The sequence below is a fragment of the Neisseria sp. P0009.S010 genome (genome assembly GCF_051958545.1).
GTDB classification, from domain to species: Bacteria; Pseudomonadota; Gammaproteobacteria; order Burkholderiales; family Neisseriaceae; genus Neisseria; species Neisseria subflava_A.
Genome location: NZ_JBQCVH010000007.1, coordinates 57046 through 113167, shown reverse-complemented (window position 1 = coordinate 113167; position 56122 = coordinate 57046). Strand labels below are relative to the sequence as shown.

General features: G+C 48.9%; 50 protein-coding genes, 6 tRNA genes and 1 pseudogene (1 of these 57 cut by a window edge). 28 read left to right on the top strand and 29 right to left on the bottom strand.

The window, feature by feature from the left end; genetic code table 11:
* Nucleotides 1-199: 199 nt before the first annotated feature.
* Both ACTHSN_RS08755 and ACTHSN_RS08750 read right to left on the bottom strand, forming a co-directional pair.
* Nucleotides 200-1540 (bottom strand): DUF2868 domain-containing protein, encoded by a 1341-nt coding sequence (locus ACTHSN_RS08755; protein WP_440365266.1) that lies wholly within the window; start codon nt 1538-1540, stop codon nt 200-202.
* 123 nt (nt 1541-1663) lie between these two features.
* A tRNA-Leu gene (locus ACTHSN_RS08750) sits at nt 1664-1748 on the bottom strand.
* Nucleotides 1749-1910: 162 nt separating this feature from the next.
* Between ACTHSN_RS08750 and ACTHSN_RS08745 the strand changes: the two genes are divergently transcribed.
* The 4 genes from ACTHSN_RS08745 (at nt 1911) to ACTHSN_RS08730 (ending at nt 3472) form a co-directional block, all read left to right on the top strand.
* Nucleotides 1911-2576 carry a hypothetical protein gene (locus ACTHSN_RS08745; RefSeq protein WP_070461982.1) on the top strand — a complete coding sequence of 222 codons (666 nt, stop codon included), beginning with the start codon at nt 1911-1913 and terminating at the stop codon, nt 2574-2576.
* Complete coding sequence (ribA, locus tag ACTHSN_RS08740) at nt 2569-3162, top strand: GTP cyclohydrolase II (RefSeq protein ID WP_063068903.1); 594 nt, start codon at nt 2569-2571, stop codon at nt 3160-3162. The genes ACTHSN_RS08745 and ribA overlap by 8 nt, the downstream gene beginning before the upstream one ends.
* A 125-nt stretch (nt 3163-3287) precedes the next feature.
* Nucleotides 3288-3363: transfer RNA gene (locus ACTHSN_RS08735), tRNA-Val, on the top strand.
* A 32-nt stretch (nt 3364-3395) separates the two neighbouring features.
* Nucleotides 3396-3472: transfer RNA gene (locus ACTHSN_RS08730), tRNA-Asp, on the top strand.
* 190 nt (nt 3473-3662) lie between these two features.
* On the opposite strand, the gene parE is transcribed toward ACTHSN_RS08730, so the two are convergent.
* Nucleotides 3663-5648, bottom strand: coding sequence for a DNA topoisomerase IV subunit B (parE, locus tag ACTHSN_RS08725; RefSeq protein WP_107811064.1), 1986 nt, complete (start codon nt 5646-5648; stop codon nt 3663-3665).
* 68 nt (nt 5649-5716) lie between these two features.
* Entirely contained in the window at nt 5717-6253 is a 537-nt protein-coding gene (locus ACTHSN_RS08720) for an RNA pyrophosphohydrolase (RefSeq protein ID WP_070461986.1), read from the bottom strand.
* A 328-nt stretch (nt 6254-6581) separates the two neighbouring features.
* Here ACTHSN_RS08720 and ACTHSN_RS08715 point away from each other — a divergent pair, with 328 nt between their 5' ends.
* From ACTHSN_RS08715 to ACTHSN_RS08705, 3 genes are all read left to right on the top strand, one after another.
* The gene (locus tag ACTHSN_RS08715) at nt 6582-7721 is read left to right on the top strand and encodes a polyamine ABC transporter substrate-binding protein (RefSeq protein WP_070461990.1); all 1140 of its coding nucleotides are present in this window, start codon (nt 6582-6584) and stop codon (nt 7719-7721) included.
* Nucleotides 7722-7828: 107 nt separating this feature from the next.
* Nucleotides 7829-8101 (top strand): ACT domain-containing protein, encoded by a 273-nt coding sequence (locus ACTHSN_RS08710; protein WP_070461992.1) that lies wholly within the window; start codon nt 7829-7831, stop codon nt 8099-8101.
* 15 nt (nt 8102-8116) lie between these two features.
* On the top strand, nt 8117-9472 hold the full coding sequence (locus tag ACTHSN_RS08705; RefSeq protein WP_036493871.1) for a PFL family protein: 1356 nt from the start codon (nt 8117-8119) through the stop codon (nt 9470-9472).
* Nucleotides 9473-9538: 66 nt separating this feature from the next.
* On the opposite strand, the gene ACTHSN_RS08700 is transcribed toward ACTHSN_RS08705, so the two are convergent.
* A complete protein-coding gene (locus ACTHSN_RS08700) occupies nt 9539-11068 on the bottom strand; it encodes a helicase HerA-like domain-containing protein (protein WP_070461993.1) in 1530 nt (509 codons plus the stop codon).
* Between the two features lie 241 nt (nt 11069-11309).
* On the opposite strand from ACTHSN_RS08700, the gene ACTHSN_RS08695 reads away from it, so the two are divergent.
* The 3 genes from ACTHSN_RS08695 to ACTHSN_RS08685 all read left to right on the top strand — a co-directional run bounded on the left by ACTHSN_RS08695 (nt 11310) and on the right by ACTHSN_RS08685 (nt 14157).
* The gene (locus tag ACTHSN_RS08695; protein WP_440365265.1) at nt 11310-12539 is read left to right on the top strand and encodes a multidrug effflux MFS transporter; all 1230 of its coding nucleotides are present in this window, start codon (nt 11310-11312) and stop codon (nt 12537-12539) included.
* A 61-nt stretch (nt 12540-12600) separates the two neighbouring features.
* The gene (gene murI, locus ACTHSN_RS08690; protein ID WP_049331752.1) at nt 12601-13410 is read left to right on the top strand and encodes a glutamate racemase; all 810 of its coding nucleotides are present in this window, start codon (nt 12601-12603) and stop codon (nt 13408-13410) included.
* A gap of 210 nt (nt 13411-13620) precedes the next feature.
* Nucleotides 13621-14157 (top strand): YniB family protein, encoded by a 537-nt coding sequence (locus tag ACTHSN_RS08685; RefSeq protein WP_440365264.1) that lies wholly within the window; start codon nt 13621-13623, stop codon nt 14155-14157.
* A 90-nt stretch (nt 14158-14247) separates the two neighbouring features.
* Here the strand turns inward: ACTHSN_RS08685 and pgmB are convergent, their stop codons facing one another.
* The 3 genes from pgmB to ACTHSN_RS08670 form a co-directional block, all read right to left on the bottom strand.
* Nucleotides 14248-14913 carry a beta-phosphoglucomutase gene (gene pgmB / locus ACTHSN_RS08680; RefSeq protein ID WP_440365263.1) on the bottom strand — a complete coding sequence of 222 codons (666 nt, stop codon included), beginning with the start codon at nt 14911-14913 and terminating at the stop codon, nt 14248-14250.
* Between the two features lie 12 nt (nt 14914-14925).
* Entirely contained in the window at nt 14926-17184 is a 2259-nt protein-coding gene (locus tag ACTHSN_RS08675) for a glycoside hydrolase family 65 protein (RefSeq protein WP_107811062.1), read from the bottom strand.
* 73 nt (nt 17185-17257) lie between these two features.
* A complete protein-coding gene (locus ACTHSN_RS08670) occupies nt 17258-18610 on the bottom strand; it encodes an SLC45 family MFS transporter (protein ID WP_070588154.1) in 1353 nt (450 codons plus the stop codon).
* 339 nt (nt 18611-18949) lie between these two features.
* Between ACTHSN_RS08670 and ettA the strand changes: the two genes are divergently transcribed.
* Entirely contained in the window at nt 18950-20626 is a 1677-nt protein-coding gene (gene ettA, locus ACTHSN_RS08665; RefSeq protein ID WP_003747462.1) for an energy-dependent translational throttle protein EttA, read from the top strand.
* Nucleotides 20627-20691: 65 nt separating this feature from the next.
* Here the strand turns inward: ettA and mtrR are convergent, their stop codons facing one another.
* Entirely contained in the window at nt 20692-21327 is a 636-nt protein-coding gene (mtrR, locus tag ACTHSN_RS08660) for a multidrug efflux system transcriptional repressor MtrR (protein ID WP_049343935.1), read from the bottom strand.
* A gap of 226 nt (nt 21328-21553) precedes the next feature.
* Between mtrR and ACTHSN_RS08655 the strand changes: the two genes are divergently transcribed.
* Genes ACTHSN_RS08655 through ACTHSN_RS08645 form a run of 3 tightly spaced genes read left to right on the top strand, consistent with a single transcriptional unit; the run spans nt 21554 to nt 27509 of the window.
* Nucleotides 21554-22822 carry an efflux RND transporter periplasmic adaptor subunit gene (locus tag ACTHSN_RS08655; protein WP_440365262.1) on the top strand — a complete coding sequence of 423 codons (1269 nt, stop codon included), beginning with the start codon at nt 21554-21556 and terminating at the stop codon, nt 22820-22822.
* An 11-nt stretch (nt 22823-22833) separates the two neighbouring features.
* Nucleotides 22834-26046 carry an efflux RND transporter permease subunit gene (locus ACTHSN_RS08650; protein WP_440365261.1) on the top strand — a complete coding sequence of 1071 codons (3213 nt, stop codon included), beginning with the start codon at nt 22834-22836 and terminating at the stop codon, nt 26044-26046.
* A gap of 56 nt (nt 26047-26102) precedes the next feature.
* The gene (locus ACTHSN_RS08645) at nt 26103-27509 is read left to right on the top strand and encodes an efflux transporter outer membrane subunit (protein ID WP_141755478.1); all 1407 of its coding nucleotides are present in this window, start codon (nt 26103-26105) and stop codon (nt 27507-27509) included.
* A gap of 73 nt (nt 27510-27582) precedes the next feature.
* On the opposite strand, the gene ACTHSN_RS08640 is transcribed toward ACTHSN_RS08645, so the two are convergent.
* Both ACTHSN_RS08640 and ACTHSN_RS08635 read right to left on the bottom strand, forming a co-directional pair.
* The gene (locus ACTHSN_RS08640) at nt 27583-28920 is read right to left on the bottom strand and encodes a GTPase/DUF3482 domain-containing protein (RefSeq protein WP_440365260.1); all 1338 of its coding nucleotides are present in this window, start codon (nt 28918-28920) and stop codon (nt 27583-27585) included.
* 574 nt (nt 28921-29494) lie between these two features.
* Nucleotides 29495-29956 (bottom strand): winged helix-turn-helix transcriptional regulator, encoded by a 462-nt coding sequence (locus ACTHSN_RS08635; protein WP_079453694.1) that lies wholly within the window; start codon nt 29954-29956, stop codon nt 29495-29497.
* 216 nt (nt 29957-30172) lie between these two features.
* On the opposite strand from ACTHSN_RS08635, the gene alr reads away from it, so the two are divergent.
* Nucleotides 30173-31231 (top strand): alanine racemase, encoded by a 1059-nt coding sequence (alr, locus tag ACTHSN_RS08630; RefSeq protein ID WP_440365259.1) that lies wholly within the window; start codon nt 30173-30175, stop codon nt 31229-31231.
* 59 nt (nt 31232-31290) lie between these two features.
* Here alr and ACTHSN_RS08625 read toward each other — a convergent pair whose 3' ends face one another.
* Nucleotides 31291-32034 (bottom strand): pseudouridine synthase, encoded by a 744-nt coding sequence (locus ACTHSN_RS08625; protein WP_440365258.1) that lies wholly within the window; start codon nt 32032-32034, stop codon nt 31291-31293.
* A gap of 330 nt (nt 32035-32364) precedes the next feature.
* Here ACTHSN_RS08625 and ACTHSN_RS08620 point away from each other — a divergent pair, with 330 nt between their 5' ends.
* Together ACTHSN_RS08620 and ACTHSN_RS08615 are read left to right on the top strand one after the other, a co-directional pair.
* Entirely contained in the window at nt 32365-34446 is a 2082-nt protein-coding gene (locus ACTHSN_RS08620; RefSeq protein ID WP_263337500.1) for a carbon starvation CstA family protein, read from the top strand.
* Entirely contained in the window at nt 34436-34630 is a 195-nt protein-coding gene (locus ACTHSN_RS08615) for a YbdD/YjiX family protein (protein WP_036472884.1), read from the top strand. The genes ACTHSN_RS08620 and ACTHSN_RS08615 overlap by 11 nt, the downstream gene beginning before the upstream one ends.
* Before the next feature lie 117 nt (nt 34631-34747).
* On the opposite strand, the gene ACTHSN_RS08610 is transcribed toward ACTHSN_RS08615, so the two are convergent.
* The 5 genes from ACTHSN_RS08610 to ppsA form a co-directional block, all read right to left on the bottom strand.
* Nucleotides 34748-35038 (bottom strand): chaperone modulator CbpM, encoded by a 291-nt coding sequence (locus ACTHSN_RS08610; protein WP_003747441.1) that lies wholly within the window; start codon nt 35036-35038, stop codon nt 34748-34750.
* Nucleotides 35039-35053: 15 nt separating this feature from the next.
* Nucleotides 35054-36013: a DnaJ C-terminal domain-containing protein gene (locus ACTHSN_RS08605; RefSeq protein WP_063068882.1), complete on the bottom strand. Its 960-nt coding sequence runs from the start codon at nt 36011-36013 to the stop codon at nt 35054-35056.
* A gap of 192 nt (nt 36014-36205) precedes the next feature.
* On the bottom strand, nt 36206-36700 hold the full coding sequence (locus ACTHSN_RS08600; protein WP_036491298.1) for a hypothetical protein: 495 nt from the start codon (nt 36698-36700) through the stop codon (nt 36206-36208).
* A gap of 172 nt (nt 36701-36872) precedes the next feature.
* Nucleotides 36873-37577: a peptidoglycan DD-metalloendopeptidase family protein gene (locus ACTHSN_RS08595; protein ID WP_070607523.1), complete on the bottom strand. Its 705-nt coding sequence runs from the start codon at nt 37575-37577 to the stop codon at nt 36873-36875.
* 270 nt (nt 37578-37847) lie between these two features.
* Nucleotides 37848-40232 carry a phosphoenolpyruvate synthase gene (ppsA, locus tag ACTHSN_RS08590; RefSeq protein ID WP_440365257.1) on the bottom strand — a complete coding sequence of 795 codons (2385 nt, stop codon included), beginning with the start codon at nt 40230-40232 and terminating at the stop codon, nt 37848-37850.
* Nucleotides 40233-40649: 417 nt separating this feature from the next.
* On the opposite strand from ppsA, the gene ppsR reads away from it, so the two are divergent.
* On the top strand, nt 40650-41471 hold the full coding sequence (gene ppsR, locus ACTHSN_RS08585; RefSeq protein ID WP_036491303.1) for a posphoenolpyruvate synthetase regulatory kinase/phosphorylase PpsR: 822 nt from the start codon (nt 40650-40652) through the stop codon (nt 41469-41471).
* Between the two features lie 55 nt (nt 41472-41526).
* Here ppsR and dcd read toward each other — a convergent pair whose 3' ends face one another.
* From dcd to ACTHSN_RS08555, 6 genes are all read right to left on the bottom strand, one after another.
* Nucleotides 41527-42093, bottom strand: a complete 567-nt coding sequence (gene dcd / locus ACTHSN_RS08580) for a dCTP deaminase (RefSeq protein ID WP_003680541.1) — start codon at nt 42091-42093, stop codon at nt 41527-41529.
* Nucleotides 42094-42218: 125 nt separating this feature from the next.
* Nucleotides 42219-42650 (bottom strand): hypothetical protein, encoded by a 432-nt coding sequence (locus ACTHSN_RS08575; RefSeq protein ID WP_070462019.1) that lies wholly within the window; start codon nt 42648-42650, stop codon nt 42219-42221.
* Between the two features lie 22 nt (nt 42651-42672).
* Nucleotides 42673-43455 (bottom strand): ADP-ribosylglycohydrolase family protein, encoded by a 783-nt coding sequence (locus ACTHSN_RS08570; protein WP_070462021.1) that lies wholly within the window; start codon nt 43453-43455, stop codon nt 42673-42675.
* Nucleotides 43455-44027 (bottom strand): hypothetical protein, encoded by a 573-nt coding sequence (locus tag ACTHSN_RS08565; protein WP_070462023.1) that lies wholly within the window; start codon nt 44025-44027, stop codon nt 43455-43457. The genes ACTHSN_RS08570 and ACTHSN_RS08565 overlap by 1 nt, the downstream gene beginning before the upstream one ends.
* A gap of 124 nt (nt 44028-44151) precedes the next feature.
* Nucleotides 44152-44304, bottom strand: a complete 153-nt coding sequence (locus ACTHSN_RS08560) for a hypothetical protein (RefSeq protein ID WP_225905468.1) — start codon at nt 44302-44304, stop codon at nt 44152-44154.
* A gap of 31 nt (nt 44305-44335) precedes the next feature.
* Entirely contained in the window at nt 44336-45082 is a 747-nt protein-coding gene (locus tag ACTHSN_RS08555) for a hypothetical protein (RefSeq protein WP_225905513.1), read from the bottom strand.
* 220 nt (nt 45083-45302) lie between these two features.
* Between ACTHSN_RS08555 and ACTHSN_RS08550 the strand changes: the two are divergent.
* Nucleotides 45303-45734: pseudogene (locus ACTHSN_RS08550) on the top strand (HD domain-containing protein); the annotation flags it as partial.
* 53 nt (nt 45735-45787) lie between these two features.
* Here ACTHSN_RS08550 and ACTHSN_RS08545 read toward each other — a convergent pair.
* Complete coding sequence (locus ACTHSN_RS08545; RefSeq protein WP_070461640.1) at nt 45788-46687, bottom strand: recombination-associated protein RdgC; 900 nt, start codon at nt 46685-46687, stop codon at nt 45788-45790.
* Nucleotides 46688-46820: 133 nt separating this feature from the next.
* On the opposite strand from ACTHSN_RS08545, the gene ACTHSN_RS08540 reads away from it, so the two are divergent.
* Nucleotides 46821-46896: transfer RNA gene (locus ACTHSN_RS08540), tRNA-Glu, on the top strand.
* A 124-nt stretch (nt 46897-47020) separates the two neighbouring features.
* Entirely contained in the window at nt 47021-48316 is a 1296-nt protein-coding gene (gene serS, locus ACTHSN_RS08535) for a serine--tRNA ligase (RefSeq protein WP_070461639.1), read from the top strand.
* A gap of 66 nt (nt 48317-48382) precedes the next feature.
* Here serS and ACTHSN_RS08530 read toward each other — a convergent pair whose 3' ends face one another.
* The 3 genes from ACTHSN_RS08530 to ACTHSN_RS08520 all read right to left on the bottom strand — a co-directional run bounded on the left by ACTHSN_RS08530 (nt 48383) and on the right by ACTHSN_RS08520 (nt 49883).
* Nucleotides 48383-48622: a putative hemolysin gene (locus tag ACTHSN_RS08530; RefSeq protein WP_070461638.1), complete on the bottom strand. Its 240-nt coding sequence runs from the start codon at nt 48620-48622 to the stop codon at nt 48383-48385.
* A gap of 129 nt (nt 48623-48751) precedes the next feature.
* Nucleotides 48752-49555 (bottom strand): basic amino acid ABC transporter substrate-binding protein, encoded by an 804-nt coding sequence (locus ACTHSN_RS08525; protein ID WP_070461637.1) that lies wholly within the window; start codon nt 49553-49555, stop codon nt 48752-48754.
* Between the two features lie 76 nt (nt 49556-49631).
* Nucleotides 49632-49883 carry an NGO1151 family protein gene (locus tag ACTHSN_RS08520; protein ID WP_003680526.1) on the bottom strand — a complete coding sequence of 84 codons (252 nt, stop codon included), beginning with the start codon at nt 49881-49883 and terminating at the stop codon, nt 49632-49634.
* Between the two features lie 158 nt (nt 49884-50041).
* Here ACTHSN_RS08520 and ACTHSN_RS08515 point away from each other — a divergent pair, with 158 nt between their 5' ends.
* The 4 genes from ACTHSN_RS08515 (at nt 50042) to ACTHSN_RS08500 (ending at nt 53105) form a co-directional block, all read left to right on the top strand.
* Nucleotides 50042-50842: a hypothetical protein gene (locus tag ACTHSN_RS08515; RefSeq protein ID WP_070461636.1), complete on the top strand. Its 801-nt coding sequence runs from the start codon at nt 50042-50044 to the stop codon at nt 50840-50842.
* 121 nt (nt 50843-50963) lie between these two features.
* Nucleotides 50964-51524: a DUF3465 domain-containing protein gene (locus ACTHSN_RS08510; protein ID WP_070461635.1), complete on the top strand. Its 561-nt coding sequence runs from the start codon at nt 50964-50966 to the stop codon at nt 51522-51524.
* Nucleotides 51525-51640: 116 nt separating this feature from the next.
* Entirely contained in the window at nt 51641-52810 is a 1170-nt protein-coding gene (gene metZ / locus ACTHSN_RS08505) for an O-succinylhomoserine sulfhydrylase (RefSeq protein WP_070461634.1), read from the top strand.
* 88 nt (nt 52811-52898) lie between these two features.
* A complete protein-coding gene (locus tag ACTHSN_RS08500) occupies nt 52899-53105 on the top strand; it encodes a DUF2788 domain-containing protein (protein WP_003747401.1) in 207 nt (68 codons plus the stop codon).
* Nucleotides 53106-53171: 66 nt separating this feature from the next.
* Here the strand turns inward: ACTHSN_RS08500 and ACTHSN_RS08495 are convergent, their stop codons facing one another.
* Both ACTHSN_RS08495 and ACTHSN_RS08490 read right to left on the bottom strand, forming a co-directional pair.
* Nucleotides 53172-53963 carry a Cof-type HAD-IIB family hydrolase gene (locus ACTHSN_RS08495; RefSeq protein ID WP_070461633.1) on the bottom strand — a complete coding sequence of 264 codons (792 nt, stop codon included), beginning with the start codon at nt 53961-53963 and terminating at the stop codon, nt 53172-53174.
* A gap of 198 nt (nt 53964-54161) precedes the next feature.
* Entirely contained in the window at nt 54162-55553 is a 1392-nt protein-coding gene (locus ACTHSN_RS08490; RefSeq protein ID WP_440365256.1) for an exonuclease domain-containing protein, read from the bottom strand.
* Between the two features lie 115 nt (nt 55554-55668).
* Between ACTHSN_RS08490 and ACTHSN_RS08485 the strand changes: the two genes are divergently transcribed.
* From ACTHSN_RS08485 to ACTHSN_RS08475, 3 genes are all read left to right on the top strand, one after another.
* Nucleotides 55669-55745 (top strand) — tRNA-Arg (locus ACTHSN_RS08485).
* Nucleotides 55746-55757: 12 nt separating this feature from the next.
* Nucleotides 55758-55832, top strand: a tRNA-Glu gene (locus ACTHSN_RS08480).
* Between the two features lie 168 nt (nt 55833-56000).
* Nucleotides 56001-56122: the 5' end (the start) of a DNA internalization-related competence protein ComEC/Rec2 gene (locus ACTHSN_RS08475; protein WP_440365255.1), read on the top strand. Its footprint extends 2104 nt past the window's final position; only the first 122 of its 2226 coding nucleotides appear in the window; the start codon lies at nt 56001-56003; the stop codon falls past the right edge of the window.

The following is a 56122-nucleotide window of genomic DNA, read 5'->3' as shown; positions in this document are numbered from 1 at the left end:
TGACAGTGCAAGTATGTAGTAGTTTTTTTGAAATTATTTTTTAAGTTATATTAAAAAATGAAAACATAACGGATAGTCAAGAAATGATTAAATTTAAATTGGTTATATCATCAAGACAGCAAGACAATATTAAAAACAAGCTTCCAAGTTGCGATAAAAGGTCGTCTGAAAACTTTTCAGACGGCCTTCGGTTTATCTGTCAAATAGCGCTTTGCCGTTTTTCTTGTGCCAAACGGGTCGGCTCCAACCAGGCAATGTTTCTTTCTGCCAGCGCATTGCGCCAATAATCCAGTTTGGTATCCAAATCTTCAGAGAAACTGTCTTGATTCAAAAGCTGAATGATAACGCCGCCGTCCGTAGCTTCGGCCAAGCGGCTGATTTGACGCAAAATGCCACGATCGGGAACAGTTTGCGTGCGTACGCCGATGAGAAGTTGCGCCGGAGTTTGTTTCAATTCGGCTTCTAATTGTTCCAAATCTTTTCTGCCGGCGACCACGCCTTTGTCTATCCATTCTTGCGCCAAAACGCCGGAAAACCAAAACGGCTCAGGCCATTCTGTTTCCAGTGTAACTGCCCATTTGGGCGCATTATTCAGCGTAATTTTGGATGAAGCGGGAACGATGTTTTCCTGAAAATCATCGGCATCGACAATTTTCGTTTGCCATGTGCGGAGGATTTTTTGATAGTAGGGCTGATTCAAATCCAAACGTTCGCGAAGGGTTTTTAAAGTAATCTTGCAAGCCAGCCAAGCAAGCAAGCGCGGCAGAATGCCGTAGCAGATAATGCTGCCGATGAGTAAACCTGCCCAAGCGCGTGCATCTTCGATATGATTGTTCAGACGGCCTGCAATTACGGCCTGACTGTCGGGAACAGGAAAGCCCAAACGTTCCGGTAGCCATGACAAAGCTTCAACCGTTTTCACCAATGCCGTATTGCTTAAAAGCGTACTTTCCCAGTTGAACGTATATTGACGCACCAAAAGCAGCAGCAAAACAGAAACCAACATTCCCGACAGCGTGCAAAGCCACAGGCCGTGTGAAGTTGCACCAATCAGCCAACGCGTTTGCGGTTTACGCCATTCATCCACATAAAGCCGCAAAATTGCCTGATTGACCGGATCTTTGCCTCGGAACCAAGTTGCCGGACTGCTGATAAAGTGTACATTTTTCAAACGCAAGAATAAAGTCGCCAGCCACACCAGCAGCATGACTGTATTCATGCCCAAAATCCCGGCTAAGACCAGAAAAAAGTTCAGCCCCTGATTGTCCATCAAAAGATAAGTGCTGGAAAAACCGACCGTAAACAACAACGTCGCCGCAACAACCCAAAGCCAAAATGAGCCTGTCTCCACCTGTTGCAATACATATTTCAAATGCTGGTCGCGGTCAATAATTTGGGCACGGCGTATCAGTTTTTCCTCGTTGCCGCCATCAATATGTCGCAACGCTTCCGTCGCTTGCACAGGATCTCCCGGAAAAATATAGGCACGTTCTTCAAGGATACGGACCAATTCGACAAGTTTTTGCGATGGATTCAACATAAATGATAGGCCGTCTGAAAGATACAATGGAAACAGCTGTAAAAGCAGTTTCGATTTCGAATGGGGTGTATAGTAGTGGAATAGATGTAAAAAAAGCAGCCCGAAAGCTGCTCATTTTTAGTGTGGTGCGGACGGAGAGACTCGAACTCTCACACCTTGCGGCGCCAGAACCTAAATCTGGTGCGTCTACCAATTTCGCCACGTCCGCACTAATTTGAACCGTGGATTATACACAAGATTAATGGGGGCGCAAAGTCTTGTTTGCTTGAATTTTTCGGTTTATCCCTTATATAATGGTTTATTCTGGCCGTCTGAAAGCAGGGTTTGTTTTCAGACGGCCTCAACTTTACTATTTGGTGAGGAAGGGCAGATGCCTGCTTTATTGATTAAAGATTTTTTGCAGACGCAAGGTTTGAAGTTGCCTGCGGATGAGATACATGTTGCTTATTTGACTACCCAGGCTGTGATTAAAATGGGCAATGCTTCGGTTGAGCGTTCGATTTTGTGGCCGTCTGAAGACGGTTGGCAGTTGGTGGATTATGTTGATGCCGAACATGAATTGTTGCTGAAACAGATTTTTATGGCTTTGGATTCGGTTGCCGAGCGCACTGAGCATTTGAAAAGCGCAGCGGTTTATACAGCGTTTCCGAAAGATGGCGCGTTGTCGCTGGTTCGACTGAGCCGTTGGGGCGTGCCGTTGGAAAATGTAATTCCAATCGACGAGCAGGCCGGACAGGCTTTTTTGGCTGTGCGTACGGCGCAAAGCGGTTGGATGAATGTTTGTCAGAATGTGGCGTATTGGCAGGAAATTGGTGAATTGTCGGCCGAACGCAATCATCCCGGTTTGAGTCAGATTTCTGTTCCTGTCTGTATGCCCAGCGGTGCGGTTTTAGGTGTGGTGCATGCCGAGTTTGATGTCAAAGACGGCGCGCCAGACGAAGTATTGGTGTCTTGGATTGCCCTTGCATTAGCCTTGGCGGAACCTTTGAAAAACCTCTTGGGCGTGACTGAAAGCGAGGAAGCGGAAAATGAGTAACGCCTTGAAGTTTGTCGCGTCATGCCGTTTGCCTACGGAATGGGGCGAATTTACCATGCACGGCTTTGAAGAAGAGGGTGGTCAGGAGCATGTCGCATTGACGATGGGCGATGTTTCAGACGGCCTGCCTGTGTTGTCGCGTATTCATTCCGAGTGCTTGACCGGCGATGCTTTATTTTCGGTGAAATGTGATTGCGGCCCTCAGCTTCAAGCGGCGATGCAGGCCGTTCAGAAAGAAGGGCGTGGCGTTATCGTATATTTGCGCCAAGAAGGCAGGGGCATTGGTTTGATAAACAAAATCCGTGCTTATCGTCTGCAAGATCAGGGCTTGGATACGGTCGAAGCCAATGTTGCACTCGGCCTTCCTGTTGATGCACGCGACTTTACTTTGGCTAAGCAGATTTATGATTATCTGCATATTCGTGAAGTCAAGTTGTTGACCAATAATCCTGAAAAAATCCAAACATTGAAAGATTCCGGCATTAATGTGGTCGAACGGATTGCATTACATGTCGGCGAAAATGTGGAAAATGAACGTTATCTGCATACTAAAGCGGATAAATTGGGACATTTGATTTTTGATTGATGGATAGGCATAACGGTGATTTTTGTGGCTAAATAAAATATTCTATATTCTTTCAATGGGATATATTTTTATTTAAATAAAAACCTTGCGCATGGTCTGATTTTTTGATTTAATGTCGGCTTATCGGGTGATTAGCTCAGTTGGTAGAGCGTCTGCCTTACAAGCAGAATGTCGGCGGTTCGACTCCGTCATCACCCACCAAGTTTCCTTTCATTGTCTTTGACAGTGGATGCGCGGTGGTAGCTCAGTTGGTTAGAGTACCGGCCTGTCACGCCGGGGGTCGCGGGTTCGAGCCCCGTCCGCCGCGCCATTATTTAAAAAGCACTGATAATATCAGTGCTTTTTTATTTGTCTTAACAACTCAATTAAGCTGCAAAAATAGAAACAGGTAAGTAACGGAGTGTTGAAATACTGTTTAACCTTAATTTCTAATGATTTTAAAAAAGGCCGTCTGAAACTTTTAAAATTTCAGACGGCCTTTAGTCTATTGAAATAATAGATTAAATATCCAATTCTGCCTTATCGCCTTCTTTTTCCATCCATGCGCGGCGGGCGGCGGCTTCGCCTTTTCCCATCAGTTTGACGAAGATGTCGCGTGTTTCGTCATCTGCGCCTTCGGGGATTTGTACCTGCAACAGGCGACGGGTGTCGGGGTGCATGGTGGTGTCTTTAAGCTGGTCGGGGTTCATCTCGCCCAAGCCTTTGAAACGGCTGATGGAATAAGCAGTTTCTTTAACGCCTTCTTTTTGAAGTCGCTCCAAAATGCTGTCGAGTTCGTTTTGGTCGAGGGCGTAGAATTTGCGGGCGGGTTTGCTTTTGCCTTGTGCGTTGACATCGACGCGGAATAGCGGAGGCTGGGCGACGTAGATGTGTCCGTCAGCGACCAGTTTCGGGAAGTGGCGGTAGAACAGGGTCAACAGCAAAACCTGAATATGCGAACCGTCCACATCGGCATCGGACAGGATGGCAATTTTGCCGTAGCGCAGGCCGCTTAAATCGGGATTGTCGTTGATGCCATGTGGATCGACGCCGATGGCAACGGAAATATCATGGATTTCGGCGTTGCCGAAAAGCTGGTCGGGGTGAACTTCAAAGCTGTTGAGTACTTTACCGCGCAGGGGTAGGATGGCCTGTGTGGCTTTGTCGCGGGCAAGTTTGGCTGAGCCGCCGGCGGAATCGCCTTCGACGAGGAAGAGTTCGTTTTCGCGGATGTCTTCACTTTCGCAGTCGGTCAGCTTACCGGGCAAGACAGCGACACCGCTGCCTTTTTTCTTTTCAATCTTTTTAACCGAACGCATCCGTGCTTGTGCCTGACGGATGGCGAGTTCGGCGATTTTTTTGCCGTAGTCCACGTTTTGGTTCAGCCACAATTCCAAAGGGTCGCCCGATACGGTGGCAACAAGTTTCAATGCGTCGCGGTTGGTCAGTTTGTCTTTAGTCTGACCTTGGAACTGCGGGTCGAGGACGCGGGCGGAGAGGACGAAGACAGTTTTGCTGAACACGTCGTCGCTTTGCACTTTCACGCCGCGCGGCAAGAGGTTGTGCAGATTGATGAAGTTGTTGACTGCGTTGAACACGGCTTGTTTCAAGCCTGCTTCATGTGTGCCGCCCAGTGGGGTGGGGATGAGGTTGACATAGCTTTCGTTGGCGCATGAGCCTTCTTCCAGCCAAGTCAGGGCAAATGCTGCGCCTTCTCCAATGCTGAAATCGCCGTTGTGGCCGTCTGAAATGTAGTTTTCGCAGGAGAAGATAGGCACGGCTTCTTGCGCGTCAGCAATCAGGTCGGTCAGATAGCTTTTCAGGCCGTCCGGGTAGTGCCAGGTTTGGATGTGCGCTTCGTTTTCGCCTTTAACTGGACGGGTCAGTGAAACGCGTACGCCTGGCAGTAAAACAGCTTTGGCGCGCAGCAGGCGTTCGAGTTCGGGAATGCTGTAATTCGGGCTTTCAAAATATTTGCCGTCCGGCCACACGCGCACTTCGGTGCCGCTGTCTTTGACGGCGCATTTGCCCACTTCAGTCAATGGCTCAATGACGTCGCCACCGGAAAAGACGATACGGTGGACTTTGCCTTCGCGTTTGACCGTTACTTCAAGGCGGGTGGAAAGGGCGTTGGTAACAGATACGCCGACGCCGTGCAGACCGCCTGAAAAGGCATACGCGCTGCTGCCGTCTTTTTTGTTGAACTTGCCGCCTGCGTGCAGACGGGTGAACACGAGTTCGACTACGGGTACGCCTTCTTCAGGGTGTAGGCCGACGGGAATGCCGCGGCCGTTATCACGGACGGAAAGCGAACCGTCTTCATGAATTTGCACGTCGATTGCAGTTGCAAAACCACCCAACGCCTCGTCCGCCGCATTATCAATCACTTCCTGACAGATATGGGTCGGGCTGTCGGTACGGGTGTACATGCCGGGACGTTCTTTGACCGGCTCCAAGCCTTTGAGGACGGTAATGCTGGATTCGCTGTATTGATTGTTTTTAGCCATAGGAATAATGTAAAGGCCGTCTGAAAGGATGAAAAACAACGCTTTCAGACGGCCTGAAAGCGTTTGGGTTATAGGTTTTCTATTGGATTGCGACGGATAAAGTCTTCATAGCTTTCTATGCCGCGCAAGAAACGGGAGAGTTCGGTCAATGCGTCCAAATACACGCCGCGCTTGAAGTCGATGACTTCGTCAACCGGCGCCCAGTATTGGTGCCAGCGCCAGCCGTCAAATTCAGGATGATGGCAGGCACGGAGGTTGACGTCGCTGTCGCGGCCAACCAAACGCAAAAGATACCAAATCTGTTTTTGTCCGCGATACGAACCGCGCCATTCGCGGCGCACCCAATGACTGGGCACGTCATAGCGCAGCCAGTCGCGCGTGCGGCCGATAATTTTGACATGTTGCGGCAACAGGCCGACTTCTTCGTACAACTCGCGGTACATGGCGGTCTCAGGACTTTCGCCCGGCTTGATGCCGCCTTGCGGAAACTGCCATGAATGTTCGCGTACGCGTTTGCCCCAAAAGACTTCGTTACGTTCGTTAATCAGGATAATACCGACATTGGGGCGATAGCCTTCTCTGTCTAACACGGGGTCGCCCTTCATTAAATTCAATCGTGCAATTTTCCCACAAATTGGGCGGTTTTGACAAATCTTGAGGCCGTCTGAATAAGCCCACAGTTTTTTCCAGACGGCATGAAACCGTTTCTGAAAAAATGTTGTTTATGAATAAAACCATAGCTTCAGGCCGTCTGAAAAATGAAATTTTTTTCTGCTTTAAGGTCTTGCATTCAAAAGCTTTTTGCCGTTTAATGCAAACCTTGCTGAATCAAGGGCAAAGGACACATGCCGGCCGCCCCCACAGTTTCCCTTTTGTAAGTGGCATCTGCCACCGCTGCAATATTTTTACCTCCCGAACAAAAGGTCTGAAACCATGAAAAAATCTTTGATGGCGGCGGCAATCGTGAGCCTCGTCTTGACTGCGTGTAGCGGCGGACAAGGAACCGCCGCAGAATCTTCCGCATCTCAAACTTCCTCTTCCCAAACCGATAAACTCAATATCTACAACTGGTCGGATTATGTCGATCCTGCCACGCTGTCTGCGTTTGAAAACAAAACGCATATCAACGTCCGCTACGATTACTACGACAGCAACGAAGCGCTGGAAGCCAAGCTGCTGACCGGCAAGTCGGGTTATGACTTGGTTGCACCTTCTATTGCTAATGTCGGCCGTCAGATCAAAGCCGGCGCGTATCAAAAAATCGACAAATCGCAAATTCCTGATTACGCCAATATCGATCCCGATTTGTTGAAAATGATGGAAACCGTCGATCCGGGCAACGAATATGCCGTCCCTTATTTCTGGGGCATCAATACGCTGGCGATTAACAAACAGCAGGTTCAAAAGGCTTTGGGTACGGACAAGCTGCCTGAAAACGAATGGGATTTGGTGTTTAACCCTGAATATACCCAAAAACTGAAATCCTGCGGCATCAGCTATTTCGACAGCGCCATCGAGCAGATTCCTTTGGCTTTGCATTATTTGGGCAAAGATCCGAACAGCGAAAACCCTGACGACATCAAAGCCGCAGTCGATATGATGAAAAAAGTGCGTCCCGACATCAAACGCTTTACCTCATCCGGCTATATCGATGATATGGCTGCCGGTAATCTTTGCGTATCGGTAGGCTACGGCGGTGACCTTAATATTGCCAAAACCCGTGCCAAAGAAGCCGGAAACGGCGTCGAAGTCGAAGTATTGGCGCCGAAAAGCGGCGTCGGTATTTGGGTGGATTCGCTGATGATTCCGCGTGATGCGCAAAATGTGGCCAATGCACACAAATACATCAATCACACGCTCAATCCGGAAACAGCGGCTAAAAACGGCAACTATGTGACTTATGCTCCGGCCAGCCGTCCAGCGCGTGATTTGATGGATGAAAAATACACCTCTGACGAATCGATTTTCCCAAGTAAAGAATTGATGGAAAAAAGCTTCATCGTCTCTCCCAAGTCAACCGATGCGAGCAAACTCAGCGTTCGCCTATGGCAGGCTTTGAAAGCAGGGCGATAATTAAAATTGAAATTTGAATACTCAGGCCGTCTGAAACAGTTTTTCAGACGGCCTGAGTGTTATAATTGTCAACACTTTTCAAATATCCTATCAGGAGAAACAGCGTTATGAACAATTCAGTCATCACCGTCATCGGTAAAGACCGTGTGGGCATTGTGTACGACGTTTCCAAAATTTTAGCGGAAAACCAAATCAATATTCTCAACATCAGCCAACAGTTGATGGACGATTTTTTTACCATGATTATTTTGGTGGACACTTCAAAATGCGCTAAATCGCGTCAAGAGGTTTTGGATTTGTTTGCGGAAGAGAGCAAAAAACTCGTGCTTGACATCCGTATGCAAAACGAAGAAATTTTCCAAGCCATGCACCGTATTTAAGTCGGAGGGAGAGTCATGAGTATTCAATCCGGCGAGATTTTAGAAACCGTCAAAATGGTGGCCGACCAGAACTTTGACGTGCGCACCATTACCATCGGCATTGATCTGCACGACTGTATCAGCAGCGATATCAATGTGTTGAACCAAAATATTTACAATAAAATTACCACAGTCGGCAAAGACTTGGTGGCGACGGCAAAATATCTGTCTGCCAAATACGGCGTACCGATTGTGAATCAGCGCATTTCCGTCACGCCGATTGCCCAAATCGCCGCAGCTACCCATGCCGATTCCTATGTCAGCGTGGCGCAAACTTTGGATAAGGCTGCCAAAGCCATCGGCGTGTCTTTTATTGGCGGCTTTTCCGCGCTGGTGCAAAAAGGCATGTCACCTTCAGACGAGGTGTTAATCCGCTCCATTCCCGAAGCGATGAAGACTACCGATATCGTGTGCAGCTCCATCAATATCGGCAGCACGCGCGCCGGTATCAATATGGATGCGGTCAAGTTGGCAGGCGAAACCATCAAACGCACGGCTGAAATTACGCCCGAAGGTTTCGGCTGCGCCAAAATCGTCGTGTTCTGCAACGCGGTGGAAGACAACCCATTTATGGCGGGCGCGTTTCACGGTTCGGGCGAAGCGGATGCCGTTATCAATGTCGGCGTATCCGGCCCGGGTGTTGTAAAAGCCGCGTTGGAAAATTCGGATGCAACGACACTGACCGAAGTTGCAGAAGTCGTGAAGAAAACTGCTTTCAAAATTACCCGCGTGGGCGAACTCATCGGCCGCGAAGCCTCAAAAATGCTGAATATTCCGTTTGGTATTCTCGACTTGTCGTTAGCACCAACCCCTGCCGTCGGCGACTCGGTGGCACGCATTCTTGAAGAAATGGGTTTGAGCGTCTGCGGTACGCACGGCACGACAGCGGCTTTGGCCTTGCTGAATGATGCTGTGAAAAAAGGTGGCATGATGGCTTCCAGCGCGGTCGGCGGCCTGAGCGGCGCGTTTATCCCCGTTTCCGAAGACGAAGGCATGATTGCCGCCGCCGAAGCAGGCGTGCTGACGCTGGACAAACTCGAAGCGATGACCGCCGTCTGCTCGGTCGGATTGGACATGATTGCCGTTCCCGGTGATACGCCTGCTCATACCATTTCCGGCATCATTGCTGACGAAGCCGCCATCGGCATGATCAACAGTAAAACCACTGCCGTGCGCATTATTCCGGTAACCGGCAAAACCGTCGGCGACAGCGTCGAGTTCGGCGGCTTGTTGGGCTACGCGCCTGTAATGCCGGTTAAAGAAGGCTCATGCGAAGTGTTTGTCAACCGAGGCGGCAGAATCCCAGCTCCGGTTCAATCAATGAAAAACTGATTGGATTGATAAATAAAAGGCCGTCTGAAATTGATTTTCAGACGGCCTTTTATATTTGCAGGGTAATTATTTAAACATATTTTTAATAATGCCCATTACGCTGCGGGAAATGGCGTTGGTTACTTGGCGGTTGATTTGGCTGCCGATGGCGTCGGCAACGTTGTAGCCCAAACCTTGGCCAGATTTTTTGCGTCCGCCGCTCAAGCCGCCGATCAGTCCACCGAGGATGCCAGGATCAGCATTGGCAGCTTCTTTTTCTGCGGCTTTTTGTGCTTTTTCCTGCTCTTTGGCGGTATTTGCGGCTTCTTTTTCAGCGGCAGCCTGGCTGTCTGCTTCGGCCAATGCTTCAAAAGCGGAATAGTTGTCCACCATGTCTTTGTAGGTCGGATACAAATCATCGTTTTGGAACAAGCGGTTGCGCTCTTCTGCGGCAAGCGGGGTTAAGGAAGATTGCGGCGGCAGGATAAGGGCGCGTTCTACCGGCTCGGGCATACCTTTTTCGTCGAGGAAGGAAACGAGCGCTTCGCCGACGCCCAGTTCGGCAATCGCTTCGGCAACTTTGATATTCGGATTGCTGCGGAAGGTTTCGGCAGCGGCTTTGACTGCTTTTTGGTCGCGCGGTGTGAAGGCGCGCAGGGCGTGTTGCACGCGGTTACCCAGTTGGCCGAGGATGGTATCGGGTAAGTCGAGCGGGTTTTGGGTGACGAAATATACGCCCACGCCTTTGGAACGGATCAGGCGCACGACTTGTTCGATTTGTTCGACCAACGCATTGGCGGCATTGTCGAACATTAAATGCGCTTCATCGAAGAACATCACGAATTTTGGTTTGTCCAAATCGCCAACTTCGGGCAGGGTTTCAAACAACTCCGCCAACATCCACAGCAAAAACGCGCTGTACATACGCGGCGAGCGCATCAGTTTTTCGGAATTAAGGATGTTGATGATGCCTTTGCCGTTGTCGGTTTGCATCCAGTCTTGCAGGTTGAGGGAAGGTTCGCCGAAGAATTTTTCTGCACCTTCGTTTTCCAAAGTCAGCAGTTGGCGTTGAATTGCACCGATACTGGCGGCAGAAACGTTGCCGTATTGCGTGCGGTATTCCGAAGCGTGGTCGGAAACGTGTTTCAGCATGCTGCGCAGGTCTTTCAAGTCCAGAATGTGCCAGCCTCTGTCGTCGGCAACTTTGAACACGAGGTTGAGCAGGCCTTCTTGCGTGTCGTTCAGATTCATCAGGCGGGCCAAAAGCATAGGGCCCATTTCGGAAACGGTTACGCGTACGGGAATACCGGTTTCGCCGTAAACATCCCAAAAGCGCACGGGGAAATTTTGCAGCCATTGCTCGCCCAAATCAAACTCGGCGATGCGTTCGCCCACTTTGCCGCTGTTGGTACCGGCTTGCGCGATGCCTGACAAATCGCCTTTGACATCGACCAAGAATACAGGGATGCCTTCGCTGCTGAAGGCTTCCGCCATGCGGCGCAGGGTAACGGTTTTACCCGTACCGGTCGCCCCGGCGATCAAGCCGTGGCGGTTGGCCATTTTGCCTTGGATTTCGAGCGTTTTCCCGTCGGCACGCGCAATTTGAAATGTAGTCATGATTATTCCTTAGAATCCGTGATGTGAAACAATTTGTTGTCTTAAAAAACAAGCATTTTAACGTTTGCGGCGAGGGGATTCAACCAAGCAAAGTTTCAGACGGCCTTAAGTTTTGCAAAGGTTTTTTTGCAGTGATTGGACAAGGTTGAAATCTGCTATAATTCCATCCAATCCGCAACCGTCTGACAAGGCGGTTGTTTTCTTTGTTTTTTGAATATTTTTTACGAAAGCGAAAGTCGGAATGACTGCACAACAAGCCCCTTTGGGCGAAAAAACCATGGCCGTGCTGATGGCGATTTTGGTCGCGCTGATGCCGTTTTCTGTCGATGCCTATCTGCCTGCGATTCCCGAAATGGCAAAGTCGCTGGGTTCGGACATCCACCGCATCGAGCAAAGCCTGAGCTTTTTTATGTTTGGCGTGGCGTTTGGTCAGGTGGTCGGCGGTTCGATTTCGGATATTAAAGGCCGCAAACCTGTCGCCTTGGTGGGCTTGAGCATTTACTTTGCCGCCGTTATCGGTTTGACGATGGTGAATAATGTCGAGCAGCTGTTGAACTTGCGTGCCTTGCAGGCGTTTGGCGCGGGGATGACCGTGGTGATTTCCGGTGCGATGGTGCGCGATTATTATTCCGGACGCAAAGCCGCGCAGATGTTTGCCTTAATCGGCATCATTCTGATGATTGTGCCGCTGATGGCACCGATGATTGGTGCAGGCTTGCAGAATTTAGGCGGCTGGCGCATGATTTTCGGTTTTCTGGCCTGTTATTCGCTGTTGCTTTGGGGTTTGATGTGGTATTTTCTGCCCAAGCCGCACCAGAAAGGCAAAATTAGTATGGACGTGTTCGGCGTGGTGGCCGGCAGGTTTAAACGCGTTTTGAGAACGCGCGCCGCAATGGGCTATTTGTTTTTCCAAGCTTTCAGTTTTGGTTCGATGTTTGCTTTTTTGACCGAATCATCGTTCGTGTACCAACATCTGTATCATGTTTCCCCAAACCAATATGCTTGGATATTTGCGCTCAATATCATTACCATGATGTCGTTTAACCGCGTTACCGCATGGCGTTTGAAAACCGGTACGCATCCGCAAAACATCCTCAAATGGGGCATTATCGTCCAATTTTCCGCCAATCTGTTGATGGTGGTTTTGGTGTTGTCGCTGTCTCTGCCGCCTTTGTGGGCTTTAGTGCCATGTGTGATGTTTTCAGTCGGTACGCAAGGCTTGGTCGGTGCAAACACTCAGGCCTGTTTTATGAGCTATTTCAGCGCAGAGGGAGGCAGCGCAAATGCCGTTTTAGGCGTGTTCCAATCCCTTATCGGCGCATCGGTCGGCATGGCAACGACTTGGCTGCACAATGGTTCCGCCTTGGTGATGGCCGGTATGATGTTGAGCTCGACTGTGTGCGGTATCGTGCTGTTGTGGATTTGCTCGCATCAGGCTTGGATGGAAAACGATAAAAAAGAATATGTTTAACCTTCAGGCCGTCTGAAAAACGGTTTCAGACGGCCTCAACCCTATATTGAAGAAATTAACCATGAGTACCAGCAAACAACGCCCCATCGGCGTATTCGATTCCGGCGTCGGCGGCTTGACCAACGTCCGCGCCCTGATGGAACGCCTGCCGATGGAAAACATCATCTATTTCGGCGATACCGCACGCGTTCCCTATGGCACCAAATCCCGCGCCACCATCGAAACCTTCGCCATGCAGATTGTCGATTTCCTGCTGGAAAACGATGTCAAAGCACTGGTTATCGCGTGCAATACCATCGCCGCCGTTGCCGGACAAAAAATCCGCCAAAAAGCAGGCAATATGCCCGTATTAGACGTGATTTCCGCCGGTGCGGAAGCCGCTTTGCAAACCACCAAAAACAACCGAATCGGCATTATCGCGACCAACACCACCGTCAACAGTAATGCCTACGCGCGCGCCATCCATTCCAAAAACAACGACACGCTGGTGCGCACACAAGCCGCGCCCCTGCTTGTGCCATTGGTGGAAGAGGGCTGGCTCGATCACGAAGTCACCCGTCTGACCGTACGTGAATACCTGAAGCCACTCTTGGCCGACGACATCGACACGTTGGTGTTGGGTTGTACCCACTTCCCACTGCTCAAACCGCTTATCGGCCGCGAAGCACAAAACGTCACCTTGGTCGATTCCGCCATCACCACCGCCGAAGCCACCGCCAAAGCCTTGGCGCAAGCAGGTTTGCTGAATACAGAAAACGACAACCCGGATTACCGCTTCTACGTCAGCGATATTCCCTTGCGCTTCCGAACCATCGGCGAACGCTTCTTGGGTAGAAGTATGGAGCAGATTGAGATGGTAACGTTGGGTTGATTGGAAATATTAAAGGCCGTCTGAAAGGTAAAAAAATAAGAAGGATAACGTTAACTAAATCTGTAATGAAGTATTATATGTTGAAAGAACTAGTTCAACTAAAAAAGTAGGTTGTTAAGGTTTTTGAAGTTTTAAGAGGTGGTAGTATTGTGGAGGATTCAGGGAACTCTGTTTTTTAGAGGCTAAATGTAAGGGATTTTGGAGGTTTTAATGAATTATAATGATGCTAAACGTAAGGTAATTATAAAATTTATGTGTGGTGCTTTAGTTTCTCTTTTGTCTGCTATTTCTACCATTATATCTATTTTAAAAATGTTTTATTTTAAGTTAGATGATGGAACTAGGTTTGGATCTGCCCTTTCAGAAATTTTCAAGAGAATAACAATATTTGCCTATGAGCATACTACATTTTTAGAATTTTTTTGGAAACACTCTCCTATAGTCAATCCATTTGATTTTTTAGAAAAACAGTCTATTCAGTTTTTTATTATATATATTTTATTTTTTATTGCATGGGCAGTCATTAGATCTGCTTTTAATTTAAGAAATAGATTGAAAATTATTGATAAACAAATTGAAGATCAAATTATTAAAGAATCTATTAAAGGAAGTAATATAAATAGAAAGCAGGTAGAAAATAATGTCTCTATTTCTTTGTCTAGTAAAATTCATGATTTATATATTGCACCATTATTAGTTGCAATAATTGGTGCAATTATAATTAAACTATTAGGATTTGGGTCTTAGTATTGGAATGAGTGAAGGTAGCTGTAATATATGAAGGCCGTCTGAAAACCTGATTCAGGTTTTCAGACGGCCTTTTTACTTCCTTAGATTTTATCTGCCTGACTGTTCCCACACGTTTTGCAGGTAGGCGTAGGTCAGCTCGGCGGTGCCGGAGACCAGCGCGATGTCGCTGCCCAAGTCTTCGGCTTTGCCCACGCCGATGGGTAAGGCGCTGGCGGCTTTGATGGCAGCGACGCCGGCGGCGGCGTCTTCGATGCCGATGCATTGGCGGATGTCTACGCCCACGCCCTCGGCTGCGGCGAGGAAGATGTCGGGAGCGGGTTTGGAATGCGCGACAGCGGCAGGGTCGGCTATGGCGTCGAAGAAGTGGGTCAGCCCCATGCGTTCGAGCAGGAACGGGCCGTTTTTACTGGCGGACGCGAGGGCGATTTTTTTGCCGTTTACTTTCAATGCTTCCAGCAGGGGCAAAATGCCGGGATACACGTCTTCGGGTTTGACTGCCTGAATCATCTCGACGTAGTTGTCGTTTTTACGGCGGGTCAGTTCGGCGAACTCGGCTTCGCTGACGGTTTTGCCGCCGTGCGCGAGGATGCGTTTGAGCGAATCGTCGCGCGACACGCCTTTGAGCTGCTCGTTAAACTTGCGGTCGATACTGATGCCCAGTTCTTCGGCGAGCTTTTTCCATGCGCGGTAGTGGTATTCGGCGGTGTCGGTGATGACGCCGTCGAGGTCAAAGAGCACTGCGGTGAAAGTCATTTTGCTCCCTCCTTATTTTTCTAACGCGACAGTGTGGCTGCCGTTGAGCGTGATGTCTTTGCCGTACACCTGCAAATCGAGCGGCTCGCCTTTGAGCAGGGTGAAGACGACGTTTTCTTTGCCGACGGCGACTTTAATCAGACGGCCTCGGTAGTTGATGTGGAAGGCGTAGCCTGTCCACGCATTCGGCAGGAACGGTGCGAAGCTGAGTTTGCCGCCCCAAGTTTTCATTTGGGCGAAACCTTGGACGATGGCGAGCCACGAGCCGGTCATGGAGGTGATGTGCAGGCCATCCTCGGTGTCGTTGTTGTAGTTGTCCAAGTCCAGACGGGCGGTGCGCTGGTACATTTCCACGGCTTTTTCTTCTTTGCCCAGTTCGGCGGCGAGAATAGCGTGGATACAAGGCGACAACGAGCTTTCATGCACGGTCATCGGTTCGTAGAAGTCGAAGTTGCGGCGTTTTTCGTCCATGTTGAAACGGTCGCCGAAGAAGTAGATGCCTTGCAAGACGTCCGCCTGTTTGATGAAGGGCGAACGCAGGATTTTGTCCCACGACCATTTCTGGTTGAGCGGCAAATCGTCGGGTGAAAGCGCGGACACGGGGCGGATGTCTTTGTCGAGGAAGCCGTCGTGCTGCACGAATACGCCGAGTTCTCCGTCATGCGGACGGTACATATTCGCGCTGATGTCCGCCCATTTTTCCAACTCGGCGGCGCTCACGTTCAAATCCGGACGCGGGTATTTCGCCAGGGCTTCACGGGTGTAATCCAATACCCATGCGGCGAGGGTATTGGTGTACCAGTTGTTGTTGATGTTGTTTTCGTATTCGTTCGGGCCGGTTACGCCGTGAATCATGTATTTGCCGTTGCGTTTGGAGAAGTGGACGCGGTCCGCCCAGAAGCGGGACACTTCGACCAAGACTTCCAAGCCTTCTTTGGCAAGATAGCTTTCATCGCCGGTGTAGTTGGTGTAGTTGTAGATGGCGTAAGGAATTGCGCCGTTGCGGTGGATTTCCTCGAAGGTGATTTCCCATTCGTTGTGGCACTCGATGCCCGTAAACGTTACCATCGGATAGAGCGCGCCCGCCAAGCCCTGTTCGCGCGCGTTGTGCTGCGCATGCGGCAGTTGGTTACGGCGGTATTGCAGCAGGTTGCGGGTAACTTCGGGTTCCGCTAGTGCGAGGTAGAGCGGCACGGCGTAGGCTTCGGTGTCCCAATAGGTCGCGCCGCCGTATTTTTCGCCGGTAAAGCCTTTCGGACCGATGTTCAGGCGCGCGTCTTCGCCGTAGTAGGTGGAGAACAGTTGGAACAGGTTGAAACGGATGCCTTGCTGCGCTTCGTCGCTGCCTTCAATGACCACGTCGGCGATTTCCCAACGGTGCAGCCAGCCTGCTTTGTGCGCGTCCAGCAAGGTTTCAAACGCAACGCCTGCGATTTTTTCCGACAAGGCGTGGCCGGCGGCTTTCACTGCTTCCAAGCCCTGATAATCGCGGCTGGTGGTAATAATCACACGTTTTTCAAAGGTTTCGGGCGTACCGCCGACTTCGGCTTCGAAAGAATTGGAGACCTGCCAGTCGGTTTGGCTGCCGCCGAGGGCTTTGAAGCTGCCGGCGAAGATTTGCTCGGCGTTGACGATGAATTGTTCCACGCCGAAGGGATTGGCAACGGTTTGGGTGGCAATGTAGGAGTGGTCGTCTGAAACGCCTTTGTCTAATACCTGCCAGAATTTTTCTTCGTAGTTGGAGTCTTCGTTTTTCACGTCGGCATCGATGATGGAATCGATGCGGACTTGGTGGGTTTTGCCGTCAACGGATACGGCTTCCCAGCGGATGAGCGCCAGCTCTTTTTGCGCGACGGACAGGAATTTGCACACATTGAAACGCACGCCGAATACGGTGAACGAGCGGCGCAATACGCCGTGCTGCATATCGAGTTCGACGGAGAAGCCGGCAACGTCGTTTTTCGCCAAGTCCACCTCTTGTCCATCAACAAAGATTTTGACTTTGCTGAAATTGAGCGCGTTGATGGCTTTGCCGAAATATTTTGGGTAACCGTTTTTCCACCAGCCGACGCGGGTTTTGTCGGGGAACCACACGCCGGCGATGTAGGTACCCAAGTGGCTGTCGGAGGAGTAGGTTTCTTCAAAGTTGCCGCGCATACCCATATAGCCGTTGCCCAAGCTGGTCAGGCTCTCTTGCAGCCGTTTGTGTTCTTTTTCCAGTTTTGCCGAACGCAGCGTCCAAGGGCTGATTTCCATGATTCTTGTGTACATCGTAAAGCTCCTGTTATTAAAATTGTAAGTTCGGCAAAGGTTTCAGACGGCCTTTGCCGATGGTATGGATGGATTATTCGCCGTGGGTCTCTTTAATCAGACATACTGAGAAGGCTCCCAGCAGCAAGACTGCGCCTGCAACCAAGAACATGGTTGCCTGATGGCTGCCCAGCATAGGGAAGAGGATAAAGCTCAGCAGCGAAGCGACGATTTGAGGCATACAGATAGAGCCGTTAAACAGGCCTAAATAAGTACCCATGTGTTTGCCTGAGAGGGCATTGGTCACAATCGTCAAAGGATAGGTAATGATACCGGCCCACGCAATACCGATTAAGGTATAAGACAACACTAGCGCGTATTGATTGCTGATGAAGAAAACGGAGAAGAAACCAAGTGCACCCAAAGCCAAGCAACCGAAATAACCGGCTTTATGGTATTTATTCGGTACTTTTGCCAGAATAAACGAGCAGATAACGGCAGCAATGGATTGTACCGCCGCCAAAACGCCGTACCAGTTGCCTGCTTCTTGGTAGCCTACGGAGGAGGCATCGGTTGTCTGCCAAACGTTTTCTGCAATCGCGCCTGCCGAGTAAGTCCACATATATTGGAAGGCAAACCAGCAGAAGAATTGCACTAAAGTGACTGTCCAAAACGCTTTAGGTGCGGTTTTTAAGAGTTCAAACCAGTTGGCTTTTTCCTGATTCGCAGCCACGTCGATACCGTGGTAGCGGGCGTAGGTTTCCGGATCATACTCTTTGACTTTGAAGATGGTGAACGCACTGGTAATAATCAGTAAGGCTGCGCCCACATAGAATGCCACAACCACGGTCTGCGGCACGACGCCTTTCTCGGCAGTATTCGCCAAACCAATATACGCGAACACAAACGGCAGAATCGCCGCCACAACCGCACCCGTATTCGCCAAGAAGCTCTGAATCCCGTAGGCGTAGCTTTTCTGCTCCTCGTTGACCATATCGCCGACCATCATCTTAAACGGCTGCATTGCCATATTGGAGGATACGTCCAACAGCGCAATCATCAACGCGCCAAACGACAAAGCCGCCAAAGAAGCGTAGCCAAAACCGAAGCTGCCTGAGTTCGGCATCAGAATCATGACGATAACCGCAATCAGTGTGCCATAAAGCAGATAGGGCAGACGGCGGCCACCCAGGCGCGGCATCCAAGTGCGGTCTGAGTAGTAGCCCACAATTGGCTGAACCAACATACCGGCCAATGGGGGCAGAATGAAAAACCAGCCCAAATTGTGCGGGTCGGCGCCTAAAGTTTGAAAAATTCGGCTCATTTGTGAGCTTTGCAGGGTAAAGGCCGTCTGAACGCCGAGATAGCCGAAGCTCAGCATCCAAATCGTACTTTTTGCCAGTGACGGCAAACCTTGTTTTGCTGTTTTTTGCGTATTTTCCGACATGAGGTAAATCCTTTTTTAAAAAGTATTTTTATTGAGAAATCTGAAAGGTTCCTTGGTGTGGTGTTCTCTGTCGTTATTGTTTGTGTGCGTACTTTCAAGGATATAGGTGCATTTTATGAAGAGCGCCGGATATTGGCAATGCCAGTTCAAGGATAAACTGGCTTAAATCAAATTTTTTGCGGTTTGGCATTGATACCGTCGGGCAATGAGGGTATCGGTTCGGTGCGGTGTATATTTTGATGCTTATTTCTATTTTCAGACGGCATTTGAACAAGCAAGTATTTGGGCAATAGGTTAAAATGGGCCGTCTGAAATTTGTTTGATGAAAACGAGAAAACTATGTCCCAACAATACGTCTATTCTATGCTGCGCGTGAGCAAGGTTGTGCCGCCGCAAAAAACCATTATTAAAGACATTTCCCTTTCATTCTTTCCTGGTGCAAAAATCGGTTTGCTCGGTTTAAACGGTGCGGGTAAATCTACTGTATTGCGGATTATGGCGGGCGTGGATAAAGAATTTGAGGGCGAAGCCGTGCCGATGGGCGGCATTAAAATCGGCTATTTGCCGCAAGAGCCCGAGCTTGATCCTGAGAAAACCGTACGCGAGGAAGTGGAAAGCGGTTTGGGCGAAGTGGCCGCGGCGCAGAAACGTTTGGAAGAAGTATATGCCGAGTACGCCAATCCTGATGCGGATTTTGACGCATTGGCGGAAGAACAAGGTCGCTTGGAAGCGATTATTGCGGCTGGTTCATCTACCGGCGGCGGTGCGGAGCACGAATTGGAAATCGCTGCCGACGCGCTGCGCCTGCCTGATTGGGATGCCAAAATCGGCAATTTGTCCGGCGGTGAAAAACGCCGTGTGGCTTTGTGCAAACTCTTGTTGAGCAAGCCCGATATGCTTTTGCTTGACGAGCCGACCAACCACTTGGACGCGGAATCGGTCGAATGGTTGGAGCAATTCTTGGTACGCTTCCCTGGTACAGTCGTCGCGGTAACACACGACCGCTACTTCTTGGATAATGCCGCCGAATGGATTTTGGAACTTGACCGCGGACACGGTATTCCGTGGAAAGGCAATTACTCGTCTTGGCTGGAGCAGAAAGAAAAACGCTTGGAAAACGAGGCGAAGTCTGAAGCTGCGCGCGTGAAAGCGATGAAGCAGGAATTGGAATGGGTGCGCCAAAATGCCAAAGGCCGCCAAGCCAAGTCTAAAGCGCGTTTGGCTCGTTTTGAAGAAATGAGCAACTATGAATACCAAAAACGCAATGAAACGCAGGAAATCTTTATCCCTGTTGCCGAGCGTTTGGGTAACGAAGTGATTGAGTTTGTGAATGTTTCTAAATCGTTTGGCGATAAAGTGCTGATTGACGATTTGAGCTTCAAAGTGCCTGCGGGCGCGATTGTTGGCATCATCGGTCCGAACGGCGCGGGTAAATCGACGCTGTTCAAAATGATTTCGGGCAAAGAGCAGCCTGATTCCGGCGAAGTGAAAATCGGCCAAACCGTGAAAATGAGCCTGATTGACCAAAGCCGCGAAGGTTTGCAAAACGATAAAACCGTGTTCGACAACATTGCCGAAGGCCGCGACATTTTGCAGGTCGGTCAGTTTGAAATTCCCGCCCGCCAATATTTGGGACGCTTTAACTTCAAAGGCAGCGACCAAAGCAAAATCGCCGGTCAATTGTCTGGCGGCGAACGCGGCCGTCTGCACTTGGCAAAAACCTTGTTGAGCGGCGGCAATGTGTTGCTGCTGGACGAACCGTCCAACGACCTTGATGTAGAAACCTTGCGCGCGCTGGAAGACGCATTGCTCGAATTTGCCGGCAGTGTGATGGTGATTTCGCACGACCGCTGGTTCCTCGACCGCATCGCCACGCATATCTTGGCTTGCGAAGGCGATTCGAAATGGGTGTTCTTCGACGGCAACTATCAGGAATACGAAGCCGATAAGAAACGCCGTTTGGGCGAAGAGGGCGCAAAACCGAAACGTATCCGTTACAAACCGGTAACACGTTAAGCAGGTTTAAACCAAAAGGCCGTCTGAAACTTTTAATGTTTCAGACGGCCTTTTATTTTTGATGTTTATGATTGTTTTCTTAATTGCGGATGGTTTTCCAATGTATCAATGATGATTTCAATCATGCGTGGGGCAGTTTGTGCCAAATCGAAGCCTTGACCTGAAGAAAGCCAGCGCCAAATCAAGCCGTCTAATGAAGACTTGATGAAGATGACTGCCATATCGATATCCAAATTATCCGCCAACGCTTTTTGTTGTACCGCATCAGTCAGGACGGCAACGATTTTTTCACGCCATAGTGATTGGTGTTTTTTAGCGATGGCAATAACCGCCTCGTTTTGCTCGGTGTGTTCGCATTTTAAAAACAAAATGCTGTGGAATTTATAGTGAAGATCGTTGTGTTGCAGGCGCTCGAAGAAACGGGTCAGAGTTAGTCGGAAGCTTGACCAAGCCTGTTCGTTATTGTTGTTCGAGTCTTCTTTTATGCAGCTTTCGATGTCGTCGCAAATCCGTTGGAACAAGGCGTCAAACAAATCTTCTTTGTTTTTGAAATGCCAATACAGCGCGCCGCGCGTTACGCCTGCGGCTTGGGCAATTTCGTTAAGCGAGTTGCGGGCAATGCCTTTCTGATAAAACGTATCCAATGCGGCAAGCATGAGATATTCTTTGGTTTTTAAGGCTTCGGTTTTGGTTCTTCTCATAGTTGTTTTGTGGGGAATGTAAATTTATGGTTCGGATTATAAAAAATTACTTCTGAAAATGCAAGAATGTATGTATAATTTAATTCAATACTTGATAGTGTTTCTCAACACTATATAATCAGCCTGTTTTTCATAAAAGCAGGCAATTTCTGTTTGCGAAATATGAGATTAAAGTAATCAATTTTTAATTAGTCAAACCCTTATTTATCATAGAGATAGGAAAATTATGGCTCTTTATGCTTCTAAAATGATGCGTGTCGTATCGATTGCGGCGGCTACTGCATTGGCGCTTTCTGCTTGCGGCAAAGGCGATGAGAAGGCAGCCGGCCAACAGGCGCAAGGCAGTCAGCAACAGCAAAATCAACCTGCCCCTGAAGTCCGCGTGGTTACCGTGCATCCGGAAACCGTTGCATTGACAACCGAGTTGCCGGGCCGTCTGGAATCATTGCGTACTGCTGAAGTTCGCGCCCAAGTCGGCGGTATTTTGCAAAAACGCCTATTCCAAGAGGGCAGCTATGTGCAAGCCGGTCAGCCTTTATACCAAATCGACAGCTCGACTTATGAAGCAAACTTAGAAAGCGCACGCGCCCAGTTGGCGAGTGCGCAAGCGACTTTGGCCAAAGCGAATGCCGACTTGGCCCGCTACAAACCGCTGGTTGCCGCCGATGCCATCAGCCAACAGGAATATGATGCAGCCGTAACCGCCAAGCGCTCAGCCGAGGCAAGCGTCAAATCTGCACAAGCAGCCATCAAATCTGCCGGTATCAGCCTGAACCGCTCCCGCATTACTGCGCCGATTTCCGGCTTTATCGGTCAATCTAAAGTTTCTGAAGGTACGCTGTTGAATTCCGGTGATACTACTGTTTTAGCTACGATCCAACAAACCAATCCGATGTATGTCAACGTTACCCAGTCTGCGAGTGAGGTCATGAAACTGCGTCAACAGGTTGCCGAAGGCAAATTGTTGGCGGCAAACGGCGCGATTGCAGTGGATATCAAATTTGACGACGGTACCGTTTACCCTGAAAAAGGCCGTCTGCTGTTTGCAGATCCGACTGTCAACGAAACAACCGGTCAAATTACCTTGCGCGCCGCCATTCCTAACGACAGAAATATCTTGATGCCGGGCTTGTATGTGCGCGTGTTGATGGAGCAAGTGGCAGTAGATAATGCATTTGTAGTGCCGCAACAAGCAGTTACCCGCGGTTCGCAAGATACTGTGATGGTAGTGAATGACAAGAGCGAAATGGAAGCGCGTGTCGTGACCATTGCCCAACAGCAAGGTAGCAATTGGGTTATTACAGACGGCCTTAAAGACGGCGACAAAGTGATTGTTGAAGGCATCAGCATTGCCGCTATGTCGGGTGCTAAACAGGTAACGCCGAAAGAATGGACGCCGCCTGCAAGCGCTGCGGCAGCAACACCGGCAGTTTCAGACGGCCAAGCTGCATCCGAGGCCAAGCCTGAAGCTAAAGCTGCATCTGAAGCCAAATAAGGAACGCGTGAATGTCTAAGTTTTTTATTGACCGCCCCATCTTTGCATGGGTTATTGCGATTTTTATCATCGCAGCGGGTATTTTCGGCATTCAAAAACTGCCGATTTCCCAATATCCGTCCGTTGCTGCACCGACTATTACTTTGCGCGCTACTTATCCGGGCGCTTCGGCTCAGGTAATGGAAGACAGCGTACTGGCCGTTATCGAACGTAATATGTACGGTGTGGAAGGTTTGGACTATATGACGACTTCTGCCAATTCCAGTGGCAGCGGCAGCGTCAGTCTGACGTTTACACCGGAAACCAATGAAGATTTGGCGCAGGTAGACGTGCAGAACAAATTGTCGGAAGTGTTGTCCACATTGCCGTCTACCGTACAGCAATATGGTGTAACCGTATCTAAAGCGCGTTCCAACTTCTTGCAAGTGGTCATGCTTTCTTCTGAAAAGCAATCCATTGAGGAAATGAACGATTACGCCCAGCGCAATATCATTCCTGAACTGCAGCGTATTGACGGGGTAGGGCAGGTACAATTGTTTGGTGCGCAACGCGCCATGCGTATTTGGGTTGACCCGAAAAAACTGCAAAACTACAACCTGTCTTTTGCAACGGTAACCAATGCGCTTGCGACACAAAATATCCAAATTTCTGCAGGCTCTATCGGTTCTTTGCCGGCGGCTGCAGGTCAGACTATTTCAGCAACTGTGACGGCGCAAGGTCAGCTGAGCACTGCTGAAGAGTTTGGCAACATCATTTTGGTATCCAATACCGATGGTTCTAATGTCTATCTGAAAGACGTTGCCAAAGTCAGCTTGGGTATGCAGGATTATTCTTCTTCCACCCGCTTGAACGGTGTGAACACCACCGGTATGGCAGTGATGTTGTCTAACAGCGGTAACGCTTTGGCAACGGCGACTGCCGTGAAAGAAAAAATGGCGGTTTTGCAGAAGTATTTTCCAGACGGCATGAGCTGGAAAATTCCTTACGATACTTCCAAATTTGTGGAAATTTCGATTGAGAAAGTGATCCATACACTTTTGGAAGCCATCGTATTGGTATTCTTGGTGATGTATCTCTTCCTGCAAAATATCCGCTATACGCTGATTCCGACTATTGTCGTGCCGATTTCCCTGTTGGGCGGTTTTGCCTTTATCTCATATATGGGTATGTCGATTAACGTATTGACCATGTTTGCGATGGTATTGGTAATTGGTATTGTGGTCGATGATGCGATTGTGGTCGTTGAAAACGTTGAGCGTATTATGGCGAGCGAAGGTCTGTCGCCTAAGGCTGCAACCAAAAAAGCGATGGGTCAGATTTCCGGCGCGGTGATCGGTATTACTGCCGTGTTGATGTCCGTATTTGTGCCGCTGGCGATGTTTAGCGGTGCAACCGGTAACATTTACAAACAGTTTGCCTTGACTATGGTGGCATCGATCGGCTTCTCCGCATTTCTTGCCTTGACGCTGACTCCGGCATTGTGTGCCACCATGCTCAAACCGATTCAGAAGGGTCATCACGAAGAGAAAAAAGGTTTCTTCGGTTGGTTTAACAAGAAATTCGACAACTGGACACACGGCTACGAAGGCTGGGTAGCCAAAGTCTTGCGCAAGACTTTGCGCATGATGGTTGTCTATATCGGTTTGACTGTTGTGGGCGTATTCCTGTTTATGCGTCTGCCGACTTCCTTCTTACCGACTGAAGACCAAGGTAACTTGATGTTGAGCGTACAGCTGCCTGCCGGCGCGACCAAAGAGCGTACCGATGCAACTTTGGCTCAAATCACTCAACTGGCGAAATCTGTACCTGAGATCGAGAACATTGTTACCGTTTCCGGCTTTAGTTTTAGCGGTTCCGGCCAAAACATGGCTTTGGGCTTTGTCATTCTGAAAGACTGGAGCGAACGTACTGCTCCGGGCAGCGATGCGACTTCTATTTCCGGTAAGTTGACCGGCATGATGATGGCTACGCTGAAAGACGGTTTCGGTTTGGCGATTGTGCCTCCTGCCATTATGGAATTGGGTACAGGCTCCGGCTTGACGATTTACCTGCAAGACCGTAACAACAGCGGCCATGCCGCATTATTGGCCAAGCGCAATGAGTTGATTGACAAAATGCGCAAAAGCGGTTTGTTTAACCCAAGTACCGTTCGTGCGAGCGGTTTGGAAGATGCGCCGCAGTTGAAAATCGACATCAACCGTGCCGCAGCAGCCGCACAAGGTATTTCGTTCTCTGACATCCGTACTGCTTTGGCTTCTTCTTTGGGTTCGTCTTATGTAAACGACTTCCCGAATCAAGGCCGTCTGCAACGCGTGATGGTACAAGCTGATGCGAGTGCCCGTATGCAGCCTGCCGATATTCTGAACCTGACTGTACCGAACAAATCCGGCGTTGCCGTACCGCTTTCTACCATTGCTACTGTTTCTTGGGAAAACGGTATGGAACAAAGCGTCCGCTTCAATGGTTATCCGGCAATGGAGCTTTCCGGCTCTCCTGTTAATGGCGTATCTTCCGGTCAAGCCATGGCTGCGGTGCAGCAAATGGTTGATGAAATGGGCGGCGGTTACAGTCTGGAATGGGGCGGTCAGTCTCGTGAAGAGGCTAAAGGCAGCTCACAAACTGTCGTGTTGTACGCATTGGCCGCTGCCGCTGTATTCTTAGTATTGGCTGCTTTGTACGAAAGCTGGTCTATCCCGTTGGCGGTTATCCTTGTGATTCCGTTGGGCTTGATTGGCGCGGCATTGGGCGTGACCGGCCGTAACATGTTTGAGGCACTGCTGGGCAGTATTCCGGCATACGCCAACGATATCTACTTCCAAGTCGGTTTCGTTACGGTGATGGGTTTGAGTGCGAAAAACGCGGTTTTGATTATTGAGTTTGCCAAAGACCTGCAAGCGCAAGGCAAGAGCGCGCTTGAAGCTGCGCTTGCCGCCGCACACTTGCGTTTCCGTCCGATTATCATGACTTCGTTTGCCTTCATCTTGGGCGTGGTACCGCTTTATGTTGCCAGCGGTGCCAGCTCCGCCAGCCAACGTGCGATTGGTACGACCGTGGTCTGGGGTATGTTGATCGGTACGATTCTGTCTGTGTTCCTTGTGCCTTTGTTCTATGTGGTTGTGCGCAAATTCTTTAAAGAAACCGCACACGAGCATGAGATGGCCGCCAAACACGCCGCTGAAGCCGGCATGATTGAAGACGGTAAACAAGATTCAGACAAGCACTAAAGCAAAGGCCGTCTGAAAAATTTTCAGACGGCCTCAAAATGCTAAAGGATTCTAAAATGAAGAAGATTACATTCAAACCTGTACTGACCGCCGTTGCCGCCGCCGTGGCTTTGTCGGCCTGTACCATGATGCCGAAATATGAGCAGCCTCAAGTTGCCGTGGCCGATACGTTTAAATACGACACTGTTGACGACGGTATCCGTGCAGCCGAATTGGGTTGGCAAGATTACTTTGCCGATCCTCGCCTTCACCGCCTGATCGACATCGCATTGGAACGCAATACCGATTTGCGTACAGCCGCGCTGAATGCGGAAATCTACCGCAAGCAATACATGATTGCGCGTAATAATTTGTTGCCAACCGTCAATGCCAGCGGTACAGGTTCGCGTCAAGGCAGTTTGAGTGGCGGCAGCGTTAGCAGCCAATACAGCGTGGGTTTGGGCGCAGCCTCTTATGAGCTTGACCTCTTCGGCCGTGTCCGCAGCACCAGCGAAGCCGCGTTGCAAGGTTATTTCAATGTGGCCGCCAACCGCGATGCCGCGCATCTGACCTTGATTTCTACCGTTGCCAAAGCCTACTTTAACGAACGCTACGCTGAAGAAACCATGGCATTGGCACAACGCGTATTGCAAACCCGTGAAGCGACTTACAAGCTCTCGCAATTACGCCATAAAGCCGGTGTGATTTCCGCCGTTGATTTGCGCCAACAGGAAGCCCTGATTGAATCGGCCAAAGCCGATTACGCATCCGCGGTAAAAAACCGCGAGCAAGCGCGCAATTCCTTGGCTATGTTGATTAATCAGCCTTTGCCTGAAGATTTGCCTGCCGGTTTGCCTTTGAGCAAACAGTTCAAATTGACCAAACTGCCTGCCGGTTTGAGTTCGGACGTGTTGCTCAACCGTCCGGATATCCGTGCGGCCGAACACGCGCTCAAACAAGCCAATGCCAATATCGGCGCGGCACGTGCGGCGTTTTTCCCACGTATCAGCCTGACCGGTTCTGTCGGTACAGCTTCCGGCGAGCTGAGCGGTCTGTTTAAGAGCGGTACGGGTATTTGGGCTTTTGCACCGTCAATTACTCTGCCTATCTTTGACTGGGGCACAAACAAAGCCAATCTTGACGTAGCCAAACTGCGCCAACAGGCACAAATCGTTGCTTATGAAGCCGCTGTTCAATCCGCATTCAAAGATGTTTCCAATGCGTTGGTTGCACGCGAACAGCTGGATAAAAGCTATGCAGCTTTGAGCAAACAAAGCCGTGCCTACAACGACAGCCTGCGCCTCATCAGCCTGCGCTACAAACATGGCGTATCCAGCGCATTGGATTTGTTGGATGCCGAACGCAGCAGTTACGGCGCAGAAACTGCTCTTTTAGCCAATCAGCTGACCCGTCTGGAAAACCTTGCCGACTTGTATAAAGCGCTTGGCGGCGGTTTGAAACGCGAAACCAAAGCTGCCGAATAAGTTTTGTCAGCTAAAATCAAGAGGCCGTCTGAAACATTTAGGTTTCAGACGGCCTTTTTGTTAAACAGTGATTTTAAACTTTTAATTTCTCGCTTAAAGAACCGACATAGGCTGAGCGTTCGTTACGGCTGAGTTCGGGCTGGTGTGTGTTGAGCGAAGACCATTTACGGTTGCTGCGCGCTTTGTTGAGCTCGCTTGGCAGTTTGGCCGCATTCCATGGCGCTTTGCGTTCGTTTAGCTCGATATGCGATTGGGCGGCATGGCCGCGCGTTTGCAAGACGTGCAACAAATCCAGTGCGCGTGCGGCGAGCAGGGTAAGGGTTTCTGGATCGGTATGCAGGGTTTGTCGGCCGTTGATTTTGTCGGTGATGTCTTGGGCATTGGGCAAAATGCCGCCCAACAGTCCGCCGATGGCCGTACCCAAACCAAGCGAGCCGCCAAGCGTGGCAATGTCCAAGCCTAGGCCGATGAGTGCGCCTGCGGTTGCGCCGGTACCGGTACGGATGCCGTAATGTTTGAGCAATTCGCTGTCAAACGGATCTTGTTTGAAGGCTTTGGGCATCCATGTGCTGTCGCTGCCGACTTCGTCGTGATAGAAGCGGTAAAGTGTGAACAGGCGTTGTTGCATTTGCCGCTCAAGTTGTCGGATTTCCGATTGCATGACTTCCAAAGTTGGTGCAGGGTCGTCGTTTTCGGCAATTTCTTGGGTGAATGCTGCGGCATCCAGCAGAAAATCGGCAATTTCACGGCGCGCTTCCGTATCCAGCCGCTGCCACTCGCGACGGCGCATATTGATGAGGCGGTCGAGGATGTCGCGCTTAGGTAACATGGTGGCAAGGTTGTCCCATAATCGGATTTCGCCTTCAAAGTCGAAGGCAACGGTATCGAAACCAGCGTAAACATGCAGGTTTCTGCGGGCGAGCATATTGGTCCAAGCGGTCAGGTCTTGATTTTGGGTGAAGTTGAACACGGGCATGATGGGCTTGGCGCACCAAGACAAAATGGTCAGCTCGTCTTTGTATTTGTTAAGGACGGGTTCCCGCGCGTCGATGACGTACATGGCCATATCGCTTTGCATGACTTGGCGCAGCACTTTGGCCTCTTGGTTGAACTCGTGATGCGCTTCATGATTGTTGAGGAATTGCTGGATGCGTTCGATGCCGTCATCGCGTGCAGATGTGTGGGTTTCCAGCCAGTCCAACACGCCGCCGGCATCTTCTAGGCCGGGGGTGTCGTAGAGGTAAACCAAGCTGTCGTCACCGTCGTTGATGAGGGCTTCTTCGACATGGCGTGTGGTTGAGGGCGCATTTTTTACTTCGCCGAAGGTGCTGTCGCGCAAAAGCGTGCGTAAGAGTGAGGTTTTGCCTGTGTTGGTATGGCCGACGACGGCAAGGGAAAGTGGGGTGGTCATGGTTGTGGGTTGGGACGGATATGGGCTATGAATGTGTGAGTATGGGGCTGTTTGCCTGTAGTGGCAATATGTGTTTCAGACGGCCCTAAATTCCCTTTATATATGGGCGAAAATAGCCAGAAAAAGAGGGGAATAGCGGATTTGTTGTTTTTTGGCAAAATGCTTGAAAATAGGTAGGAAAACAGTTGACAGTCGGGTAGAAGGCTAGGATAATTCGCGCCGTTGAGTTGCTTGATGCAGCTTGATTTTTCTCCTCTATTTCTCCTTTGTAGACTTGGCGCATATCGAAACGGTATGCGCATTTTTTTATCTGTATTGAAACATGATTACATTTAAGTTCTGTAAATTGGATAATTAAGAAACTTTACAAGAAAAATACTTGCACAGTTGAAGCTCTTGTTGCATAATTCGTTTCGTTAGCTGGTTCGAGTAGTCAGTTAATAGTTTCTCCTCTATTTCTCCTTTGTAGACTTGGCACACATTCTGTCGGATGTGTGCATTTTTTTTGCCTATTTAAAATAAAGGCCGTCTGAATGTTGTAATCTTTCAGGAGGCCTTTATTGGTTGAATAGAATTAGATGTCTAATACTACTTCTTCTTTGACTTCTTCCATGACAACATAGCTGCGGCTTTCGGACGCAGCCGGTAGTTGCAGCAGGATATTGCCGAGCATATCGCGATAGGCGGACATATTGGGCAGGCGGACTTTGATAAGGTAGTCGTATTCGCCGGAGACCAAGTGGCATTCCAAAATTTGCGGAATTTTTAGCACTTCGCGTTTGAAGTCTTCAAAAATATTGCCGGATTTGGAGCGCAGTTTCAGCTCGACAAAGACCAAGAGGCTTTGACCTAAAGCATGAGGATTCAGATGGGCGTGATAGCCGGTAATAAGGTTGTCGCGTTCCAAGCGGCGGACGCGTTCGGTTACCGGCGTGGTGGAGAGGCCGACTTTTTCAGCCAATTCGGTCATGGGGATACGTGCGTTTTGTTGTAGGAGCTTGAGAATTTTTAAGTCGGTTTTGTCGAGTTCTTTCATGGCCTTGATGTCTGTCGTTTTCATTTGGATTGAATCATAACCTTAAAACAGGCTGAGAAGAAGCATAAATGCCTAAAGGCGCGCATGAGGTCTAAATTATGAATAGATTATTCTTGTGTATTTCATGGAATCCTGTGTAGTTTTTGACCTATAATATTTACTTCAAAGTAATGGGGCAGGCCGTCTGAAACGGAATGCCGATAAGAGGAATACATTATGCGTCCGCTCAATGCGCAAATCCGTTTGGATAATTTACGTCAAAATTATCGTTTTCTCAAAGAGTTGCACGGCAATAAATTGTTGGCTGTGATTAAGGCCGATGCTTACGGGCATGGCGCGGTCAGATGTGCACACGCGTTGGCAGATATTGCCGACGGCTTTGCGGTGGCAACGGTAGATGAAGGCGTGGAACTGCGTCAAAACGGCATTAAAAATCCGATTGTTTTGTTGGAAGGCGTATTTGAGGATGCGGAGTATGCGGATGTTGACCGTTATGATTTGTGGCCGGCAATCGGTAGCCAATGGCAGCTGGAGGCGTTTGCGCATCATGAGTGGCACAGCCCGACAACCGTATGGCTGAAAATGGACTCAGGTATGCACCGTGCCGGTTTCTTTCCACACAACTATGCCGCTGCCTATACTGCATTGAAACAATCCGAATCGGTTGGAAATATTGTGAAATTCAGCCATTTTGCCTGCGCGGACGAACCGGAAAACGGCATGACCGAAATGCAGCTTGAAGCGTTTGATTTGGCGTGTGAGGGTTTGGAAGGCGAAGAGAGTTTGGCCAATTCCGCCGCGATTTTGAACGTGCCTGAAGCGCGACGCGATTGGGGACGTGCCGGTCTGGCCTTATATGGTATTTCGCCTTTCGGCGGCGTGGATGAGCGTTTGAAACCTGTTATGCGCCTGACTTCCCGTGTTTTCGGCGAGCGTGTGTTGCAACCGCATTCTCCGATTGGCTACGGCGCAACGTTCTACACCAGCAAATCTACCCGTGTCGGTTTGATTGCCTGCGGCTATGCCGACGGTTATCCGCGTCGCGCTTCCACTAATTCCCCTGTGGCGGTGGATGGCAAACGCAGCCGTATTATCGGCAGGGTATCTATGGATATGATTACGGTTGAGCTGGAAGCCTCGAAAGAGGGCTTGGGCGCGGAAGTCGAGCTTTGGGGCGATGTGATTAATATCAATGAAGTTTCTGAAGTTGCCGGTATGATTCCGTACGAAATTCTCTGCAATATCAAACGTGCGAAGTTTACTTATATTGAGTAATCAGTAAAAGATCAGGCCGTCTGAAATATGTTTTCAGACGGCCTTTTTGTTATTTGCAATTAAAACGATTCGTCAGCGCGTAAATAACGCCATTTGCCCGGCGGCAGTCTGCCGAGTTTGACTTTGCCCATGCGGATACGTTTCAAACCGACGACGCGCAGGCCGACCAGTTCGCACATGCGGCGGATTTGGCGTTTTTTGCCTTGTCGCAAAATAAAGCGCAACTGGTCTTCGTTTTGCCATTCGACTTTGGCGGGGCGCAATTTTTCTCCGTCCAAACTCAAGCCGTGGTTGAGCAGGGCAAGGCCTTTGTCGTCCAGTTTGCCGCGGACGCGGACAAGGTATTCTTTTTCGCTACTGCTGTTTTCGCCAATCAGTTGTTTGGCAATGCGGCCGTCCTGGGTGAGTACCAACAATCCGACGGAGTCGATATCCAGACGGCCGGCAGGGGCTAAGCCGAATTTGTGCTTTTCACTGAAAGGGATATGGCTGTCGTCGCCTTCCCAATGGTTGTCGGCGGTAATGAGTTCTGCGGCAGATTTATAGCCTTTTTCTGCCTGCGCGCTGACGTAGCCGACGGGTTTGTTCAGTAGGATGGTTACACGCGCTGCTTGTTTTTCATGGGCTTGTTTGTTGAGGTCGATGCGGTCGCGCTCGGTGACTTTTTGACCGAGTACGGCGGTTTGGCCGTTTACTTTGACCCAGCCTTGCTCGATGTAGCTGTCTGCCTCGCGGCGCGAGCATAAGCCTAATTGCGCCATGCGTTTGGAGAGGCGCATGGTTTCGGAATCGTTGTTTTGCATGGTATGGCGATATAGAGAAATGGGAATGTCGAATTATAGCATTGACCGTTTGTCAGGCCGTCTGAAAACTGAATATTTGGATTTTCAGACGGCCTTTCGTTTGCTATATGTTAAGGAATATTTAGTTTTGAAGTAAAAAATGAAGGGTATATTGTCTGTTTGTGTTAACCTTACGGACGAACTAATCATTTTGTTTTCAGTCGAATTGGGGTTGAAATGACATTTCACTCATGAAATCATGAAGACTATAATGACTGGTCTTTCTGAAGCGCATTAAGGCAGTTTGTCGCTAAAGCAAGCCTTGGTGCATCACGTTTTAAGGATAAATCAATGAAATCGCTCAAATCATTTTTGATCTGGGGCATTGTGGTTTTGGTAGGCTTGGCCTCCTTTACTACTTTAGCTCTCAGCCGTGGCGAGCAAGTCAGTGCGATTTGGATGGTTACGGCCGCCATTTCGGTATACTGCATTGCCTACCGTTTCTACAGTCTTTACATTGCCAATCGTGTGATGCAGCTTGATCCTAACCGTCTGACTCCGGCAGAACGACACAATGACGGCTTGGACTATGTGCCCACACATAAAGGCGTACTGTTCGGCCACCACTTTGCCGCTATTGCAGGCGCAGGCCCTCTGGTTGGTCCTGTATTGGCAGCGCAAATGGGTTATCTGCCCGGTACTTTGTGGATTATCTTCGGCGTGGTGTTTGCCGGTGCCGTACAGGATATGATGGTATTGTTTGTTTCTATGCGCCGTGACGGTAAGTCTTTGGGCGATATCGTGAAACAAGAACTCGGTACTGTCCCAGGCGTGATTGCATCCATCGGTATTTTGATGATTATGGTCATCATTATGGCGGTGTTGGCGCTGATTGTTGTGAAAGCATTGGTTCACAGCCCTTGGGGTACGTTCACCATCGCAGCGACTATGCCGATTGCCCTGTTTATGGGTATCTACACCCGTTATATCCGTCCGGGCAAAATTGGCGAGATTTCCATCGTCGGCTTTATTTTGCTGATGTTGGCCGTGATTTATGGTGAAGATGTTGCCCATAGCTCCTTCGGTCATTGGTTCGACCTTGACGGCATTCAGCTGACTTGGGCGATTATGATTTACGGTTTCGTGGCTTCCGTATTGCCGGTTTGGCTCTTGCTGACTCCGCGCGACTATCTGTCTACCTTCCTGAAAATTGGTACGATTGCAGCTTTGGCTTTGGGTATCGTTATTGTTAACCCGACTCTGCAAATGCCTGCAGTTACCCACTTTATCGATGGTTCAGGCCCGGTATTCTCCGGTGCATTGTTCCCATTCTTGTTTATTACCATTGCTTGTGGTGCGGTTTCAGGCTTCCATGCTCTGATTTCTTCAGGTACCACGCCAAAAATGGTGGAAAACGAAACCCACGTCCGCATGATCGGTTACGGCGGCATGATTATGGAAAGCTTTGTGGCCATTATGGCGCTGGCGGCCGCCGCTTCGCTTGAGCCAGGCGTGTACTTCGCGATGAACAGTCCGGCTGCGCTGATTGGTACAGATGCCAACACAGCTGCCGAAGTCATCACCACTAAACTGAATTTCTCTGTTGATGCCGCAACCTTGTTGCACACTGCTAAAGAAGTGGGCGAAAACACCATTCTGTCCCGTGCAGGCGGTGCTCCAACCCTCGCAGTCGGTATGGCACACATCATGAGCCGTCTGATTCCGGGCGAAGCCATGATGGCATTCTGGTATCACTTTGCCTTGCTGTTTGAAGCCCTGTTCATCTTGACCGCGGTTGACGCCGGTACACGCGTTGCCCGTTTCATGATTCAAGACTTGGGCAGTATCTTCTACAAACCATTCGGTAACACCGACTCTATCCCTGCCAACTTGGTTGCCACATTCTTTGCCGTGGCATTGTGGGGTTACTTCCTCTATACCGGCGTAACCGACCCGCTGGGTGGTATCAACTCGCTCTGGCCGTTGTTTGGTATCGCCAACCAAATGCTTGCAGGCGTAGCGTTGATTATGTGTACCGTTGTATTGGTGAAAATGAAACGCGACCGCTATGTTTGGGTAACCTTGGTTCCTGCTGTCGGCGTATTGTTTGTGACCTGTTATGCCGGTTTGCAAAAACTGTTCCACAGCGACCCACGCGTCAGCTTCTTGGCTCACGCAGGTAAATACCGCGATGCCTTGGCTTCAGGCGAAGTCCTTGCTCCAGCTAAAGACATTGGCGAAATGTCACAAATCATCTTCAACGACCAAATCAATGCCGGTCTGACCGCTTTGTTCCTGGCAGTTGTCGTGATTGTTGCCGTGTACGGTTTCCGTACCGCCATGAAAGCCCGTAAAGTCGGTTGGCCAACTGCTAAAGAAATTCCAGCAGTATACCGCGATGGTAAACAGCCGGAGGCTCAGCATGAAGCATAAGCTCGCATCTTGGTGGAAAACCATCAAGCTGACAGCAAACTTGATGGCTGGTGTCCCAGATTATGAAAACTACGTTGCCCGTCAACGCAGACATAATCCCAACGCGCCGGTCATGACCGAGCTACAATTCCAAGACTACTGCCGCAAACGCCGTTGCGGCGCCAATGGCGGACGCTGTTGTTAATGAAGGCATAAAAAGGCCGTCTGAAAATACTTTCAGACGGCCTTTCATTATGGAATATCAATAAATATCAAAGATTTTGTCTTGTCATCAATATTTAATCGAACAACTTGCCAATATTTACTCTTCTTCGAGCAGTACCAGCGGACGCTGTATTTTTCTGAGCTCTTCCACCTCGTCCAACAGCCGCATAATCAGCCCCAATGCGGGAATGCCGGCCTCAAAATCACGGCTTAAGCGTTGTGCGCGACGGATGCGGGCAAGATGAAAACCACTGAAGGTGCTTTTTTCGGGCGCACCATCTATGCTGATGATGTCTTCTGCTATAAGTTCCAACAGCCAATCACGACGGCAGCGGCTGGCGGCAACGATTTCTTCAAAAGTAAGGGTAACATCGGAGGACTGAATCATAATTTATCCTTTCTCTTATGCTTGTTTCGCGGCAAAGTGTTCGGCCAATTTTTCCCATGCGGCACGGTCGGCTTCGCTCTCTACTGGCGGAACATTAATGCGGATATTGAGATAAAGGTCTCCGGCTTCTTTTGCAGGAATACCTTTGCCTTTGAGGCGGATGCTTTTACCGCTTTGGCTGTTGGCAGGCAGATTGACCTGCAAGCGGCCTGAGGCGGTAGGGACGATGATTTTGCCGCCCAATACGGCTTCCCAAGGTTTGACATCTATTGTTTGATATACGTCTTTCCTGTTTTTGACGTATAAATCAGGTTGGTCGTGGAACTTGATTTTTAAGTACAAGTCACCGTTTTCACCGCCGTTATATCCCGGCAAACCTTGACCGGCCAAACGGATTTGTTGGCCTTCTGCAATGCCTTTGGGGATTTTGACGTTGAGGGTTTTATTTTGATAGACCGCACGTCCGTATTCGTCTAGAGTCGGCACATTCAAAGTCATGCTACGTTCTGCGCCAACATACGCTGCGTAAATATCAATACTCAATTCAGCATGTTGATCCTCGCCTTTTATTGGGCCGCGGGGTTGCTCGGAACGAGTGTGGGATTGGCGGAATGATGAAAACAGATCTTCAAAATTGAAGTCTCCCGCTCCGAACGGTTCGCCTTCATGACGTTCATAGTGGAAGCCGCCACCGTTAAATCCATTGCCAAACGGATTGCCGCCTTGACCGAACGGATTGCCTCCGGCGCTGCGTCCGTAAGGATTAGCCAACATTTCATCGTATTCGGCCCGCTTTTCTTTGTCGGAAAGCGTTTCGTAGGCACGGTTGATTTCTACCGTACGTTCGGCTGCGTCAGGTTCTTTGCTGACATCGGGGTGGTATTTGCGCACCAGTTTTCGGTAGGCTTTTTTGATTTCGGCCTCATCCGCATCTTTGGCAACGCCTAGTATTTCATAATAGTTTTTTTCTGCCATGTTATTCCTTTGACTGCTCATATACAAAATTCTTATAGTTTTAATAATTGAGGGTAGATATTCTAAAATCAAGGGCGTTGGAAATAAAATTCTCTATTTCTGACAATGATTAATGGATAATTTATTTCTTTGTTTCTAGAGAAATAGAAAATATAAAGGCCGTCTGAAATACGATTTTTCAGACGGCCTTTATCAAATTGGGGTTTTATTTGTCTTGAGCGTTTTTTGTTCGCTAACAATCCATTGGGCAATATCTGAACCCAAGACTTTAGAAGTGCGATTTAAGACTGCACAAGAGCTTTTATAAACACCGAGCATGCCGCCGGAAGAATTGCGGGTAAAGGTTTTTTTATTGACTTCTTCGCCATCAACATACAAAGTGGCAACGGCTGTAATACTTTTGGCGTGGCCGACAAAGGCTACGCCTGCGCTCATGGCGGAAGTAATGGAGATATCTGCGTATGTGCCTTGTTTTTTACCGTCACGGACAATAGTTACATCACTTTTGGCTGCAGTTTCTTGCAAAGATTTGGACATGACGTTGCCAATTTGTAAACACTCGGAAACGATACGGGTATCGATTTCTTCTGCATGACGGTAAGGGATGCTTTCATCAATATGGACATCTGCGCTGGCAAATGCAGAAGCAAACAAGAATGCGGTTGCAAGGATGCGGTTAGGAGACATAGTAGGGCACCTAAAATAGAATGTTAAAAAGAGTTGTTATTGTATAACGGTGTTTTCACTCAATCAACATAAGTTAAGTTGGTCAATGCTTTGTTGAGATGGGTGTTATGGTAAGACAAATCAAAAGGCCGTCTGAAATAAAGTTATTTCAGACGGCCTTTTGATTAAGGTATTAATTTGTTCTAGTCAAATAAGGCAGGGGATCGACTGCTTTGCCGTTGAGACGAACTTCAAAATGCAGCTTGACGCTGTCTGAATCGCTGCTGCCCATGGTGGCGATAACTTGACCTGCTTGGACTTTTTGATCTTTTTGTACCAAAAGCGTGTCGTTATGGGCGTAGGCGGTAATGGTGTAGTCATTGTGGCTGATCAAAATTAGCTTACCGTAACCGCGGACTTCTTCGCCAACGTAGATAACGGTACCGGCTGCAGCGGAACGGATTTGTTGGCCTTGTGTGCCTGCAATATCTATGCCTTTGCTGGTTGTGCCGTTGTAGCGTTGGATAATGGAGGATGAAGCGTTATCGGTCGGCCATTGCAGGTTCAATCGGTTGATTGGGGTAACGGCAGTGGTTTGGCGTTGCTGTGTTGCAGTGCTGCGTGGGGCAACATGACGGCGGACGCGCAATACTTGGCCGACTTCGATTTGTGAGGCGTTGGGAAGGTTGTTCCATGCAACCAGTGTATTGACGTTTTGTCCGTAGCGTTTGGCGATTTGGGTCAGGGTATCGCCAGGGCGGACTTTGTAGTAGCCGTCAGGTACGGCGCGGTTGGAAGAGGTATTGTTGCCGGCGCAGGCTGCTAATACGGCAATGGTGCTGATGAGTGCTAGACGTTTCAAGGCCGTCTGAAAGGTGGAAATAAAATTTGTATTCATGGGTTGTTTCTAAATGTATCGTTATGCTGTGTATGATAGATAGGAAGAGTGAAAAAAGGTTCACTCAAAAGGCATGGGATAAAATGCGGAAAGGCAATATAGTACCATTGAGAATTTGTGGGTATGGCAGAATCTTTTTATATCTTTTTGATGTAAAATGACTTTTTTAAAAAGGTAAAAGAACGTGAAAGTTCTTTCAGACGGCATTGAATAAGGCAATAAAAATCCCCTGCCGAGATAGACGGGCAGGGGATTTTTGTCTCATCGAACTTATTTGTTCAATTCGTTAGCCAGATACAGCCAAGTTTCAATCACGGTATCAGGGTTGAGCGATACGCTCTCGATACCTTCTTGAACCAGCCATTTGGCAAAGTCCGGATGGTCTGACGGGCCTTGACCGCAAATACCGACGTATTTGTTTTGTTTGCGGCAGGCAGAGATTGCCAAGTGCAACATCACTTTAACGGCAGGATTACGCTCGTCGAAGGAGTCAGATACCAAGCCGCTGTCACGGTCGAGGCCGAGGGTCAGCTGGGTCATGTCGTTAGAGCCGATGGAGAAGCCGTCGAAGTATTGCAGGAATTGTTCTGCCAATACTGCGTTGCTTGGCAATTCGCACATCATGATCAGGCGCAGGCCGTTTTTGCCGCGTTCCAAACCGTTTTCTTTCAGGGCTTTAACAACAGCTTCTGCTTCACCCAAAGTACGGACGAATGGAATCATGATTTCGACGTTGGTCAAACCCATTTCATCGCGAACGCGTTTCAAGGCTTTGCACTCAAGTGCGAAGCAGTCTTTGAAGTTATCGGCTACATAACGTGCTGCACCACGGAAGCCCAACATTGGGTTTTCTTCGTGTGGTTCGTAGATGCTGCCACCCACCAAGTTAGCGTACTCGTTGGATTTGAAGTCAGACATACGGACGATGGTTTTGCGTGGATAAACCGAAGCAGCCAAAGTTGCCACACCTTCTGCGATTTTATCAACATAGAAGTCGACAGGAGAAGCGTAGCCTGCGATGCGGCGGGTAATTTCAGCTTTCAACTCGTCGTCTTGTTTGTCAAATTCCAACAAAGCTTTAGGGTGGATACCGATTTGACGGTTGATAATAAATTCCATACGTGCCAAGCCGATACCTTCGCTAGGCAGGTTGGCGAAGCTGAATGCCAATTCAGGGTTACCAACGTTCATCATCACTTTGACAGGGGCTTTAGGCATGTTGTCCAAAGCAACATCGGTAACTTGTACGTCCAGCAGGCCGGAGTAGATGAAGCCGGTATCGCCTTCGGCACAAGATACGGTAACTTCTTGGCCGTCTGAAAGCAGATCGGTAGCATCGCCACAACCTACAACAGCCGGAATACCCAATTCACGCGCGATAATCGCTGCGTGGCAGGTACGGCCGCCACGGTTGGTCACGATGGCAGAAGCACGTTTCATCACCGGTTCCCAATCCGGGTCGGTCATGTCGGTAACGAGTACGTCGCCTGCTTCAACGGAATCCATCTCGGAAGCATCTTTCACCAAGCGAACTTTACCTTGGCCAACTTTTTGACCGATGGCTCGGCCTTCGCACAAGACGACTTTTTCGCCGTTGATAGAGAAGCGGCGCAGATTGCGGCTGCCGTCTTCTTGAGATTTCACGGTTTCAGGACGCGCTTGCAGGATGTAGAGTTTGCCATCCAAGCCGTCGCGGCCCCATTCGATGTCCATTGGGCGGCCGTAGTGTTTTTCGATGGTCAGCGCGTAATGAGCCAACTCGGTTACTTCGGCGTCGGTAATGGAGAAGCGTTGACGGTCTTCTGCAGGTACATCAACGTTGGTTACAGATTTACCGGCTTCGGCTTTGTCGGTAAAGATCATTTTGATTTGTTTCGAACCCATGGTTTTGCGCAGGATAGCCGGTTTGCCTGCTTTCAAAGTAGGTTTGAATACATAGAATTCGTCAGGGTTTACCGCGCCTTGTACGACGTTTTCGCCCAGGCCGTAAGAAGAGGTAACGAAAACGACTTGGTCGTAACCAGATTCGGTATCGATGGTAAACATCACACCGGAAGCACCGCTGTCAGAGCGCACCATGCGTTGTACGCCTGCGGAAAGGGCAACGATGTCGTGTTCGAAGCCTTTGTGGACACGGTAAGAAATGGCACGGTCGTTGTACAGGGAAGCAAATACATGGTGCATGGCTTCTTTAACGTTATCCAAGCCATTGATATTCAGGAAGGTTTCTTGTTGGCCGGCGAAAGAAGCGTCCGGCAAGTCTTCTGCTGTTGCGGAAGAACGTACGGCAACGGAAATGTCCGCACCGCCGGCATCAGCAACCATTTTGTTCCAAGCTGTTTCGATTTCAGCATCCAGCTGGTCAGGGAACGGAGTATCCAAAATCCATTGACGGATTTCTTTACCCACGCGCGCCAACTCGGCAACGTCTTCAACATCCAGTTGTTTCAGGGCTTCGGAAATACGCTCGCTCAGACCATTGTGAGCCAGGAAAGCACGATAAGCTTCGGCTGTGGTTGCAAAACCGCCGGGAACGCGCACGCCTTTTTCAGTCAGTTGGCTGATCATTTCGCCCAAAGAGGCATTTTTACCGCCCACTCGCTCAACGTCAGTCATACGCAGGTTTTCAAACCAAATAACGTAGTTTTCGGCCATTTGTGTGTCCAATCCAATCCAAAAAATGTTAAAAAAGAAACAAATCCGCCTGCTTATTGTAGCCATTCGTTTGATGGCTGTCATGTGTTTTATCTTTTTAAAAATCACAAATTCGTCTGTGATATTGTGCTTTTCAGGCGTGTAGCCTTCTGAAATGTGAATATCAGATTCATGTTTTTACGTGTTATCTTCTTGTTAAATATGGAAAACAAAATAAGTTAATAAATTTGATAAACAAGATTTATTTTGCAATTTTAGAATAAAATTCTACAAAATAGAAAAAAATAAAATTTTGTGCCAATTTAAAAATTGTTCAAATTTGTTGTAATCCTGTGTAATCTGTCGGGAATCGCTTTATTGCAAAGGCTGTAACTGCTATGATTGCCGTCTGAAACGTTACCCTCAAGAGGATTCATTATGACTGATCCACGCCAAGTCTTCTATATTTCCGACCGAACCGGCCTGACCGCTGAAAATATCGGTGAAGCCTTGCTGAACCAATTTGGCAATGTTGAGTTCAAACGCCATACCTATCCGTTTATCGATACGCCTGAAAAAGCGCGTGCTGTTGTAGACAAAGTCAACCAGTCAGCTGAAAAATTCGGCGTGCGCCCGATTGCTTTTGTCAGTGTGGTCAATGACGAAATCCGTGAAATCATCAAGAAAGCCAATGCGTTCCATATTAATTTCTTTGAAACCTTTCTCGGTCTTTTGGAAAAGGAACTCAATACGGAGGCGGTTGCCGCCCGGCAGGGGCACCACAGTATCGGCAATACCCAACGCTATGATGCGCGTATGGAGGCGGTCAATTTTTCACTGAATCATGATGACGGCGTCAGCGATAAAAACCTGCAGGAAGCGGATGTGATTTTGATGGGCGTGTCCCGTTCCGGCAAAACGCCGACTTGTCTCTATCTGGCCTTGCAATACGGTATCCGTGCCGCCAACTATCCATTGATTCCTGATGATTTGGAATCCACAGATTTGCCGCGTATGGTCAAGCCTTATAAAGACAAGCTGTTTGGTTTGACCATTCAGCCTGAACGCTTGCAGGCAATCCGTCAGGAGCGCCGTCCTAATTCGACTTATGCCAAAATCGATACTTGCCGCAGCGAGATTGCCGATGCGCAAAATATGTTCAAACGCCACGGTGTGCCGTTTACCAATACAACCGATAAATCTGTGGAAGAACTCGCCGTTCATATCTTGCAGGCTTGCAAGCTGAAACGCCGTTTCTAAATGAAATGATAAAAGGCCGTCTGAAATTTCAGACGGCCTTTTTTTATTTTGTGTATTAAGTCTTAGGCAGGGTAACACCGGTTTGTCCCATGTATTTGCCGTTGCGGTCTTTGTATGAAGTTTCGCAGACTTCATCGCTTTCAAAGAACAAGACTTGAGCCACGCCTTCGCCGGCATAGATTTTGGCAGGCAGGGGGGTGGTGTTGGAAAACTCAAGCGTAACGTAGCCTTCCCACTCTGGCTCAAACGGGGTAACGTTGACGATGATGCCGCAGCGTGCGTAAGTGGATTTCCCTAAGCAGACAGTCAGGACGTTGCGCGGGATGCGGAAATATTCGACTGTGCGCGCCAAAGCAAAGGAGTTGGGCGGAATGATGCAGCAGTCATCTTCGACTGTAACGAAGTTTTTCGGGTCGAAGTTTTTCGGGTCGACGATGGTGCTGTTGATATTGGTGAAGATTTTAAATTCATTGGCACAGCGGATGTCGTAGCCGTAGCTGGATGTGCCGTAGGAAATGATGCGTTGACCGTTGGCCTCTTTGATTTGGTTGGGCTCGAACGGCTCAATCATGCCGTGTTCTTCGGCCATGCGGCGTATCCATTTGTCGGATTTAATGCTCATGGTGGTTGTCCTGAGGTAAGGGTTGTTTGGAAATTCTTTGAAATCAACACGACAGCCTTTAGACAGGCTTGTCAATTGATGTTTCAGACGGCCTAAAAGCTGGATAAGGCCGTCTGAAAGGCTGTTTATTTGGTTTTGGAAGCAGATTTCTTAGGCAGTTTGACTTCTTTAATCATACCGTCTTCGCATTTCATGATGAAGACTGGTGTGCCGTTTTGGGAGGCAGTAAAGTTTCCGTGCGCCCTGCCTTTTTTGAACACGCCCTCCAGCGTCATATTGCGTAATTTGGCGCTGTTGGAGGAGAAAGGTTCGATAAAGGTTTCGCCGTTGCCGGAAACGGTATATACGCCTTTGCCGTCAAATTTGCCGTTTTTAAATGTGCCGACATAACTGCGGCCGTCTTGGCATTTCCATGTACCTTTACCGGACGGTTTGCCGTCTTTGCCGACATCGCCATCATAAGCGCAACCTTTTTCCTGATAAGGATTGATGGTTTCAGCAATGGCAGGCGTGCCCAGCATGAAGGCGATAGGGAGTAGGGCGAGGTATTTCATCATTCATTCCTTTTTGCAGGCAGTTTCAGACGGCCTGATATTGGGATTCAAAAGTCAGCAGGGTTTCAGCAATATGGCGTGGCAATATGGCTAAAGCGTGTTCGCGCATAGACGTAGGGATACCGTAGCAGGCTTCGGCAATACTACCGGTAATGGCCGCCAAGGTATCGCTGTCTCCGCCAAGGGAAACTGCCAGTCGGATGGCGTGTTCAAAATCATCGCTTTCAAGAAAGGCAGTAATCGCTTGAGGCACGGTTTCCTGACAGCTTTCGTTGAAATGATAATGCGGGCGGATTTGGTCGCAACTTTGGCTCAAGTCGTAGCCGAATTGTCGTGTAATGTTTTCTTTAATTTGCGCTTTGCTTATACCAGTACGCGCCCAAAAGATGGCGGCGGCTACGGCTTGCGCACCTTTAATGCCTTCCGGGTGGTTGTGCGTTACGATAGCGGATTGTTCGGCAAAATGCAGGGTTTCTTCCAATGTGGCAAATGTCCAACCAACGGCAGAAACACGCATGGCCGAGCCGTTGCCCCAGCTATTATAAGGTTCTGGATCTTTCCATTCTATCCATTGTGAGAAGCGGCCGCCATATGCGCCTTTAGCGCAGGGATATGCCCTACACCAGCCTTGTAAAATAGAGGCCAAATTATCGTTGCAGCCTTGTAAAACCCAATCGGCGATGGCAACAGTGCAAATCGTGTCATCTGTAAAGTCGCTGTCGGGGCTGAAAATGTCAAAATCGGTGTGACGGTAGTTGTCAAACTCAAATCGTGATCCGGCAATATCGCCGATGACTGCGCCCAACATCATGACATCCTTTCTGATACTTCTATCGTCGTTACCGTACCGTCTGCCAAACGGCTGTTGGCAGGTACAAATACCACCATCAGCGTAGGATTTCCACGTGCCATCATCGGCATCAGACTAAGCGGCATATTTGGATCGGTTTTCTGAAAGCGTATCCGTTCATCACCTACACCAAACAACCTGTTTGGATGGCTGTGTGCCGCCTCATCCATTCCGGCCTGCAGGATTTTTTGTTTTTCGGCCGGAGTTTTACCGGTTAGCAGGCTTGGATTGGTTTTCTCAAAGAAGTTAGATTTTGCCAGCGTCCAATAAGTATCACCGGGCTGCCCGCTGGGGTTTTGGGTTTTCATCTTATGGGCAAAATAATCAACAGCCTGTTGCTGGTTCATTGCCTTGATTGCTTCTGTATTTGAGCCGTATTTGGTTTCTTTTGGGTTGTTCCGCAAATCAAACTGAAAACGGTTGTATTCGGCTTTTCCTTCTTCATAAACAAATCTTCGTGCATATTCATTCGCTGTTATATTGCGATTTCCATCAATATCAAGATCAAGCTTGGAAATGGTTTTCGACAAACCATGTCCTAACTCATGAGCCCAATCAGAAGCAGTCAGATATCTTTTGTCTGCCGTACTGAATACAATACTTCTATTTTCTTTACTGCCAATTAGTTTGCTTTGGAAAAATATGCCGGAATATTTAGTGTATTGCTTGAATACTCCCTAACCCCCATTGATTGATAAAGTTATGGGTTTGCCCCAGTAAAATTGAATCCCGAATAATCTGATTAACTTCCGAAACAGGCATCCCTAATTTTAAAAAATGCTGCCGGATTTGTGCTGTTGTAGCCATACCATATACCTTTAAAATTAAATACTATCGACTATCTGATAAGAAAGATGCTGGAAATATCATTAATGCATTTGTCTGTTGGATGCTGAAATAATATTCCTGCACCTTTCTCCTCCCTTATAACCAAATGTCTATCACTCCCGATCAAATGGTTGTTTTCATCTACTGCTACTTGTTTTACTACCGTATACCTAGGAAAAACTTGTTCTGTTCCATTGTTAAAGCATACGCTGACCGGGCTTAGGATATGAGATGAAACATAGGGTTTCGGCAAATCATCAGGATAACGGTCGTCAGGAAACAATGAACGGTATCGTTTTATATAATCAGGCGTTGCTTCGATTTCTAAAAAAGTACTGCCGTCGTAGTTGGTCTGATGCACTACCGTAAAGCCGTCGGTCGGCCGTTTTAGCTTACGCCGCCTGTGTTTGAGCCATTTCTGCCGCTCTGCCTTGTCTTTCCATCTGAGTACCGCCTGTTTTTCTCCGTCAGGCCGCAAACGGCCGGAAAGCCGCAGATAGCGCCGGTACACGGGAACCTGCCACTTTTTCGCTAAATCTTCAGGCGGCATATCAAGCAAACAGGCACTATGCAGCGTGCCGGCCATCTGTCTGAACAAATTCTCGAAGCTCTCTACAGGATAAAGCTGCCCGCAGCCCGTTGCGTCATCCGCATATGCTTGAGAAACAGAGACCGTCTGAATGCCGCTATCGGCATGAGACAAAATGGGCAGCAACATGGCCGGCCACAACAAAGCAGCTAAAAATTTCACACTCATCTCCTTCTTGATAAAAATTATTACTTGCATAAATATTATTCCCAATATTTTTCACTGCAAGCACATTTACACGCTAATTGTTTGTTTTATTTTGATGTTTATATGTTATTGCAAGTTGGGTAGCCCAGGCCGTCTGAAACATGCTTTGTCGCAAAATACGGGCAAGCTGCTACAATACAGCCGCTATGTCGAAACAAAACAAACGGAGAAACGGCATGCCATGAGCAACACACGACAAACACCGGAAATCCCCGCCGCACCGCTGCAAGAATCCCGCGCGTGGTTTGACGCGCACACCGCCGGTTTGCCCGAACCTGCGCAAAAGCTGCTTCAGACGGCCTTGTCGCTGGCCGAGACGCATTATCCTGCCGATGCGGCCACGCCTGCGGGCGAGCCGCTTTTGGCGCACCTTTTGGGTGCGGCGCGTATGGTGAACGAATTGGATTTGCTGCCCGATGCGGTGGCCGCCACGCTTTTGGCCGACATCGTGCGTTTTGTGCCCGACTGGCGTGAGCTGCTCACGGAACGCTGCAACAGTACTGTCGCCGAGCTGGTCAAAGGTGTGGACGAAGTGCAGAAGCTTACACACTTTGCCCGTGTGGACAGCCTCGCCACGCCTGAAGAGCGCGCCCAACAGGCGGAAACCATGCGTATTATATTTCAGACGGCCTTTGATATTTCCCAATCAAAAGGCCGTCTGAAAAATTATTCTTGCCAGCCGCCCAAATAAGAAACCAGTTCTTCCAACATGGTGCTGATGGCTTCGGTCATCAGGATTTGTGAGGCAAAGGCGAGGCTGGCTGCATCGTCGCCGTTGCTTTCGGCTTCTTCTTGCAAAACGTCCAGATACTGGATGCGTTTGAGTGTAAAGTCTTGAGTAAGGATGAACGCGATTTGTTCGCGCCATACCAAACCCAGCTGGGTAACGGTTTTGCCATTTTTGACGTGTTGTACCACTTCATCGGCGGTCAGGTCTTGTTTGGAAACTTTGACGACCGGAACAACATCGCCTACGCCTTTGAGTTCGCAATCGCTGTCCAATTCAAAACCGCCTTCGCAATGGCCTTGCAGCAGCCAGCTGGTCATCAGGGAGGAGGGCGATTGTTTGGTGTTGGGCAGGGCGGCTTCCAAACCACCCAACGCTTCGCGCAGTTTGGTCAGGATATTTTCCGCTTTGGCAGAGGCGGCATTGTTGACCAAAAGATACCCGTGGCGCGTGTCGAAAATCGCCTGTGTGCGGCTGCTGCGCGTAAAGGCACGGGGCAGCAGGTCGTCAGTAATCTGTTCTTTCAGTTCTTGTTTTTCCTTACGGCCTACATTACGCGCTTCGTTGTTTTGGATTTCCAAAACCTTTTCATCCAAAATATCGCGGATGACGCCGGCAGGCAGGACTTTTTCTTCTTTTTTCAGGGCAACGCGCCAAGTGTAATCGGCAGGGAAAACTAGCTCTGGCGAAAAGGAAACCGGCGTGGAAAAGCCTTCGCTAAACCAGTCCAAACCCTGACAATGGGCAAATTCGGATTGCGCCAATTTGTCGGCAAGGACTTCCAATTCGGGCAACTTGTCTTTGTTGAGCGGATAAAAACTGATTTGCTTAAACCACATGGCGAGTTTTCCTTTTTATTAAAACCGGCATTATACAGGGAAAATAACATACGGAAATCGGCAGCCTCTTTAAAAATGCAGTAAAGGCGTTGACAGAAGAAAAGGGTTTCTGTATAGTTCGCGCTTCGGTTACGCGCCCATCGTCTAGAGGCCTAGGACACTGCCCTTTCACGGCGGCAACCGGGGTTCGAATCCCCGTGGGCGTGCCAGAATTCTTAAAAAACGCTCCTGCTTTTGCAGGGGCGTTTTTTGTTTTCAGACGGCCTGTCGCTGTGAAAATATCTTTAAATTGGTTTACAATAATGCCATTCTGAATCTTAACGAGAGAAAACAATGTTAGACATCCAATTGCTCCGCAGCAATACCGCCGCAGTTGCCGAACGTTTGGCCGCCCGCGGTTACGAGTTTGATATCGCGCGTTTCAACGCTTTGGAAGAGCAACGCAAAGCCGTTCAAGTGAAAACAGAAGAGTTGCAGGCTTCGCGCAACAGTATTTCCAAACAAATCGGTGCGTTGAAAGGTCAAGGCAAACACGAGGAGGCTCAAGCTGCGATGGATCAGGTTGCCCAAATCAAAGTTGATTTGGAGCAGGCAGCCGCTGATTTGGATGCCGTTCAGAAAGAATTGGATGCTTGGCTGCTGAGCATTCCGAACCTGCCGCACGAAAGTGTGCCTGTCGGTAAAGACGAAACTGAAAACGTTGAGGTCCGCAAAGTTGGCACGCCGCGAGAATTTGACTTTGAAATCAAAGACCATGTTGATTTGGGCGAGCCTTTGGGTTTGGATTTTGAAGGCGGTGCGAAACTTTCCGGCGCGCGCTTTACCGTGATGAAAGGCCAAATCGCCCGTCTGCATCGCGCTTTGGCTCAGTTCATGCTGGACACGCACACGCTGAAACACGGCTATACCGAGCATTACACGCCTTATATCGTGGATGACACCACTTTGCAGGGCACGGGCCAACTGCCTAAATTTGCAGAAGATTTGTTCCATGTTACCCGCGGCGGTGACGAGAGCAAGAAAACGCAATATCTGATTCCGACCGCCGAAGTAACGCTGACCAATACCGTTGCCGACAGCATCGTGGCCGGCAGCGATTTGCCGTTGAAATTGACTGCGCATTCCCCATGTTTTCGTTCCGAAGCGGGCGCATACGGCAAAGACGTGCGCGGTTTGATTCGCCAACACCAATTCGACAAAGTGGAAATGGTGCAAATCGTTCATCCGGAAAAATCATACGAAGCGCTGGAAGAAATGGTCGGTCATGCTGAAAATATTTTGAAAGCGTTGGAACTGCCATACCGCGTGATCACTTTGTGTACCGGCGACATGGGCTTCGGCGCAACCAAAACCTACGACTTGGAAGTTTGGGTTCCTGCGCAAAATACCTACCGTGAAATTTCCAGCTGCTCCAATTGCGAAGATTTTCAAGCTCGCCGCATGAAAGCGCGTTTCAAAGATGAAAACGGTAAAAACCGTTTGGTGCATACTTTGAACGGCTCAGGCTTGGCAGTCGGCCGTACTTTGGTGGCGGTTTTGGAAAACCATCAAAATGCCGACGGCAGCATTAATGTTCCTGCTGCGTTGCAACCGTATATGGGTGGCGTGACCAAATTGGAAGTAAAATAATCGCTGTTTAAAAGAAAAAGGCCGTCTGAAACTTGGGTTCAGACGGCCTTTTCTATGATTGAGTAATTATTTGTTGTGTTGACGGAAATATTCCCATTCTTCGACAACGGTACCGTCAGGCAAGTGGCACACGCCGTATTCGTTGCCGTCTTTGTCTCTTTTGATTTCGGATTTGCCGCCTTGTTTGACGCAGAATTTGGAAGCCGGATTGGCCACGCCGACGTTAGGAGATTCTTGTTTTTCAGAAGCGGAGCAGGCGGCCAAAGCGGTTGCGGCAGCGAGGCTGAGGATGATGGGCTTGATCATGGTGTGTCTTTCATTTGAAAGATAAAAACAAGCGGATTATAGGGGGTGCTTGCGTTTAATTGAGTTAACCAGATTAAAGGCCGTCTGAAAAGTTTTCAGACGGCCTTTAGTTTAGGAAGTCAAACCAGATTATTTGGCTGCTTCGGCTTTTTCGCCTTCTTTAGCAAAGTATTTGGCGTAAATTTTGTCGTATTCGCCACTTTCGCGTACTTTTTTCAGTGCATCGTTCAACATTTTGATGGTTGCTTCGTCGCCTTTGCGTGCAGCGATACCGTAGTTTTCGATGGTGAAGTCAGGCAGGGAGATGAAATCCAAGCCTTTGGTCGGGTTGTTTTTTACATAGTTGGCAATAACCGCGCTGTCGCTGACTACGGAATCTAGACCGCCGTTTTCCAATTCTTTAATAATTAGAGGAACGCTTTCAAAGCGGGCGATTTTCGGATTGTCGTTGCCCAAGAGTTTGGAAACAGAGAAGTCGCCGGTGTAGCCGGTTACCACGCCGACTTTGGCCATGTTTTTCAGGTCTTCGGAAGAAGCTACTTTTTTGCCTTTTGGAACGAGGACAACTTGGGTGATTTCAAAGTATGGATCGCTGAAGAGCATGCTTTGTTTGCGGTCGTCAGTGATGGTTACGCCGGACATAACGATGTCCACGTCGCCGTTGTTCAAAGAAGGGAAGAGGCTTTCCCATGGCTGGTGTTTGAATTCGACTTTGAAGTTGCCGGCTTTAGCCATGGCGTCCATCAAGTCAACGTCAAAACCTTCTACTTTGCCGGCAGAATCCAAAGATTCAAATGGGGCAAACTCGGCGTTAGAGCCGACACGGTACACTTTATCGGCAGGAGCAGAGGCATTGTTGCTTTGACCGCCGCAGGCAGTCAGGGCAAGGGCGGAGCAAGCGAGGGCAGTGGCCAGCCATTTTTTCATGTTCATGATATGTGCTTTCTTAATAAAATGTTAACGGATAAAATCTTAGTTTAGCATAATTTTGTGAACAAACTAGCCGAAATCAGTGGTCTTTTTCTCGGAAAAATGCGTAGGTTACGTCATGGAAGAGGTCGGTGTGCGGACTGTCTTCATAGCTCAATTCCGCCAACGCGTCTTCAAAGGCAAGCTGGATGGATTCTACGGCATCGTTGGCCATGTCGGAGGGCAGGGAGCGGATGAGGCCTTTGAGTGCGGTGGCGAGGACGTGGTTTTGCATACGCAAAGCGTCGTTGGCCTCTTCCAGATATTCGAGGCGTTGTTCGATGCTGCTCATGATGTATCCTTGAGTTAAATAAAATAGTGATTATATAGCGAATTAATATTAAAATGTGACGCTTGCGCCGGCTTGCCGGATATGTCCAACCATTGGCCGTATTTCAAGTAATTTTAGGTTTGAAATACGGTTCACAATAAAAATGAAAAAACGAGATTATGGAAAACAACCGTCTTGACCCCACAGCCCTCGAGGAAGAAGACCTGAATTGGGAAAAACGCCTGGAAAGATTGCGTCAGGCACGACAATTCAATACTGAGCCGACTCATGCGCCATTGGTCAAAAAATCGGACGACGCTGTCGATGTTGCGCCCAAAACCGCGCCTAAAAAAGAATATAAACTGGATGCTGACAATCGTGAAAAAGTATTGGAAGAGTATTTGTACCGCTGGCAGTTGGAACACAATACTGCCCTTGCCGACGAGGGCGAGGCAGTGGAAACCGATGCAATGGTGGTTTTGCAGGATAACTGGTTGAGCGCGCAATCGGCATTGCAGGCTGCGGCTTCAGAGCGTCATATCGAATCAACGCGCACCGTCAGACTGAATCCGAAATCAGGTGCCGTAGATTTTGATGCGCCTGAAGTGGAAGAAACTGAAAAACCGGAAAATGATGATGCGGAAGTGGCTGAAGAGGCGGTTTCAGACGGCCTTGAAAAAGAACCGGCCATTAATGTCCATATCAATGTATTGAACCCGCAAGCGATTGGCCGTCGGGAGGTATTCTGCGTTTCTGAAAAAGATTTGACCGAGCGTCTGATTAAGCGTTTACGCCCCCATGTGGCCGATGCGGTCAATGGCATGATTCGGATTGCCGTGCAAAAACAAATGGCCTTGTTCACTTACCAGTTGCAGCAAATGCTGAACGAGCAGGCTCCGGGCTTGGTGGAAGATGTGTTGGAACACAACGTCAAACGTATTTTGGACGATATGAAGACCGAAATGAAATACCGCCGTTGAGTATCTGGGCTGTCTGAAAAGCTTCAGACGGCCTTCGGCGTAAATTTCCCTTAAAATTTTACGAAGCGTGTATAATAGCGGCTCACGTTTTCGTGATAAATATCCTTTCTAAATAGTTGATATGCCCGATGCAGAATCGGGCATTTTTTTTGAGATTGTTATGAATAAAAATAAAATCATTGTATTGCTGATTGCTTTGGTTGCCGTATTTGCCTATAACAAAATGCAAAACAAGCAGCCGGTACAATCGCAGAATCACCAGAAAATAGAAGCCGTTCAGAAACAAAATAATGCGGGCAAAAAGAATGCCGATACGGCTCAGCAGCAAATCGGTTCGGACAAGGAATCAGCCGAAGCGGTTTTGAAACAGGCGTTTGAAAACGAACAAAGCGATATTCAGGTTGAGGGCGAGGGCACGGTATGGAAAACCCTGCCGGATGACAACAAAGGCACGCGCCACCAACGCTTTATCTTGAAGCTCTCCAGCGGCCAGACGCTTTTGGTGGCACACAATATCGACCTTGCCGATAAGATTAAGGGTTTGAAAAAAGGCGATAAAGTAGCGTTTTACGGCGAATACGAATGGTCGGAGCAGGGCGGTGTTATCCATTGGACGCATCATGACCCGGCAGGCCGTCATGAAGACGGTTGGCTGAAGCACGGCGGACAGGTTTATCAATAACCGTTCAGACGGCCTCCTGCTTGAAAGATGACAGGAATAAGCGCAAAATGTTAACAAGTTAAACAGACGGAAAATATTGTTCCGTCCATTGGAATACACAGTAGATTGGAGAATAAATGAACAAAAAACTTCATCCGCAAACGCTGGCCATCCGGGGCGGCAAAGAGCAGACCGAATATCGTGAACACAATCAGGCGCTGTTTTTGACCAGCAGCTTCATGTGGGAAAGCGCACAACATGCGGCAGATTTGTTTTCCAAAAAAATTAAAGGCTTTACCTATACCCGTACAGCCAATCCGACTACTGCCGCTTTTGAAAAACGCATTGCTGCATTGGAAGGCGCAGAGCGCGCGGTAGCCACTTCGACCGGTATGTCCGCGATTCAGGCAGCGTTTTTTACCTTCTTGCAAGCTGGTGATCATGTTATTTCCAGCCGCAGTCTGTTTGGTACGACTGTTGGTTTTATCAATAATATCGTAACTAAGTTCGGCATCGAGGTCAGTCATGTGTCGCCAACCGATTTGAACGAGTGGAAAGCCGCGGTTAAAGACAATACCAAATTGCTGTTTTTGGAAACGCCGTCCAACCCTTTGGGCGAAGTTGCCGATTTGGAAGCTTTGGCCGAACTGGCACACAGCATCGGTGCGCTTTTGGTAGTGGACAACAGCCTCTTGTCGCCAGTCGGCTCGCAGCCTTTGAAACACGGTGCGGATATTTCTGTTTCTTCCGCAACCAAAGCGATTGATGGTCACGGCCGCGTGATGGGCGGCGTGTTGGCCGGTTCGGAAGAATTGATGACGCAAGTTGCCATGTATTGCAACTCTTGCGGTTTGGCGATGTCTCCGTTTAACGCATGGCAGCTGTTAAGCGGCGTGGAAACTCTGTCGCTGCGTATGGAAAAACAATACGACAATGCGCTGAAAATCGCGCAATGGTTGAAAGAGCAACCGCAAGTCCAAGCCGTGTACTACACCGGTTTGCCCGACCATCCGCAAGCCGAACTGATCCGCAAACAGCAAAATGGCGGCGGTATCGTCGTGGGTTTTGAAGTTGCAGACCAAGAAGAAGCATGGAAAATCGTGGACGGCGTAGAACTCTTTTCCCGTACTGCCAACCTCGGCGATGTGCGCTCGACCATCACCCATCCGTGGACAACCACGCACGGCCGGATGCAGCCTGAAGAAAAACTCGCCGCCAATATCCGCCCGGGCTTGATACGCCTCTCTGTTGGTTTGGAACACATCGACGATTTGATTGATGATTTGCAACAAGCATTGAACAAATAATCTAAAAACAAATTGCAGACGGCCTTAAATTTTAATAGGCCGTCTGAAAGCAATTAAACACACATCTTAAGAATAAAAGGAAAAAATAATGTCTGAAGCAGAATTCGCCTCGTGGGCAATGAAAATCCTCCTCACCGGCCTGATTATCTTTTTGGGCTTTATCGTTTGGAACTTGGGTAAAGAATCCAAAGCCGGCAAATTCGGCATTGCCATGCTCTTCTTGGTTTTGGGCTTGGGTGTGTTTGGATTCGTATTTAAAGAGTTGCTGATTAGCTTTTTGGTATTGCCAAAGTAAGCAGAAAGTTTATAGATAGAACAAGGCCTTCTGAAAAAATGTTCAGACGGCCTTTTGATTTGAAATTTAAATTACGCCCAATTCTTGCAAGCCGCGCAAGACGCCATCTTCATCAACACTTGGGCAGACGAATTGTGTGGCCGCTTTGGCTGCTTCTTCGCCATTGCCCATGGCAACGCCAAAGCCGACGGTTGACAGCATTTCCAAGTCGTTGAAGCTATCACCGAATGCCATCACTTTGCTCATATCAATGCCCAGTTTTTCCACTGCGTGGGTGATGCCCCGTGCTTTTGAACCTTCTTTGCGCAGCAGGTCCACGGCATATTCATGCCAGCGGACGGATTTGAAGCCGTGTTGCTGGGTTAGCGGTTGCAGGATTTTTTCTTCTTCTTTATCCACAAATACCAACATTTGATAAACAGGCTGTTTTCGGAAATATTCTTTATCCATCAGGAAGTTGGGCAGGATATGCGATAAGCCTTCGGCAACGCGCGGCGAATGGGAGGAAACGGCAATTTCTTGGTTGTTGACGAATGCGTAGTCTATTTTATGTTGTTCAAGCAGGTTGATGGCTGTTTCGATGTCGGCAATGTCCAAGGGGTAGCTTTGCAGGGGTTCGCCGTGAAAGGAAATATATTGGCCGTTGATGGTAACGAGCATGTCGATACCGCATTCTTGAATCAAGGCTTTGACTTTGGCGGGAATGGCGGCTTCCGGACGGCCGGTGGCAATGGCAGTCAAAATGCCTTTGGCTTTCAATTCGTGCATGGCTTTGGGAACTGAGGGACGCAGGGTATCCGTGTATTTGCGGTAGAGGGTGTCGTCGATGTCAAAGAAGATGATTTCAGGGTTGTTCATGGTTTACTCGTTGGGCTGGGTATACACAGCTTTCATTGAAAATTGTGTGAACAGCTTGTGTATAAATTGGTTTAGTATTTGATTGCTATTATAAAAATAAGTTCTGATTAAATTTTAGGCAGATTTTTATTTTGGGAATAAAGCGGAAAGTTATTCACAATAGGCCGTCTGAAAATTTGGTTTTTAGACGGCCTTGTTTTAAGCAATCAAACGGATATTTTCTTTGTCTTGCCTGAATTTGTTTTTAATCACGAGAGGCAGGCTGCTGTCGAAATACCAGCTGCCGTCAGGCAATGCCAACGCACCGCCGGCGCAGAGCAGGGTAATGCTGTTTCCGGTCAGGGGGTCGGTTTCGGTAATTTCAATTTCGTGCGCTTTGCCCCAATCGGTTACGGGGAGTAGGGCGGCAAGCTCGGTAATGCGTTGGTTTTGATGTTTGATGCCGTTTGGCTGGCGGCAGTTGCCATTGCATTTGCCGACAGCCTCGACGGGGCAGGGTTCTCCCTTTGCGTAGCTGGTCGGTAAAATGTGGAGCGAATCTGGGCAGAGCCTGTGTTCTTGCGACCATTGAGTCAAAGCGCGTTTGGCTGCTTTTTTGTGGGCAAACAAACCGTAAGGACGCCAGTTTCTGGTGCCGCTATTTAACAAGACAATGCGTGCTTGAAGGCTGCCGTGTTCGTCCGCGATAAAGCGGACGGTAGAAAACGATGTAGACTTTTCAGACGGCATCAGTTGGTATTCCTGCATGGTCTGGGCTTTGAGCCATAATGTATGAAGCTGTCCGACTGCCGGAATAAAACGGATGGAGGTTGCGGCTTTGATATGCGGCGGCAGTTTTTTGCTGTGCAGAAGGGTGGCGGTTTCACTGTATGCGCGTTCGTGTGCTTCAATGGCTTGGGCTTTGCTGAAATGGTCAAACCAAACCAATACGCCGTAACTGTCGGGCAGGGCATAGAGCTGTTGGGCAAGCGAATCAGGCAGCCAAGTGGGCAACATTTTCGGATTCATCAATACACGGACGTGTTCGTCCCATTGTTGATGATTTTTTTCTGCCAGACTTAATTCGAGATAATCACACAATGCGGCAACATCAGTCATGGCGCGGTGGCGGTTGGCCGTCTGAATGCCGGTGCGTTCGATAATGCTGTCGAGGCTGTGTTTGTAAAACTCAGGATACAGGCGACGAGACAGTTGAACCGTACAGAGCGAGGGTGCGGCAAAGTCAGTATGGATACGGGCAAACTCGTGGCGTAGGAAGGTGTAGTCAAAGCGGCTGTTGTGGGCAACAACCACTGCACCTTGCAATAGCGGCAACAAATCAGCTGCAATATCGGTAAAGACAGGCGCGTTTTTCACCGTTTCATCATGAATTCCGGTCAGCCTGGCTACAAATTCGGGAATGCTGCGGCAAGGGTTGACTAATTGCTCGTAATGTGTGGCGCGTCCTTGCTCAAAACGAACAAGGGCGACTTCCGTTATCCTGTCTTGATAGAAATTTCCACCGGTCGTCTCCAAATCCACCACGACCACAGGCCGTCCCAAACGGGAAAATGCTTCGGATAAGAGCGGCCAGCGTGCGAAATCTGACATTTTATTCTCTGTAAATTCAATAGCAAATGCGCATTTTACACGCTGTCTGCAAGTTTTCCAAATAAAACGCTTGACAGTAAATAGCCCTCTCTTTATAATTCAAATCTTTCTTGATGCACCCGTAGCTCAGTTGGATAGAGTATCTGGCTACGAACCAGAGGGTCGGGCGTTCGAATCGCTCCGGGTGCGCCACAGAAAATCTCTGCGCCCATCGTCTAGCGGTTAGGACATCGCCCTTTCACGGCGGTAACCGGGGTTCGATTCCCCGTGGGCGTGCCAGTTTATAAAAAAGCGCAATCTGTTTCAGATTGCGCTTTTTTGCGTCTGTTGGTTTTGAAATGATTTGAACCTCTCTTTTTATCTGCTCATGCAGGTTGGCATTTGTCATAATCTACTAAAAGCATTTATTATTATATATCTAATAATCATAATTAAGGGAAAACGTTCATGGCGTGGCGGTTTGTGTTGCCTGCTTGGGTGGTGGGTGTAGTGCTTTCTTTTGCGCTGCCGTTTGTGCCGCCATGGTGGGCTTGGTTGTCTGTAATTATTGGCGCGCTTGCGTTGTGTCG

Coding starts and splice junctions, on each gene's coding strand:
- ACTHSN_RS08645 (WP_141755478.1), top strand. CDS start 26,103: ATGAAGAAGATTACATTCAAACCTGTACTGACCGCCGTTGCCGCCGCC.
- ACTHSN_RS08510 (WP_070461635.1), top strand. CDS start 50,964: ATGCCCGATGCAGAATCGGGCATTTTTTTTGAGATTGTTATGAATAAA.
- alr (WP_440365259.1), top strand. CDS start 30,173: ATGCGTCCGCTCAATGCGCAAATCCGTTTGGATAATTTACGTCAAAAT.
- ACTHSN_RS08635 (WP_079453694.1), bottom strand. CDS start 29,956: ATGAAAGAACTCGACAAAACCGACTTAAAAATTCTCAAGCTCCTACAA.
- dcd (WP_003680541.1), bottom strand. CDS start 42,093: ATGAGCATTAAATCCGACAAATGGATACGCCGCATGGCCGAAGAACAC.
- ACTHSN_RS08675 (WP_107811062.1), bottom strand. CDS start 17,184: ATGTACACAAGAATCATGGAAATCAGCCCTTGGACGCTGCGTTCGGCA.
- ACTHSN_RS08490 (WP_440365256.1), bottom strand. CDS start 55,553: ATGTCAGATTTCGCACGCTGGCCGCTCTTATCCGAAGCATTTTCCCGT.
- ppsA (WP_440365257.1), bottom strand. CDS start 40,232: ATGGCCGAAAACTACGTTATTTGGTTTGAAAACCTGCGTATGACTGAC.
- ACTHSN_RS08545 (WP_070461640.1), bottom strand. CDS start 46,687: ATGTGGTTTAAGCAAATCAGTTTTTATCCGCTCAACAAAGACAAGTTG.
- murI (WP_049331752.1), top strand. CDS start 12,601: ATGAGTACCAGCAAACAACGCCCCATCGGCGTATTCGATTCCGGCGTC.
- ACTHSN_RS08685 (WP_440365264.1), top strand. CDS start 13,621: ATGAATTATAATGATGCTAAACGTAAGGTAATTATAAAATTTATGTGT.
- ACTHSN_RS08530 (WP_070461638.1), bottom strand. CDS start 48,622: ATGATCAAGCCCATCATCCTCAGCCTCGCTGCCGCAACCGCTTTGGCC.
- ACTHSN_RS08610 (WP_003747441.1), bottom strand. CDS start 35,038: ATGATTCAGTCCTCCGATGTTACCCTTACTTTTGAAGAAATCGTTGCC.
- ACTHSN_RS08615 (WP_036472884.1), top strand. CDS start 34,436: ATGAAGCATAAGCTCGCATCTTGGTGGAAAACCATCAAGCTGACAGCA.
- mtrR (WP_049343935.1), bottom strand. CDS start 21,327: ATGAGAAGAACCAAAACCGAAGCCTTAAAAACCAAAGAATATCTCATG.
- ACTHSN_RS08650 (WP_440365261.1), top strand. CDS start 22,834: ATGTCTAAGTTTTTTATTGACCGCCCCATCTTTGCATGGGTTATTGCG.
- ACTHSN_RS08500 (WP_003747401.1), top strand. CDS start 52,899: ATGTCTGAAGCAGAATTCGCCTCGTGGGCAATGAAAATCCTCCTCACC.
- ACTHSN_RS08575 (WP_070462019.1), bottom strand. CDS start 42,650: ATGATGAAATACCTCGCCCTACTCCCTATCGCCTTCATGCTGGGCACG.
- ACTHSN_RS08600 (WP_036491298.1), bottom strand. CDS start 36,700: ATGTCTCCTAACCGCATCCTTGCAACCGCATTCTTGTTTGCTTCTGCA.
- ppsR (WP_036491303.1), top strand. CDS start 40,650: ATGACTGATCCACGCCAAGTCTTCTATATTTCCGACCGAACCGGCCTG.
- ACTHSN_RS08715 (WP_070461990.1), top strand. CDS start 6,582: ATGAAAAAATCTTTGATGGCGGCGGCAATCGTGAGCCTCGTCTTGACT.
- ribA (WP_063068903.1), top strand. CDS start 2,569: ATGAGTAACGCCTTGAAGTTTGTCGCGTCATGCCGTTTGCCTACGGAA.
- ACTHSN_RS08745 (WP_070461982.1), top strand. CDS start 1,911: ATGCCTGCTTTATTGATTAAAGATTTTTTGCAGACGCAAGGTTTGAAG.
- ACTHSN_RS08710 (WP_070461992.1), top strand. CDS start 7,829: ATGAACAATTCAGTCATCACCGTCATCGGTAAAGACCGTGTGGGCATT.
- ACTHSN_RS08670 (WP_070588154.1), bottom strand. CDS start 18,610: ATGTCGGAAAATACGCAAAAAACAGCAAAACAAGGTTTGCCGTCACTG.
- ettA (WP_003747462.1), top strand. CDS start 18,950: ATGTCCCAACAATACGTCTATTCTATGCTGCGCGTGAGCAAGGTTGTG.
- ACTHSN_RS08555 (WP_225905513.1), bottom strand. CDS start 45,082: ATGAGTGTGAAATTTTTAGCTGCTTTGTTGTGGCCGGCCATGTTGCTG.
- ACTHSN_RS08695 (WP_440365265.1), top strand. CDS start 11,310: ATGACTGCACAACAAGCCCCTTTGGGCGAAAAAACCATGGCCGTGCTG.
- ACTHSN_RS08625 (WP_440365258.1), bottom strand. CDS start 32,034: ATGCAAAACAACGATTCCGAAACCATGCGCCTCTCCAAACGCATGGCG.
- ACTHSN_RS08720 (WP_070461986.1), bottom strand. CDS start 6,253: ATGAAGGGCGACCCCGTGTTAGACAGAGAAGGCTATCGCCCCAATGTC.
- ACTHSN_RS08495 (WP_070461633.1), bottom strand. CDS start 53,963: ATGAACAACCCTGAAATCATCTTCTTTGACATCGACGACACCCTCTAC.
- ACTHSN_RS08755 (WP_440365266.1), bottom strand. CDS start 1,540: ATGTTGAATCCATCGCAAAAACTTGTCGAATTGGTCCGTATCCTTGAA.
- metZ (WP_070461634.1), top strand. CDS start 51,641: ATGAACAAAAAACTTCATCCGCAAACGCTGGCCATCCGGGGCGGCAAA.
- ACTHSN_RS08605 (WP_063068882.1), bottom strand. CDS start 36,013: ATGGCAGAAAAAAACTATTATGAAATACTAGGCGTTGCCAAAGATGCG.
- ACTHSN_RS08655 (WP_440365262.1), top strand. CDS start 21,554: ATGGCTCTTTATGCTTCTAAAATGATGCGTGTCGTATCGATTGCGGCG.
- pgmB (WP_440365263.1), bottom strand. CDS start 14,913: ATGACTTTCACCGCAGTGCTCTTTGACCTCGACGGCGTCATCACCGAC.
- ACTHSN_RS08700 (WP_070461993.1), bottom strand. CDS start 11,068: ATGACTACATTTCAAATTGCGCGTGCCGACGGGAAAACGCTCGAAATC.
- serS (WP_070461639.1), top strand. CDS start 47,021: ATGTTAGACATCCAATTGCTCCGCAGCAATACCGCCGCAGTTGCCGAA.
- ACTHSN_RS08560 (WP_225905468.1), bottom strand. CDS start 44,304: ATGGCTACAACAGCACAAATCCGGCAGCATTTTTTAAAATTAGGGATG.
- ACTHSN_RS08705 (WP_036493871.1), top strand. CDS start 8,117: ATGAGTATTCAATCCGGCGAGATTTTAGAAACCGTCAAAATGGTGGCC.
- ACTHSN_RS08620 (WP_263337500.1), top strand. CDS start 32,365: ATGAAATCGCTCAAATCATTTTTGATCTGGGGCATTGTGGTTTTGGTA.
- ACTHSN_RS08570 (WP_070462021.1), bottom strand. CDS start 43,455: ATGTTGGGCGCAGTCATCGGCGATATTGCCGGATCACGATTTGAGTTT.
- ACTHSN_RS08520 (WP_003680526.1), bottom strand. CDS start 49,883: ATGAGCAGCATCGAACAACGCCTCGAATATCTGGAAGAGGCCAACGAC.
- ACTHSN_RS08515 (WP_070461636.1), top strand. CDS start 50,042: ATGGAAAACAACCGTCTTGACCCCACAGCCCTCGAGGAAGAAGACCTG.
- ACTHSN_RS08525 (WP_070461637.1), bottom strand. CDS start 49,555: ATGAACATGAAAAAATGGCTGGCCACTGCCCTCGCTTGCTCCGCCCTT.
- ACTHSN_RS08595 (WP_070607523.1), bottom strand. CDS start 37,577: ATGAATACAAATTTTATTTCCACCTTTCAGACGGCCTTGAAACGTCTA.
- parE (WP_107811064.1), bottom strand. CDS start 5,648: ATGGCTAAAAACAATCAATACAGCGAATCCAGCATTACCGTCCTCAAA.
- ACTHSN_RS08640 (WP_440365260.1), bottom strand. CDS start 28,920: ATGACCACCCCACTTTCCCTTGCCGTCGTCGGCCATACCAACACAGGC.